This window comes from Cognataquiflexum rubidum, assembly GCF_022538115.1.
Taxonomy (GTDB): Bacteria; Bacteroidota; Bacteroidia; order Cytophagales; family Cyclobacteriaceae; genus Cognataquiflexum; species Cognataquiflexum rubidum.
This window is the reverse complement of sequence record NZ_JAKZAL010000010.1, coordinates 1-57,671: the sequence shown is the minus strand read 5'-3', so window position 1 is coordinate 57,671 and position 57,671 is coordinate 1. Positions and strand designations below refer to the sequence as shown.

Here is a 57,671-nt window from a genome sequence, read left to right as displayed (position 1 = left end):
GCCTTCAATCCAAATTGGATAGCGATGCAACTTACCTTGGAGCAGGGAAAGACTACATCAATGCTCCCCATAATAATCCACCTTACAAAAGAATGGAAACTTCGCTGTTGCAGGCTTTTTCTGGAGCGCCAAGATTTACTGAATCAAAGGTGGTGGGGCCTAAGAAAGACAGAATATATGAATTGAGAAGTTATGAGGCCGCCACAGAAAGATTGTATAGACAGAAAGTAAAAATGTTCAATGAGGGAGAAATTGACATTTTCCTAAAATTAGATTTCAATCCTGTTTTTTTTGCTGAGACATTGGCAGGTGCCCAAATGCCGAATTTGATGTACATGACAACATTTCCCAACATAGAATCAAGGGATGCAAAATGGAAAGCCTTTGGATCAGACCCTGATTGGGACAGGATGAAAGTGATGGAGGAATACCAAAATACGGTTTCCAAAAATGATACCCGACTGCTTTATCCGACAGAGTATTCGGACATTTAGAATTTGATAGTGGTGAAATAAAAAGGTCCAACATGTTTTATCATATTGGACCTTTTTTAATTTTATAAAAATCATGCAAGTAAAATGATAAATCAGCTTAAATCATGGCAGAAGACCAAAATGTCCGGTACATCGTCCCGATAGCCATCGGGATTCCGACTTCCGTCTTCCGTCCTGTCTGAAGAGAAATATTGGGTTTCTTTTAAAGAAGCGGATGACTATGAAACTTAAAGCTCCTTCAATTGGATATTCCGGAATTTGACCTGCATCGGAGGACCGACATGGACCTGAATTCCCAAAAGCCCCTTCATACTTCTATTGACTGTATCTTCATCTACCACTTCACTGATCAATACGCCATTGACAAAGTGTTTCATTACATTACCTTGGACCACAAGGTGGATCATATTCCAATCTCCGCTTTTGATCAATGTCCTCAGGGAATCCGCATCTCCCAATTCTTCGGTAACGCGAAGGCCTTTCCAAGCATTTCTTTCAATGTTATCCCTTAACTCACCTGCCGGAGTTTGGACATCGATGGTGGTTTTCTGCCCGATGTATGCCAAAGTGGTGCGCTTTCTTTCTTCGTAGTTTTGACCGGTGTAAGCATTATTGCCATCAATATCTGACTGATAGCCGCGCAATGCAAAAGGAAGCTCTGTGAATCTTTCGCTCCGGTAATTGATACCGGAATTGCCTTCCTTGGTGATATTGACCTCAAGTTTGAGTTCAAAATCCGACGGTTCACCGCCTTGCCAAATCAAAAAGGAATTTGCGTCAAGAATGGTCTCAGGCGTAATTTCACCTACAATATTACCGTCCTCTACCCGCCAATAAGTCGAATCGCCTTCCCATCCTGAGAGACTTTTTCCATCAAAGATGGAGACAAAACCGGTAGGTTCAGGAGCTGTAGTTGGCGGGACCATACCCGTTTCCCCGCTTTTCATTTCGGTATTGTGGGCAGGATTGTTGCATCCTGCCAACCCGATAATAACAAGGGTCATCACTGGAAAAGTATTTTGCCAAAAGGCTGACTTTTTCATTTGGTTTTTAGATTAAATATGGAAAATATCACTTGTTATTTATAAACCTCATGGTCGGCATTCCCGCCTGAGATCAGGTAAGCCATCAAGTCTTTCAACTCTTCCTCATTGAGCCTGTTGATCATCCCCGGCATCATGACTGAGATATCGGAAAGTTTCTTACTCTTCACATCTTTTTTGGCGATCTCCCTGATCATATCCGGAGCAAATGGGTTTTGGGAAATGAAATATTTGTCCGCATCCTCATCGGTCAGTTTACCCAAAACCGAACTTCCGTCAGCTATATAGAAAATGGTAGCTGCATATTGGTCGGATATGGTATTGTTTGGATTGATGGTCGCATCTAGGATGTCTTTTGCTGAAAACCTCGTTCCCAACTGTGTGAGATCGGGACCGATAATTCCTCCTTCACCCTTCATCGTGTGGCAGGATTGACATAAAGTAGCGGCGTACATGGCTTTTCCTTTGACCAAATCCCTTCCTTTGAGATCTGCCATAAGCGGTAATGCTTCCTCTACAGTCCATCTTTTTCCCGGACCGACAGGCTGCACATCGCTGACAATAAGGTCATTGCCACTCCCGGTAAGCAAGGATGCCCCGGACATTTCATTGTATTTCTCAAAATCAGATTTGGGCACATGTGTCAAAGCCATTTTTCTGGCCCTGTCCACAAATCCAACGTAGCTTACGCCTCCTTTGTATTGAAAGGCATCGTGGATCCAGGTGAAATATTCTTCACGCAATTCCGGTGTCCATCCGGCTTTGGCATTTCCCAAAACCGTAGCCAAATAAGATTGTTGGGCAGGAGGGACACTTGAGAGCATCTCTGCGATGTCCAATCCGTATTGGGGATTTCTCAAGATCAAATCCGAAGAAGAAGTAAATGTCTTCTGATAATCCGCATCGTCTTTGGCGGTTTTCAACAAAGCAATGCTTTTTGAAACGGCATCAGGTGCATCGATGTAGACCAAGACTTTACTCAAGGCCCTGTCAAGGTGATTGTCATTTGAAGGGAAATTAGGATTCAGATAAGCCACTAGCTGAGAATTTAAATCTCCGGCAGGGACGCCCTGTCTGAACAGCGTCAGTTCAAAAGCACGGATCAGGTTTTGCTTATCGGTATTGCTCAGACTTCCATAATCTACACCCATCAACGCCTGAAGCATCTGTGGCTGCTGGGATTTGTCAGCATGTCTTGCCATGGCAATCATGGTTTGGGTAAGGATTTTTGGATCTTTTTCAGCCAAAGCTTTGTCTTTCCATTCACTGATGGGTTGGTGTTCCAAAGCGACCCTTGCCGCATATTGGATAAACCTGTCCTCATCCTTCAGGTAAGGCCAGACAAAATCCACAGCACCCGCTTTGGGTCCGCCGGTGTGGAATTCTTCCAGTTTTCTTCTTGTTTGAAAGGCTTCAGGAACTTCAGCTGATGAGCTGCTTACTTCGGTTTCTTCATCTCCCGCGTAATACAACCGGTACACATCAGACTCCAACCTTCTTCCTCCCGTCATAAAATACATCGCTCCGTCAGGACCGATTGCTCCGTCGGTCAGTGCCAGCGGAGAACCTGAAATAAATTCCTCGGCTGAAGCAGAATAGGTAGCGCCTGATGGCGTCAACGTAACGGCATAAATAATCCCAAAACTCCAATCAAAAGTATACAGTGCTTTTTGGTATTTCTCAGGGAATTTTGAACCCGTTCCAAACATCACGTTGGTGGGAGAACCTTGTCCGATGTTCAATGTAGCGGGCAAGTTGTCAGGATAATTTGGAGACCATTTTTGGTTGCCTGTTCTCCAGCCAAACTCACTTCCGCTCGTCACATGGCAGATTCGGGTGGGTCTGTACCAAGGCATTCCAAAGTCCCATTCCATGTCCGAATCATAGGTAAACAATTCTCCGGATTCATTGAAAGCAATGTCGTAGGCATTTCTGAAACCCACGCTGAAGAGCTCCCAATTTTTCCCTTCAGGATCGATTTGAGCAATCCATCCTCCGGGTGCCATTCTGCTGTTGGCATGTCCACGGGGATCTTTGATCACAGGAAATACATTGTCTTCATTCCAAACCTTTGGGATTCTGTAGGCATTCATTTCAGGTACATCCACATGGTTTCCTGCTACAATAAATATCGACTTCTTGTCAGGTGACAAAATCATGCTGTGCGGACCATGTTCTCCTGGTTCGCCCTGAAGCGATTTTAGCAGCGTAATTTGCTCGTATTGGTCATCACCATCCAGATCCTGGAGTCTATAAAGTCCTGTTCCTTTTTCAAATTCCTCATTCGCATTGTGGTTGACGGTGACATAGAGGCTATTAAAGGCAAAAAGAACACCCTGTGCAAAACCCATCCCGATTTTGTCCTCTGGTCCGGTGCCTATTTTCAGTTTTTCCACTTTAGGAGCCAAAGAGTCAGAACCGATCGCCGGGATTTCCAAGCGGTACAAAGCACCATATTGGTCTGTAGCGATCATACGACCCTTGTCGTCAAAAGTCATCCCGACCCAAGAGCCCTGCTCGTGTTCTCCGGGACTGTAAATGTGTTCAGCTTTGAAGCCTTCAGGCAGCTTTAATTTGGCGACTTTGGGGTGTAGGGGTTTGCTTTCTTCCGTCCCTTTGTTGCAGGAAAAGAGAATTCCCGTGACCAAGAAAAGGCTCAGGAATTTAAAGGTTAATTTGGAGTAGGACATATTTTTTTTGGATTGAAATTGTTCGGTTGATGGTTGTTTGATTGGGTTTTATGGTAATAGAAATTTCATTTCAAGTTAACTCAATTAGATTTTCAAGTGAAACCGTTCATGGATATACTTTTGGGGTCTTATATTGGACTTACCCTTTCAGCAGTTGCATTTCAGCTTTCCCATGTCCGTCCGGTGTGGTGTAGAACGGTCTCTGCTCGATGATGTAATTCGTGTCCGGAGCAATGCCCAAGGCATGGTAAACCGTTTGGTGGAGGTCATTTATTTTGATGGGATTTTCTATGGTTTTGCAGGGGCGCTCATCGGCAGTTTTACCAAATACATGACCTCTTTTGATTCCTCCGCCAAACATCAACACCGAGCATCCATCTGTGAAATGTCGGTGCATGCCGTAGTTATTCATATCTTCGATGATTTCGGGAACTTCAACCTGATCCAATACTTTTAGGTCGGGTCTGCCTTCTGTAAGCATATCCCTGCTGAATTCACTCGCAACGATTACCATCGTGCGTTCCAACCTGCCGCTTTCATCCAGATCTTTGATCAATTGGGCTATCGGGGCATCAATCATTTTCTTCATGTCCTTCAATCGGGTATGGCCATTGTCATGGGTATCCCAACCGAAAAATGGTTCGTATTCAGTCGTCACACTGATAAATCTCGCTCCCTGATCGACCAGTCTTTTTGCCAAAAGGCAACCCAATCCAAATTTTCCATTGTTGTATTTGTCGTAACTTTCCTTGGGTTCCTGAGTTAGGTCAAAAGCTTTGGCCTCGGGAGAATTCAAGAGCATGTAGGCTTGTTCCATGGATCTTTTGAGGGATTCCTTTTGGTAATCACTGCCAAATTCCCCCATCGCACTTTCTTTGATCAGGTTTTCATAGAGTTGGTTTCGGGACTCAAACCTATTGGTAGACATTCCCACCGGGGGCCTGACGCTTTCCAAGCCGGAAGTGGGATCAGGTATGAGAAAAGGACCAAACTCACTTCCAAGAAATCCCGCACTGTGAAATGCTTTCAACTCTTCTCCTTCCCCGACAGTAAACCTTTGACCGATATTGATAAATGGAGGAATGACAGGATTGAGCGGACCCAACTCTTTGGCAATCCATGACCCGAGGTGTGGCACGACCACCGATTGCGGCGGTTCGTAGCAGGTATGCCAATGGTATTGGTGGCGTGTATGCAGGATATGCCCGAGGTCTGCAGCAACATAGGAGCGAATCAGGGTACCTTTGTCCATGATTTTTCCGATTGATTCCAGTCCTTCTGAAAAATGGATACCGTCCAAAACAGTTGGAACGGAAGGGAAGGTACTCAGCACTTCGCTGGATTGCATGCCTTTTCGGAATGGCGTATGTTTCTTGGGATCAAAGGTTTCGGTGTGGGCCATCCCTCCTGCCATAAATAGCAATATGACCGTGTCCGCAGTCGCGGGAATGGAGATTTTGGAATTACAAGAAGACATCAAACCTGCAAAAGGAGCACCGGCAGCCATGGCGGCGATGGCGGCAGCGCTTGTTTTTTTCAAAAAGTCCCTTCTGTTCAGGTCGTTTCTCATATTGCCATTTGTTTTCTTTCTCTCGTATTTTGAATTCTGTAATAACTTCTAAATTCTCAAGATTAATTTAATCAGTAATCCCGTAGGGATTTTATATGGGTAGAACCGGATGACAATAAAGCCCATTTTGTGCCTTTAGGTACAACATATATTCCGTACCTAAAGGCACGGGAAATCTCCATAATCGAACTGTTGCTACCTATATTTTGTCCCTAAAGGGACGTGAGTTCGCTGGTAATTCTTCAAAATTGTTTTTACTTCCCTAAGGTATGGATGAATCAAATCTGCAATTCGACATCTCTTTCTTAATTTTTAAAGTTGAGTTAATAGATCAATTGGAATTCAGGTAATAATACAATTGCCCAAAAGAAATCCTGTATCTGACCCACATCCGGAGAGTTTCCCAAAGCCGCCAATGCGATTTCACTTTCCTTTTTGCTTGGTTTTCGGAGCAATGCTTTGTTGTAAACCTCCTTTATAATGGTCGGCCCGTCTTGGTATTTTTCTTTCCATTGAGCTGCCCCCTTTTCCAAAACGGTGTTCAATCGCTCTCCATTGGTCAATTCCAAAGCCTGCAGCAAACTTGCTTGTGAATCCCGATTAGTGGAAACAATCTCCCGGTTTGGTCTACCGAGAGCGGTTAGAAAGCTGTTGTTTGCTACCAAGGAAGCCCGAGTATAGCTTATGTCTGAACTTTGCTCAGTGAGAAGCTGACTTGGATTGTATTTGAGGTCTTTTTCCTCAAAAACTGGACTGAAAACCTGACTGACCGCATCAGAGAATTGCTCGGCAGTCATCCTCCGCCGGACCATTCCCGCAAACACATAATCCTCGGCTAGGAAGATGTCCGGGCTTTTTACTCCGTATGAAGGCGATTGGTAGATTTTGGAAGTGCCAATCAGGAAAATCAATTCCTTGAGATCGTAATTGTTTTCTACAAAATCCGAAGCGAGCCAATCCAACAGGTCTTGGCTCCAAGGTTCATTGTCCATTTCGTCCACGGGCTCGACCATGCCGCGGCCCATCATCTGCTTCCAGATGCGGTTGACGATGGTGCGGTACATTCTTCCGTTGGCCGGTTGGACAAGGTATTCTGATAACTGCTTCAACTTTTCTACGCGTGTGGCGCTGCTGTCCATCTCGCCAAGCTCTTCCCAAAGGATCTTGGTACTTGCCAATTTTCCGATCGGTTTTTCGCACCTGCTGACTTCCAAAGTGGTGTCCGCAAAAATATTTGCGAAGGCATAGGCCTCCTCCAATTTCCAATCGCTGATAAAGCTGTCGTGGCAGGAAGCACATTTGAGGTTGAGTCCCAAGATCACCTGACCCACATTTTGGGCGGCCTGCATTTCAGTTCGTTGGCTTGCATTGACTGTTCCTCTCCACCTGATTCCCTCGATAAATCCTTTGGAAGCATCGGTAGGATTCAATAATTCTTTGACAAAAACATCGTAGGACTTGTTGGTTTGCAGGGATTTGTAGAGCCAATCGGTAATGTTGTAGCGACCATTGGTGATGTATCCGGTTCCGGTGTAGTCATTTCGCAAGGCATCATTCCAAAATGTCAGCCAATGGGTAGCGTAGTCATTGTTTCTATCAAGCAGCTTGCGAAGCCAAACCGCTCTTTTGTCTGGATTGGAATCGGTAGTAAACAATTCCAATTCTTCAGGGCTTGGAACCAATCCTACCACATCGAGGTAGATTCTGCGGAGGTAAGTTCTGTCATCGACAGGTGCTTGCCAAGTAAGCTCATTTTCTTCGAAATAAGTATTCACCCAAAGGTCGATGGGATTTTCAAGTCCTGCTGTGGCAGGCGGGAGTGTTGGTTTTCTTGGTGCCAATTCAGCGACCCGATACACGCTTTTTTGCGCGGCTCCATCGGGCCAAGGTGCGCCTTTTGCAATCCAAAAACCGATCAGGTCAATTTCCTCCTTACTCAAATGTTTTCCTTTGGAGGGCATGACATCTTTGTGGTTTTTTGGCAAGTTGATCCTGCGGAAAAGTTCACTTTCATCAGGATCTCCGGGTGAAATAACAGCACCTGATTCTCCCCCTTGGAAGACAAACTCCCTTTCATCCAACCTCAATTCCCCTTCGGTCTTTGCGCCGCTGTGACATTTGTAGCAGTTGTGAGCCAAGACAGTCCTAACTTCCCCAATCAACTGCATTTCTTTTTCGGCACTGAATCCCGATGCGCCACTTTCGTAAGCAGCCAAGTCAAAACTGCCGGAATCATAAGCATTGCTGTTATTCCAAGGGAAAGTTTCAGTCAAAAAATCTTCTCCATGGGTGAGCGACGCTCCAAAATGTCCTGAGATTGCGACTCCAAATGCGGCTATAAATAGCACTGTCCGATACGCTTTGATTTTTGCGGTTTGGTTTTTCTTCCCAACCTGATTCAAAAAGTAAAGTACAGCTACACTAAAAATGGCAGATCCAATTCCTAACCATCGGTGAAGATCAAGCAGTTCGCCTTCCACAGATTCATTGTTGGCAAGCAAAAGACCAAAGACAGCCGCGATCAGTACGGAGGCAGCCCCTGCCATAACCATCAGGTTGATTCCGGGCCGTAATTTGGATTGGAATTTGCCAATTGTAAACAATTCCAGTATAGCACCAAAAAGCAGCAAAGCAATAGGAAAATGCACCACCATAGGATGGAGCCTTCCCAAAAACTGCCAAAGCCAAAAGCCTTCTGAAATCATCTTAAAATTTAACGCAATTGAATTGATAATGAAATTTCAATCCTAATTTTCTTCTCTTTTAGATAAAAATCCATCCTGTACCTTCACGTTTCTCTTTTTCTACAGAATATTCAAAAATGCTTTTTACCGACTGCCAATTCCTGTTTGCTATTTGAATTCTCTGTTTATACCTTAAAGGGAAATTCACCAATCGAGTTCCTCCCTCAAACAGGACAACACAGGATAGAAAAGCGGGAATTAAAAAAAACTTTTAACATTCGAAAAACCACCAAAGCACTAGAGAACCCTCAAGAGCAATACATATTAAAGGAAAGCACAATATGATAAACCCAATCAAAAACAGCATCAAAAGATTGCTGACAATCACCCTGATTTTGTTAGTCTCCACCATTTTTTACCAATGCAAAAAATCCGATTCACTTGATTTTAACAAAGGCTCCCACATTATCCTGATTGGTAACAACCTTGCCTCGAGGATGATGGAATATGGGCAGTTTGAGACAGAAATGCATGTACGTTATCCGGACAGCTTGCTATATATCAGGAATATGGCAGATGGGGGCAACACCCCGGGATTCAGACCGCATTCGGGCAGAGAGTCTCCTTGGGCATTTCCCGGAGCAGAAGAATTCCAGACTGAATATGCTAACAAGTCTGGTTCTGAGGGTCATTTTGAATCTCCTGATGAGTGGCTTACCAGACATCAGGCTGATGTGATTTTGGCGTTTTTTGGATATAATGAGTCTTTTCAGGGTGTAGATGGACTTGACAATTACAAAGGCGAACTCGATGCTTTTATCAAGCATACCCTCAAGCAGCAGTATAACGGCAAATCCGCACCAAAACTTGCCATCATTTCTCCCATAGCTTTTGAGGACCTTTCTGAGATCCGGGATTTGCCAAATGGCAAAAAGGAAAATGAAAACCTAGCGCTATATACCCAAGCGATGAAGGAGGTTTCTGAAAAGAATAAAGTCCTTTTTGTGGACGCATTTACTCCCTCACAGGAATGGTATGATTCGAGTTCAGAACCTTTGACTATTGACGGTTCTCAGTTGAATGAAGAAGGATATAAAAAATTGGCAGTTTTGCTTGCCGATGTTGTTTTTGGGGATGATAATCCAAAAGCGGAAGAACACCGCACTTTAATCCATGATATGGTAATGGAGAAAAACTGGATGTGGCACAATGATTACAAAATCCCCAACGGGGTCCATGTTTTTGGTCGCCGGTACGCTCCGTTTGGCCCTGATAATTATCCTGCAGAATTGGAAAAAATCCGTCAGATGACTGCCATCCGTGATGAGGCCATCTGGAAAGCAGCAAAAGGGGAGAAAATGGATCTGGCCGCAGCAGACAAAAATACCAGGACATTGCCTCCTGTAGAGACCAATTACAATCCCGAACAAAACGGAAGTACAGAATACCTCTACGGTCAGGATGCTTTGGACAAACTTACTGTTCCCGAAGGTTACAAAATCGAGCTTTTTGCTTCAGAAGTGGAATTCCCTGACTTGGCCAATCCTGTGCAGATGAGCTTTGACAACAAAGGCAGACTGTGGGTAGCCACTGTTCCGAGTTACCCGCATTACAGGCCTGGAGATGCCAGACCAAATGACAAGCTCATCATCTTGGAAGATACCAATAATGACGGCAAAGCGGACAAGCAAATCATTTTTGCCGACGGCTTGCACCTGATAATGGGTTTTGAGATTGCTCCTGAGGGGGTATATATCTCCCAGGGCACCAACCTCAAAATCCTGATTGACACAGATGGGGATGACAAAGCTGACAAGATTGAAACACTTCTAAGCGGATTTGATGACCACGATACGCACCACGTGATTTCGGCTTTCGCTGCAGATCCGTCCGGATCCATATACATGGCTGAGGGAGTCTTTTTGCATACCAACGTGGAAACGTCTTATGGCCCAGTCCGGGCGACAAATGGCGGATTTTACAGATTCAATCCTGCTAGAAGCCATCTTGAGCGGACCGCACAGTTGTCGATACCCAATCCTTGGGGAATTGCTTTTGACGATTGGGGGCAAAATTTCTTTGCCGAAACTTCAGGACCGGATGTGAGGTGGATGATGCCGGGATCGGTATTGCCGAGATATGGTGAAGCTACCCATAAATCCGAAAACCTGATCGAAGAAGCGCATAAAGTCCGCCCGACTTCGGGTTTGGAATTTGTTTCGAGCAGACACTTCCCGGAGGAAGTACAGGGTGATATGCTGATCGCCAATACCATCGGGTTTTTGGGGATGAAGCAGCATCAGGTTTTGGATGACGGGACCGGTTTTATCACCAAATTCCGACAAGATATTGTGAAAGGATCTGACCGTAATTTCCGTCCTGTGGACATGGAGTTTGCTCCTGACGGTTCACTTTATTTTATCGATTGGCACAATGTTCTGATCGGACACATGCAGCACAATGCCCGTGACCCGCTCCGTGACCACGTCCATGGAAGGGTTTACAGGATTACCTATCCTTCCCGTCCTTTGGTCACTCCTGCGAAAGTGTATGGTGCTACCATCCCTGAATTGCTTGATAATTTGAAATTACCTGAATTCAGGACACGATACCGAACCCGACGTGAACTTAGAGGAAGAGATCCAAAAGAAGTGCTCCCTGCGATTGAATATTGGGTTTCAAAGTTGGACAAAAATGATCCTAACTACGAACATTACCTTTTGGAAGGGCTTTGGGTAAGTTGGGGATTGAATAAAGTTGACCAAAAATTACTGAAGCAATTGCTTCAGGCCAAGGATTTCAGAGCAAGGACAGCAGCTGTAAGGGTGTTGCGCTACTCAGGACATCAGGTAAATGACCAGGCCAATTTGCTGATGCAAGCAGTCAAAGATGAAAATAGCAGAGTTCGCTTGGAAGCTATCGTGGCAGCATCTTGGTTGCCAAGGGAAAAGGGACTGCCGATATTGGCGGAAGCAGAAAAAATGCCTTTGGACAAATGGTCTATTCATGCACATGAAGCTGCCGTAGCCCATATCAATGGACTTTCAGTGAGAGAGAAAAAAGAGGAAACCATCAAGTCCAAGTTGACCGGCAGCGACCTCGAACTGTATAACATGGGTAAAGAAATCTATGCGAGAGACGGATTTTGCAGTACCTGTCACCAAAATGACGGACGTGGACTTTCTGCTTCTTTGTTTCCACCTCTCGTGGGTACCCCTTGGGTATTGGGCAGTGAGGAGCGTTTGATTAAGATCGTGCTTAAAGGATTGATGGGACCGATCACAGTATCGGGTAGGGAATATCCCGGGCAGGTACCGATGACACCTTACGAAGGCATGCTCAACGACAATGAAATCGCCGCAGTATTGACTTATGTGAGAAACTCATTTGGCAATGAAGCTCCGCCCATAAGGCCTGATCAGGTAAAAGAAGTCAGAGCCAAGGTTGCTGACAAAAAGGGATTCTATTCACCATCTGAATTACTCAAAGAGCATCCGATGGAGAAATAGGAAGTTGGGAAGAGGGATGTTAGGATGTTTGGATGTTGGGAAGTGGGAAGATTGGAAGTTGGAGGTAAAAGAGGAGCGAGAGGCAAGAAGCAAGAGATAAGACCTTTTAGGTTTTCTTGAACCTCGAAGGTCTTTTAAATGAATTCGTGAGAAGATTGATCCAATCCAAAATCAGTTATCCAAATAACCATTAACCAAATAACCCATTAACCCAATAACCATTTTAAATCCAAATTCAATGATTTTGCTTTTGATTTAGGATATTTTCCGGGACACAAAATGAATAGACCCAAAATTGTACTTCAATACATACTCCTTTTACTTCTTGTTTTTGGTTGTAAACAAGCAAAGGAAAATCAGAATACGGATTCTGTACAAGGATTTATTCTTTCAGAATCCGATCTTCCCGACTTTGAAAAGGACATTGACCATAAAGGGCTTCTTACTGCATTGGGTGACAGGCATGACGAATCCATAAGAACCGGGGGACATATTTACAATAATACCTGTTTCAATTGCCACGGAAACCCGGAACAGGTAGGATCGATTCCTACGGCATTCAAATTTTGGGAAGACACTTTCAAAGTGGGCAAAGACCCCTATTCGATCTATCAAACCCTTACCCGAGGATATGGATCCATGCCTCCCCAAGTCAATTTGACTCCGGTAGAGAAGTATGACATCATCAATTACCTGAGGGAAACTTTTCTGGAAAAAGAAAATCCAGATCAGTACTTTGAAATCGATTCAGCTTATTTGGCCAGCTTGCCAACCGGGTCAAATACAGGTCCCGCTCCCAAGGAATTTAAACCTTGGGCAGAAATGGACTACGGGAATTTTTTGATCAATACCTATGAATTGGTCGGACAGAATGCTCCTGAAAGAGAACGATCCTCAGGGCCATCTCCTCTTCCGGATGAAAATCTTGGTAAAGCCAATTTTGCCTATAAAGGAATAGCCATAAGACTGGATCAGGGAAAAGGTGGAGTGGCAGCTGGAAATGCCTGGATGATGTTTGACCATGACCTGATGAGAATTGCAGGAGCATGGACAGGTGACGGATTTATTGATTGGGAAGCGATTCTATTTAATGGAAGTCACAATATCTCACCGCGAACGGTAGGGGACCTGCATTTTGAAAATCCAGTTGCTCCCGCTTGGGCAGATCCCAACACAGGGACATTCGCCGACCCGAGGTTTACAGCCAGAGACAAAAGAAAATTTGGACCTTTGCCTCGGGAATGGGCGCATTACAAAGGGCTTTATCAGTTTCAAGATCGGGTGATTGTTTTCTATACAGTTGGCAATGCGGAAGTTTTAGAAACCTTTGGATTGGAAAAATTAGATGACCAACCTGTTTTCACCCGGACTTTAAATATTTCCCCATCAGAAAAACCTTTGAAAATGAGAGTTGCCCCAAGTGGGACATCTGTTGCGCTCGTGGGTGAAGGTGCTGTTTTGAATAATCAGGGCGGATTTACTGTCATGGAACTTACTCCTTCAAAATCCGTGAAGGTTAAAATCCTGATCGCCAAACCTGGGATGAAAGGACTTCAGCAGTTTTCAAAAACTTCGGCCCCACCTGAGGATTTGAATTCACTGATCAAAGGAGGTCCTGCCCGATATCCTCAAAAATTGACCACAGAAATCCTCCAAGGGGAGCAGGAAGGTCCTTTTCAAGTGGACATTATGAATCCGCCTTTTGACAGTCCTTGGAAGAATCAGTTCAGATTAAGCGGGCTGGACTTTTTCAAAGATTCCAACAAAGGGGTGATTTGTTCTACCGACGGAGATGTTTGGCTGGTGGAGGGTTTTACAAAAAATTCGGGAAAACTTAGCTGGCAACGGATAGCCTCAGGCATGTTTCAGCCTTTGGGGATAAAAGTAATCAACGAGGAAATTTTCATCACCTGCAGGGATCAGATTGTCCGTCTTCATGATTTCAATGGAGATAGGGAAACCGACTTTTATGAAAGTTTCAACAACGACCATCAGGTGACGGACCATTTCCATGAATTTGCCATGGGACTTCAGGCGGATAAAGCAGGGAACCTTTATTATGCAAAAAGTGCAAGGCACGCCAGGGAAGCATTAGTGCCACAGCACGGAACTTTGATCAAAGTAAGTGCTGACGGACTCCGGACCGAGATTATTGCTTCCGGTTTTAGGGCTGCAAACGGAGTTTGTCTCAATCCTGACGGCAGCTTTATCGTCACTGACCAAGAAGGCCATTGGAATCCTATGAACCGGATCAATTGGGTGAAAAAAGGTGGGTTTTATGGAAATATGTTTGGCTATAATCCACCGGCAGACAGCACTGAAAATGGAATGGAATTGCCATTGGTATGGGTAGATAGAGAAAGGGATCAATCACCGTCAGAGCTTTTGTGGGTAAATAGCAAAAAATGGGGAGCACTGAACGGAAAGCTCCTCAACTTCTCCTATGGCTATGGAAAAGTCTTTGTAGTCCCTTATGAAAAAATAGGAGAGCAAGTTCAGGGAGGAATCTATGAATTGCCGATACCGAGATTTTCTACAGGCGTGATGCGCGGTCGATTCAATCCGGGCGATGAACAACTATACCTTTGCGGCTTGTCGGCCTGGGGTTCCACCCAACCACAGTTGGGAGGACTTTACCGGATCAGAAAAGTAGATCAGCCAATGGTCATTCCTGTCGGAATCAAGGCAACTACCCAAGGCATGGAGCTAAACTTTACTGACGAATTGGATGCAAGAAGTGTCGCTGATACTGCACACTACACGGTGAAAACTTGGGATCTTTTGCGGTCCAGAAAATATGGCTCAAAACACTACAATGAACAAACATTGACAGTCACCAAAGCAGAATTGGGGAAAGATAAAAAATCCATAAAGCTTACCATACCCCAGATCAAGCCCACCTGGGGCATGGAGATTCAATACCGGGTCAAAGATGACAGGGGAAAAGACATAACTGGATTAATTCAGAATACGATCCATCAGGTGGCGGCGAGTTCAAATTGAAAATCAGTCCATAGTCCAGGGTCGAAAGTCCACACCTGTCAGCCGCGGCGGAGCCACGACAATGGAACTCCAATCCGAATTTAAATATGGTTTGTGGCAAAAAAGTGTACATACATTTTTACTAATCACTGAATATGAAAACGAAATCGAAAAGTCTTTTTGAGTTTTATTTGCTTCTAGTTGTGCTCCTTTCCTTTTGGTCGAAAGGACATGCACAAAACACCCTGATTTCAGGGATGGAAGAATTGAAATGGGAAAAGATAATGCCTGGGATTTGGAAGGCAAGTGTGGGAAAAATTGGATTGAATCCCATGGATTATGCCAATGCCCCCAAAACAGAAGCTATTAAGGAGTTGGGTGATGCTCCATTTCCCTTTGATCCAAATGCCAGCCGAAGCCTTCTTGTTCCAAATCGAGCAAGTGTAAGGTTGCCACTGAATAAAACAGAACAAATCTATGGCTTAGGATTGGAGTTTGAAGGAATGAACAGACGCAGTAATGTTTATTCACTTAAAGTGGATCATTATGGAGGGATAAATGGCTACACCCATGCACCGGTTCCCTTTTATATTTCAAATGAGGGGTATGGAGTTTTGATAAATTCGCCAAAGCGTGTAAAAATCCATGTAGGGGTGGGTAACAGAAAAGACAGTGACCTCCCAGAACTCATTGATCGTACAACAGGGAAAAATTGGCAGGACCGTCCGCTGTCTGATGCAGTTGAAGCAAGTGTCGAAGGAGATGGAATGGAAATATTTGTGTTTGCCGGACAAACCACCCTCGAGGTAGTTCAACGATATAATCTGTTTTTTGGTGGGGGAATCATCCCTCCCAAATGGGGCTTAGGATTCTGGCACAGAATGCATACCGAGAGCAGTGACAAAGATGTATTGAAGGAAATACAGGATTTTGAATCAAACAAATTCCCCTTGGACGTAATAGGACTTGAACCAGGCTGGCAAAGTTTTGCTTACCCTTGTTCTTTTGATTGGGACACTACGCGCTTTCCTGACCCCAAAAACTTTGTCCAGACTTTAGATAAAAAGGGGATAAAAGTAAATCTATGGGAAAATCCTTACGTAGCGCCGGTATCGACAATGTATAAAGACATCAGTCCTTTTACGGGAAGCCATACTGTCTGGCTTGGGGAAGTTCCTGATTATTCTATTCCCGAGGCACAAAAAGTACTTTTAAAACATCACCAAAAGAATCATCTGGACATAGGCGTAAGTGGTTATAAAATTGATGAGGTTGATGGCTATGATGTTTGGTTATGGCCCGATCATGCCACATTCCCTTCAGGTAATGATGCAGTAGAAATCAGGCAACTCTATGGCATGATGATGATGGATATGTTTGATCGTCATTTTAAAGAGCAAAATCAGCGAACTTACAATCTGATCAGATCCGCTTACATCGGAGCAAGTAATCACAATTTTGTGTTGTACAGCGATTACTATGACCACAAAGGCTATGTGACTGCCATGGCCAGTGCATCCCTGTCAGGACTTTTGTGGACTCCAGAAATCCGAAGCGCTGATTCCGCTGAAGAATGGATCCGCCGATTTCAATCCGTCAGTTTCTCCCCGCTTATGATGCTCAATGCCTGGTATTCAGGCAAGAAACCATGGAGTTTTCCTGAGGTGACAGACATGGTAAGAAATACCATTGAGCTTAGAATGAAATTTCTACCCTATCTCTATACCGCTTTTTATGAATATAACCAAAAAGGCATACCACCTTTCCGAGCCATGGTATTGGAGAGCGGATACGACTCCAAGGAGACATTAGACGGAAGCAAGTTGGATGATGCGAAAAACCCATATGCCGAACAAAAAAGACTGGAAGTCACAGACCAGTACATGATGGGACCATCCATCTTGGTGGCCCCTGTATTTACCGGCCAAAAGGAGCGCACTGTTGCCCTTCCAAAAGGGAATTGGTTCGATTTCTATACAGGGGAATTTGCAGGCAATGGTGAGACTATTACCATTAAGACCAAACTCGAAGAAATACCGCTTTTTGTAAAAGATGGTGGAATCATCCCGATGTTGTCAACGCTAGAAAACAAGTCAGACCAAACTTTAGAAGTTAGACATTACGGTACAAAGGAAAACACCTACTTCCTATACAATGATGACGGAGTCAGCTATGATTATGAGCGTGAGGAGTATTCCCTGACCGAACTCAAAACGACAAAGAACCCAGAAGGGAAATTAGAAGGAAACACCAACGCTTTGAAAAAAAGTAATTTTAACTATGGAAATATGGTTTGGCGTTGGATGACTGTAAAGCATTAACCAAGAGCAAATAGGGTTACGCGGATTTCAACAACTCTTATAAAAATGCTTTTGTGTCAGTCTGGCTTCGATTTTCTTGAAAACAATTTTTACCATAAATACTCGTTTAAGTAAATACACATTCTATCCCAAACATTAAGCAGCATCTTGAGGATTGGAAAAAAACTATTTAAAAAAGCAGTAAGTAAATTTTTAAATATTTAACTTACCTTAAACATAAGGACACTAACATTCCCTTAAACGTATTATTCATGAAAAAATTAACTGTCATTTTTTCTCTCATGATGATCATATCATTAAATCTAAAGGCTCAAAATAAGGACAGAGAGTTTTTGATTAAAGAATACTTACAGCAAAGTGAAAAGCAGAAAAAGACCGGAATAACTTTTTTTGTGGTAGGGTCCGGAATGGCGGCACTAGGGCTTATAAGCCTAGGGGTGAGTAACAGTCTTTCTGATGGAACGATCGGATTAGGATATTCACTTATTTTGATTGGGATACCTGTTACCGTAATTGGCCTCCCCATTATTATTAGTTCCGCCTCAAAAGCAAGAAAAGCTGCCCAGTTAAGTGTGGGTGCCCAAACGGTTCGTGCCCCCATCCTCCGGGAATCACAAAAAGTTTATCCAGCCATTACTTTTACTGTTAACCTTAATTCCTCCTACTGATGAAACTATTATTTCTGGCTGTAATTCTTGGTGGAATTACATCTTATACCTCTGCACAATCTTCTTCTATACCCAGTACACCTGAAGATTTGTTGAAAATAAGTAACAGCCAATATAAGGCAGGATTGATATTAGTAGGAGGTGGCACAACTTTATTAGTTACTTCATGGATAATTCCGGAAAACTTTGACTACACAGATGGATCCAGTAACCAAAGGCTGAAATCATTTTTGTCTGTCACAGGATATTTATCAATAGTAACAAGCATTCCATTATTTCTAAGTTCAGGCTCGAACGCTAGGATGGCAGCACAACTTTCTCTTCAAAATCAGGCAGTTTTTCAACCGATTTTCCTTCCTGGACAACCAAGAGATATTCCGGCTTTAACCTTGAGAATACCTTTATAAATATTCGATTAGAAAATCAGTTGGAGATTTACTTCCATTCTAAAGAAAAAGATGATCAGCGATATCCTGATATGCCAAAACCCGGACAGCAATATCAAAATAGATGTTCACTAGGAGGAAGATACTGTTTGGCTTAAACAGTCACTAAGGGCATTGTTGTTTGGGAAAGCCTTAACTGCTATACAGAGCATATTCAATATGTTTTTAAAGAAGGTGATATGGATGAAAATTCAGTATGTCGGAATTAGAATGAAAGAACCATCGAGTTTTTCAAAATCGTGCAGAAAATATATCTTTAGAAACTATGATCACAAAAACCATTATTGACTGATGGATAAAGAATATAAAGCATTTCTTTTGTTGATAAAAGAGCAAATCAGTACTGCTCAAGTCCGCACGGCTATTGCTGCTAATAGGGAGATGCTTTTTCTTTATTGGAAGCTTGGACAGTTGATATTAGTACATCAATCCAATAAAGGTTGGGGAGCAAAAGTGATCGATCTGCTGAGTAGTGATTTGAAAAAAGAACTTCCACTGCAAAAAGGTTTCTCGGTCAGAAACCTTAAATATATGCGAAAATTTGCACTGGAATATTCAATTCCGGCGATTGAAAAGCTGAATGAGGCATCTGATAAATTAAGATCTTTCGAACATGCTCAGTCAAAGGTTCAAAACATCATTTCTGATTTTGTGCAACAAGCGGTTGCACAAATAGAAAGTACAATTGACGAAGATGATAAAAGCATGCCTTTGGGTCTCTGTTTTTGAATTGAGTGACAGGAAAAAGAATCCATAAAAGAAAGGTCGGAATAAAAAGGTTTTTTATCATTTCCCCCTCTATTCAGGACTTTCAAATTTGTCAATAGAAAGCTGACTGAAGTACCGGAAATGGATTAACTGCAATTCGAGCAAACCCACTATTGGGAACATTATAAAAGGTGGTGACAGCGTCCCCACAATCATATAATTAAATACAAGCGCTGCCATAATTCCAGATAAATCCTGCCAGCTTCCGACCTTTATGAAACTAATCCTTGCAGAAGAAAATAAGTAAATGTATTTTCAAGAAGTTTTTTTAATCATATTCTTAACTAGTTATAATTAAGTGAATATAACCAAAAATTAAGGCAGAATAAATCGTATAATGTGGCTTAGAACCAAATTGTAGGCTATATTATTCACAAGATTAAAGTGGCATTGTATCGAGCCAAGCCAAAATAAACTACATTTGCAAAGAATGGAAAATTTAAAAAATATATTATTTTGGAGGCAAACTTATGGGTTACTACCACTCCACTTAAAAAAAGCAAATGAAGAAAGGTTTCTCATGCTAAATGGTGGTTACGGAGACTTTTGCTTGCAAACTTTTGAAGGTGGAGATTCTGATTTATTTAAAGAATATTCTTGGTCTTCAAATACTAAAAATTATTTAGTTGTAAATGATGAAAATATCCTGATCGTAAACTGGCTGGAAAATAGATCAGAGTTGGTTTCAATGAATGCTGTTGAACAAAATTTATCAAAATTTTACAAATATTTACTTTCAAAGTCATATCGAACTCATAATGACGCAGTTCCTTTTATCATAGATATATTCAGGCAATTAAGAAATGAAACAACAGAAAAGCAAAATCCTTCAAAGGCTTTAAGTGTTCTATTTCAATTACTTATTAGTATTGAAAATAATGATTTAAATAGAATCTCAAATAAGTTCTTAGATTTTGAAAAAGCAGTTTTGCCATCAAACTTTGAATATTATCGTTCTAAATTATGCTCAGGTGTAAAGTCAATTAGGCCAAATCTAGATTTAATTTTAAGACATTCTTCCGGAATACTTTTTCAAGAGGCACATAAAGAAGTTGTTTATTTTGACTTGCAAAGAGATTTATTTGGCGGGGTTTCTAGCACTTTAACTACAAAAAAAGATTCTTATTCAAGCATACATTATACACCACCATATTTGGCCAGGTCTATAGTTGAAAATACACTTAAAGAAATTAACTTATCTAAAGAGCATTTAAAAATTTTGGATCCAAGTTGTGGTTCCTCAGAATTTTTGATCGAAGTTCTAAAGCAATTAAAATATTTAAAGTACAATGGGAAAATTACAATCTTAGGTTATGATAGTTCTATTTCAGCAATTGAAACTTCAAAGTTCCTTTTGCATTACGAAAACCAAACGCAATGGAATGGTGAATTGGTTTTTGATATCAAACATGTAGAAGATTCCTTATCAACTGATTGGGGAAATAATAATGACCTAATTTTGATGAACCCTCCTTTTGTTTCTTGGGAACAATTAAAAAATAAGGATTCTAGGGATTTAGTAAAAACTGTTTTAGGTGACAGTTTTATAAAAGGCAAACCAAACCAAGCTAGTGCCTTTTTCTACAAAGCGACGGAATCATTAAATGAAAATGGTGTACTTGGATGTGTACTACCATCATCTATTTTCACTTTCGACTCTTATTTCAAAATACGAAATGAAACAAAAGAAAAGATAGATTTAATACTTTTAGGTAAGCTTGGGAATTTTGTATTTGAGGATGCTCTCACAGATATAAGTATATTCATTGGAAAAAAACCACATGGTTCTACTTATCCAAAAGTATTATGGACAAAAAATGAAAAAGGGATAGTTTCCGAGGCACTTCGAGAACTAAGAAAGCTTCAAATAAATAATGAAATAGCAAAAATCGATTCAAATTACAATATTTTTACTCCTACAATTTTTCCTTTTTTTAAAGATAATTGGAAATTAATATCTAATAAAGAAGAGTTATTTATTAGGGAATTAGAGATTTATGTAACGGATAATAAGCTAACTCGCTTAGCAGAAGTGTTTTCTGTCAAACAAGGTTTGAGACAAGGTTACAGGGATGTATTTAAAATACCTAAGAGTGAATATAAACTTGAAGAAAATAAGGAATTATTCCGTCCTGTAGTTGATAATTCAGCAATAAAAAATGGTGTATTAAAAGATATTAGTTATATATGGTATCCTTATAATAAGGAAGGAAGTATTTTTAAAAATGAATTGGAATTGGAGAACATTAATTTTTTCACTCAAAAAATAAAACCTTTAGAAAAAATCCTTAAAAGTAGAGCTGGGATTTCAGAGTGGTGGGGTCATACAAGACCAAGAAACTGGCAATTTGAGCAAGGTATAAAATTAGTTTCAACTGAATTCGGGTCTTCTAATTCTTTTGCATTTGACAAGACCGGTAAATTCGTAGTTGAGAGAGGTAATGCATGGATTCCTAAGAAAAAGTTTGAATTAGATTATTATTACTTTTATTTAGCAATTTTCTCAAGTTCAGTTTTCAACGATCTACTCACAATATATTCAAAGCCGATATTATCTGGTTTTTATCTTGGTCAAGTATATACCAAAGAAATACCAATACCTGACGTAACAATTTTAGAAAAAGGAAATAGTAATTACTTAAAATTAGTTTTACTTGGAAAGGAGTTGGAAACTGGTAATTCTTCGGCTCTATATTCAATAAATGAAGAAGTCAAAAGATTTTACCCTAAACTTTAGACAAAATGCTTCAAATCCAAATAATTGAAAAACTAAACAAATTTTTGAAAAATTACCTAAATCTTCAATTTAATCCATTAAAATCTGTTGATAATTTTACTTTTTTAATGGAAGGAAGTTATGAAGCTGTAAATTATAGACGAGCGGATGCTTATCAAATTAAAACCATTCACTGGTTTGATAAGTTCTATCTTTATATAGAGGTAAGTTTTGGTTCGAATTACTCTCATAAGTTTATCTCGTTATCAATTTTTCAAGGTGAAGCTACAGATACTAGAAAAAATCAACTTTTTCGAGCAGAGTGGGACGACTTTAATAAGGAAGACGAAAAACGTCCACAACCACATTGGCATATCACTAGAGATAAGGCCAATTATGAAAACTTTTATTCTTTAATTAATAGTTTTGATTCAAAAGAAAAATCATCTTTTGAATTATTTGAAATGTCAGACTTAGAAATATTTGACACGAAAAAGATTCATTTTGCAATGTCTTCAAATTGGCATAATAGAGGCAATTATGTACATAAACTTGATGATGCAAATAGAATTGTAGATTGGATAGAAGGTTTGTTAGAACATATAAAATACGAACTCACAAATTAAATTCGGTTTCCAATCAAGATATTTTGAGACCAAGTACACTTTTGTACATCCACTTTAAGTTAGAAAATGTATTGTTTGTAAATACACCTCTATTTTTTAGAATTTGCAATCAGTAATCTTCAACACCCCTCAACAATTCTTATAAAAATATTTCTGCGTCAACCGCGCTTCGATTTCCTTTGCTGTCTTGGTAATGGACAATCCTCCGAGATTGGTACATCTCAGGGTGTTGGGGATACTTTTCCCCACTTCATACATGGTCTCAATGACCTCATCCAAAGGAATTAAGTGGTCATAATCAGCCAGGGCCATGTTTGCGCAGGAAAGCGCATTGGAGGCGGCCATCACATTTCTGTTGAGGCATGGTGCTTCCACCCTGTTTCCAATCGGGTCACAAATCATACCCAACGAACTCTGCAAAGCCATCGAAGCGGCAGAAATGCTTTGATTGATGTTGCCTCCCGCCAGACTGACGATCGCAGCAGCTGCCATCGTCGCACCAGAACCACATTCGGCCTGACAGCCTCCCACTTCTGCTGCGAAGGTGGAATGCGCCGCAATAAACACCCCGATCAAACCTGCGATCATCAAGGCTTTGACGGTCTCCTCATCAGAAAGTCCCAATGAATCTGACACGCCCAATACCGCTCCTGGCATAGCCCCACATGATCCTGCGGTAGGGGCGGCCACGATTACTCCCATGGAGCTCTTGACCTCCATGATAGCGGACACATACATGATAATCCGGTTCAAAACATCCCCGCTGATCAGTTTTCTGTCTTCCATCATGGATTTGAATTTCACGGATTGTGGACCCAAGATCCGGTCATCAAAGGAAGTTCCTTTCAGACCTGTTTCCACGGCATTTTTGAGAATGATCCGGATTTGCTCCATTTTGGCAAGCACTTCCACGGAGGTGATATTGCCCCGGATACTTTCATACCGCACAGCCAATTCCCATAAACTCAAATTCTTGTCCTGATTGTAAGCCAGCATTTCATCACAGGTAATGAAGGGTACTGTCTGATTGGTTCTGGTAAGTACAGGCAAAACAGGCTTAATCTGTTTGACTTGAGAAACTCCTTCAATGGTCTTTATTTCTTCAATCAGCGTTTCATCCAAAAAGCTTTGGGATTTTAAGGCTAAAAAATCCCCTTCTTCCGTGTGAATTTCCACCTCTCCGAGGATGTCGGATTGCTGAAGATAGTTTTTGAGCTTTTGTTTGTCTTTGGAATAAAACAAGGAAACAAAACAATCACCTGCCAAGGAAACCTTTGCCCCATCGATTTCGATGACTTCAATCATGCCTCCGCCGGTTGAAATGGCAATGACCTGATGGGTCTCCCAAGGATTGTGCAAGGTGATTTTATAGGTATTTGGATGCTCTGCCTGTATGTCTTTGATGTCGATCTTAACCTTGATCCCGGCAGCACCGATGTGCATTTCAGAATTGACCAAACGCTCGTCATAGGCTTCCCAACCCAAAAAACCACCAAATAAGCCCATATCCGAACCTTGTTCTTTATGCGTGGTAGCCAAAGAACCATTAGGGTCAAAATCTATCTGGATTTCTGAAATCCTGCCATCCATCAGGTCATGGCAAATCCTCCCGATTCTCAGCGAAGCAGCACAATGGGAACTGGACGGGCCTCTCATGACAGGGCCGATGACGTCATTAAATATGCTGGGATAGTTCATGATTCTTTCTGTTTTCTACTTAAATATAAAACTTAAACCTTTGAAAATTGTCATTCTCCAAATTCTTTAAACCGATTTGTTGCATTTGGTAAAATTAAATTCCTTGAAATAAAAAAACCATTGATATTTAACCCGATCGGGTTGCAGTTTTTTCATTGCAGGTTTGAAGTTCAAACCAATCAGTTGATCGGAAGAAAAGAATATCATTTGACCATTCATGGAGTAGGTGGTGGGATTTTATCATTGGTTTTTGAATTGCTAAAATGTAATTTCTATCTTGGATGGGAACTGATTTTTGGTCAAATAAATAAGTATGCAAACCACCTTTTCGAAAGAAACATATATAGAAAGAAGAAACCGGTTAAAGAAAATGATTGGCTCCGGAGTCCTCCTTTTTTTGGGAAATGAAGAAAGCAGTGTCAATTTCAAAGACAACTGGTATCCATTTAGACAGGATAGTACTTTCCTTTATTTTTTTGGATTGGATATGCCGGGTCTCACTGCTGTCATTGATATTGATCAGGATATCGAAATCCTCTATGGGGATAATTTGACTGTTGAAGAAACGGTGTGGCAAGGTTCCCATCCTCCTTTGTCAGATTTGGCAAACGAGGTTGGAATGAGTTACACCAAATCAAAAAGTGAGATAGGTAGTTTTTTGACATCTGTCAGAAATCAGCGAATCCATTTCCTACCTCCCTATCGGCCTGAAAATCTTCAAAAACTAGCTGGTTGGCTTAAAAAAAGCCACCAAGAGATTCATTCCCTTGTCTCGGTAGAGTTTATCAAAACAGTTGTTTCGCTAAGGTCTATCAAGTCTGAAGAGGAAATCCGGGAGTTGACCAAAGCTGTGAACATCAGCGTAAAAATGCACCAAAAATTAATGTCAGCAGCCAAACCCGGAATGAAGGAATACGAGCTTCTTGGTTTGGTGACCGGAGAGGCCCTTTCCTTGGGAGGCAATGTTTCCTTTCCTCCCATTATCACCATCAACGGGCAGATTCTTCATAACCATAATTATTCAAATACTTTGGTGGGGGGAAAAATGCTTTTGGGGGATTTCGGTGCCGAGTCAGCTTCACATTATGCAGGAGACATTACTCGGACCATTCCTGTGGGATCTAGATTTTCTGATGGGCAAAGGGAAATCTATCAGATTGTACTGAATGCCTATCACACCGCAGTTGCTGCCTTAAAACCGGGCGTAATGTTCAAGGAAATTCACCTTTTGGCCTGTAGAAAACTCGCAGAAGGTCTTAAAGAACTTGGGATCATGAAGGGCAACTTGGATGAAGCAGTGAATCAGGGAGCTCACGCCTTGTTTTTCCAATGTGGTTTGGGACACATGTTGGGTATGGATGTGCACGATATGGAGGACTTGGGAGAGGAATATGTAGGATATACAGATGACTTGAAAAAAAGCAGTCAATTTGGACTGAGGTCTCTCCGCTTGGGCAAAGAACTGGAAAAGGGTTATTGTGTCACTATCGAACCGGGAATCTATTTTATCCCAAAGCTGATCGATCAATGGCAGGCGGGAAATTTACACAGCAATTTTATTGATTATGAAAAGCTTGCTCATTTGAGGGATTTTGGCGGGATCAGGGTGGAAGATGGGTTTGTGATCACAGACACCGGTTCCAAGATTTTGGGCGAACCATTACCAATAGAAATCACGGATGTTGAAAATATCAGAGCAAAAGCAATCCAATAACCCAATAACCCAATAAGCCATTAACCAATAACCCAATAACCCAATAACCATGAAAAAACTCGGCACAATAATATTCCTCTGCTTCCTGATTTTCCCATCAGTAGCCCAAACCCAAGATCATCAAAAACTTATCGACCTGGACCTTGGATGGGAAAAAGCCCTTTTGGAATCTGATGTTGATTTTTTGTCCAACCTGCTTGCTGTCGATTTTGTGTGGGTTCACAACCATGCGAGTCTCATTGATGGACGGGAGGCGGTCGTGGCCAAGGCAAAGCGGATTCAAGCCGGTCAGCCAAACGATACAAGGGGAAGGGTTTCCCGTGACCAAAAGGTGGTGGTTTTGGGAAATACCGCTGTGGTGAGCGGCTATACGGTAGTGGACAGGGGACCAAGTCCGGTCACCTACCACTTTATGCGGACCTATGTCAAAGAAAAGGGTCAGTACAAGCTTTTGGCCAACCATACCATGGCAATCCCTGATGAGGAATTGAAGGGAAAGTGAGGTGTTAACTCAGAATAACAGCGCCACATCCGTGTCTTCACGGACGTTTAACGACATTTTTTTGATTGGTAGTGAGTTGGTTTTTAACAAATTGGGAATACGTAAATATGATATAGAAATGAACTTTGAACTATTAATAGATACAATTTCCAAAACCCATAGCCACTTTCAGCAGCAGGCGGTCAAAGCTGTCAATGTATCGCTGACTTTAAGAAATTGGCTGATCGGGTATTATATTGTAGAGTTTGAGCAAAAGGGAGAGGATAGGGCGAAATACGGTAAAAAATTATTGGCTAATCTTGCTAAACGTTGTACTTCGATAAAAGGATTAGACGAACGTACTTTTAGGAACTTTAGGTTATTTTATCTCTACTATCCCCAAATAGAACCTCTAGTTGCAAGTCAAATACAAAACTCTCCAATTCGGATGTCACTGACCTCCGAATTGGAGAAAAATGAAAATCTTGATTCACAATTGAGAATTTTGGGGTCACTGACCTCCGAATTTCAATTAACTGAATTTCAATTAAAAGGGTCAATCATTGTACAGTCATTATCCTATACACATATTGAACAACTGATTACTATAGAAAATAACATCAAACGTTCATTCTACGAACTCGAATGCATCAAAGGCACTTGGAGCGTGCGAGAACTCAAACGCCAAATTAACAGCCTGTATTACGAACGAAGTGGAATGAGCATCAAGCCTGAAATGCTCAGCCAAATCACACAACAAAAGGCAGAAATCGCCAATCCTTCAGATATCGTGAAATCTGTCTATGCATTTGAATTTTTGGGATTGAAGGCTAAAGATGCGGTGGAGGAAAATGATTTGGAATCAGCCTTGCTTGACCATTTACAGGATTTTATGATGGAAATGGGACATGGTTTTTGCCTGGAGGCCCGACAAAAGAAAATCCTGATCGGAGATGAGTATTTTTTTATTGACTTGGTATTTTACCACCGTATCCTCAAATGCCACGTTCTGGTAGAGCTAAAAGTGGAAGACTTTAACCATCATAATATCGGGCAACTCAATACTTATGTAAACTATTACAAAGCCAACGTAATGCAAAGTGATGATAATCCCACAGTTGGGATATTATTGGTCACCAACAAAAACACTGCGTTGGTAGAGTTCGCCACAACCGGCATGGACAACAAATTATTCGTTTCCAAGTACCTACTGGAATTGCCCAAAAAGGAAATACTTGAAGCATTTATTACCAATGAATTACAAAAATGGAACAGTTAGTCGCTTTAAAATCAATAAAACCCCAAAATTAAAACCATGCAAAAACTACCATTCAAATTCGGTGCTGAGGTGTATACCTGGTATATGAACAACAACGGGGAAACCTACAAAGACCAGTTGGGACATATGATAGAAATCATAGCCAAGGCAGGTTTTACCGGGATCCAACCTATTTTTTCCTGGATGGGCAAATTGTCTGATCCGGTTTTGTTGGAGGAAAAACTCAAGGAACAGGGCATAGAACTCGCAGCAGTGGCCTTGGCTTTGGACTGGAACGGAAGAGAAGAAACTGAGGAAGAGCGGAAGGTCGCAGACAATGCGATCGATTTGCTGAAGAGATTTCCAGGCTCGGTCCTTTGTACAGTTCAGATTCCAACCGGCAGGCATGACATCGTACAGCGGAGAAAAAGCCTGACAGATATCGTGAACAGGGTTTCCCGAAGGGCCAAAGAAAAAGGAGTCGAAAGCAGTTTCCACCCAAATTCCCCACATACCTCCATCACAAGGACAGAAGACGATTACAAAGTCATCCTTGAGGGACTTGACCTGTCTGCCACAGGTTGGTGTCCTGACGTCGGTCATATCATCAACGGCGGCATGGATCCCCTTGCCAAAATGAAAGAATACCAATCCATCATCAACCATGTGCATTACAAAGATTGGGATGGAAATCCGGAGTTTGCCCTGATGGGAAAAGGAAAAGTCGACCTGATCGGAATCACGCAGTGGCTCAAGGAAATCGGTTATGCAGGTTGGATCATCTGCGAAGACGAGGGAAAAGAAGCCTTGGAAGATCCTGATTTTGTCACCCTCCATGATGGGAAGTGGATTCAGGAAACGCTTGTTCCGAGTTTGAAGATTTGAGATATGAGACGTGAGATATGAGACGTGAGATATGAGAGGCTAGAAACGAGAGGCGAGAAGCGAGACTGGGAAAATGTCGGATGACCGATGACCGATGTTGACGAAGACAAAAGAGGGGGTTAAGGTGTGTGGACCGAGAAGCGAGAAATTAGACACAAGACACAAGACATAGGATTCAAGACGGTATGCCACATTCTGAATATTATGGCAATCCAAAAACATTGATAAAAGCACAAACAATTAGACTAGTCTGATCTGCCAACCACTAGAACCACTAGAACCATTACAACCATTAACAAATAACCAATAACCATTCTTTCAAAATGCCAACCATCACCACCAACGGAATCAACATCTACTTTGAAGAAAAGGGCTCAGGAGAACCGCTGCTCCTGATCATGGGAATCACTGCCCCGGGAAGCGTCTGGGAAAAACACGTCGCCCATTGGGCGAAATCATTCCGCTGTATCCTCGTGGACAACAGGGGAGTCGGCAAATCCGATAAACCTGCAGGTCCATATACTTCCCTTCAGATGGCGCAGGACTGCATCGGCGTTTTGGATCATTTGGGTTTGGGTGCGGTCAAAGTTGCGGGGGTATCTATGGGCAGCATCATCGCCCAACAGATGGCGATCCATTTCCCGACAAGAGTCAAAGCCATGGTGCTGATGTGTCCCTGGGCACGATGCGACAATACAGCCAAGGCGATTTTCCAACACATGAAGAATTGCAAAGCAAGGTTGAAACCTGAAGAATTTAGCGTTTATATCCAGTTATTGATTTTTTCCAAGCAATCCTGGGACAATGAGGAATTTCACGCAGGACTGTTGGAAGACCGGAAAGATGCCGCTTTGGACCCCAATCCCCAACCGCTGATCGGATTGGAAGGACAGGCTGCTGCTTGTGTGACACATGATGTTTTGGAGGATTTGGCAAAAGTGAATTGCCCGGTTTTAGTCTTGGGGGGTGAAGAGGATATTTTTACGCCTGTATGGATGACCAAAGAAGTGGCTGCCGCCATCCCCGGATCTGTATTGCATATCTATGAGAAAAGCGGCCATGCATTCCATTGGGAGAACTTAGAGGACTTTAATGAGAGGGTGGGGGATTGGTTGAAAAAGCATTGATAATTCTGTCAATAGTCCACAGTCGACAGTCCATAGCCACAGCAATTGAACTTCAGTTCAAGTTATACGATAGCCAACGGGATGTAATTGTACTATTCAAACAAACGCTCAGGTGAAAGATTGTACCTGTTCAATTGAATTACAAATTCATAAAATATGAAGGCGTAATTTCATCACGACAATTGTCGCGGATACACTTAGCAGATACCCTATTTTACTCCTAGTTGGGGATCTATCCAGGTTTAATTTCTCAATTCCTTTTCTTTGTTCTCAAATTTTCTCCTCATTTCCATTAATCTGCTATTGAATGTAGGATTCAAGGCAAGGTTATTCTTTTCTAAGGGATCTGATTTCAAATCATATAATTCCTCATGCTGAGGGTCATTGATGTAACGGAAATATTTCCAGTCTTTGGTCCTTAGGCCTTCACTTGGCGGTATAATATCCACCTGCCAAAGGTGTTCACAAATAAAATCCTCCCGACCCAAATTAGAACTGTTTTCTCCTAAAAACCCGACTAAACTTAGACCTTGCCAAGAATTTGGTTTATCAAGCCCGGCAAGGTCAAAAATGGTCGGTGCTATATCAATATTCAAAACCAGGTCATTTACTTTTCTGCCTTGGACGGATCGGGGATCATAAATGATCATCGGAACCCGGAGGGAATTATCATACATCAACCACTTTCCTGCCAGTTGACGCTCTCCCAAAAAATAGCCGTTGTCACTCATAAAAATGATAACTGTATTTTTATCCTTTCCCTGTTTTGATAACTCCTCCCTTATCAACCCGATTTCATTATCAATTTCAGAAATCATCCTAAAGTATCCCTTCATACTCCTTTGGTATTTTTCCTCTGTGTCAAATCTCCAATACCAGCGGTTACGGTTTTCACCTTCCCGAACATAGGTAGGTTGCGCCTCAAAATATTCCGGATCACTTAAAGGAGACTCGGGAAAATGTTGTGATGCATACAATGAATCAAATTCCTTCTCCCAAAAATATTGCTCCTCCGCCGGATCATGTGCATGCGGGGCACTGAAACTTAAAGAAAGCATAAATGGCTTTTCTTGGGGAGCTTGACGGATAAACTCAATGGCTTTTTGGCCCGTATAGCGGGTCAAATGAACCGTATCCACACCAAGGGTTTTATAGAAATAACCCCTTCTATCTTTGTAGCGGTCCAACCTGTCGTAATTCTCTCCAATATCAAATAGCTCTTCGAAACCAGAATAATTGACACCGAATTTTCCGAAAAAGCCGGTGTTGTAACCGCTATTTCTCATCAGAGCAGGATAGGATTGATCAATAAATGGCTGCTTGATTTCCCCTTGTCCAAAAGTATACCCATGTGTCCTTTCATAAGTTCCCGTTAAAATACTGGCCCTACTCGCCGCACAGATGGGGGTGGTTACAAAGGCATTTTCAAAAAATATCCCTTCTGCGGCAAGTCGGTCCATTTCAGGGGTATGGATCAATTGGTTACCCGCAAATCCCAAAGCATCCCATCTTTGATCATCTGTGAGGATGAAAATGATATTGGGCCGGTCATCTTGAGAAAAACCAAGGAGGTCCAAGCTTAGAATAAAAACGATGGTTAAAATCGGAATTCTTCCCATATTTTTTTGGGTAATTGTGAAATTACCGAAGTCTGGTCATTGCATAACAAATACCTACAGCCCATACTTTTCTCCCATTTCCCTGATAAATCGATATCCGCTTTCTGCCATTTCCCAAGGTTCTGAAAACTGCCTCCAAACCCCAATGGCATTGGCAAAATCAGGATCGCTTCTTGTGAATCCCTCGATGGTCAGCCAACCTTTATACTTGATCGCAGCCAAAGCGGCAAAAGTCTCGTCCCAAGGCACATGCCCGGAACCCGGCGTACCACGGTCATTTTCACTGATATGGAAGTGGGCAAGGTAAGGTGCGATGCGGTGTATGGCTTCTCCCAGTTTTTTCTCCTCCATATTCGCATGGTGTGTGTCAAACATCGCTTTGACATTGGGGTGGTTGACGATCTTCAGTAAGTGAGAAAGCTGCTCCATGGTATTGCAGAGGTAGCATTCGAAGCGGTTGAGGGCTTCGGGTGTCAGGAGAATTCCTGCCTGAGCGGCATAATCTCCCGCCTGATGGAGGATTTCAGCACTGCGCGCATACTCGATATCCTGAGGGGCGGCTTTGGTAAAAGTAGCAAAAGCAGAATGGAAAGGGCCACAAAGCACCTGCGAACCCAAATCATGCGAACGGTCGATGGTCCACTTGATTTTTTCGAGACCTTTTTGGCGGACATCGTTATCCGGACTGACAAGGTTTTCTTCCGGGCTTAAGACAAAAACCGTAGTGACCTCCAAGCCAATATTTTTGCAATGCTCTCCGATTCTTTTGTAGGCAGGAATATCGTCAGAGCCTACAAAAAACTCAGCACCATCATAGCCGATCTTTTTCAGCCTGTCCAAAATTGGTTTGAGGTCATCAGACATTGCTGCCGACCAAGCCAAAACATTAAATCCGATTTTATTCATGGGTTAATAGGGTTTTGCTAAAAATAAGAAATTCAAATTACTTCTTTGTGAAAAAAATCAACTAAAAAGCCTATATTTAATTTCAGTTCCCAAAATAAACCCAAATAAAAATGCTTCGGTTTTTGATTATTTCAATTGGCCTTTTACAATTTGCTTTTTCACTCAAAGCACAAGAATCTGACAGCCTCAGGATGGAGCAAAAACCATTCAATCAGGGCTTGATTCTTTCTTTGCCGCAGGCCATACAGAGTCAGATTCCGGGACTCTTGGTCTCAAGACCGGGATCAAATCCCAATGGCAACTTTGATATGATTTACCGTGGTTACCATACTTTTCTCGGTAGAATGCAGCCGATGTTGATGTTGGATGGAATGCCCGGTTTGGCTTGGCATATGGTAGATCCTTTTTTGATAGATTCGATGAGTGTTCGCAGAGGGAGTCAATTGGCACAAATGGGTTTGCAAGCTGCCGCCGGAGTTTTTGATGCTACAATTTCCAATAATGGGAGGGAAGGGCTTTCGGTAACCTTTCTTCAAAATGTCAGCATGGAAAACTACCAAAGACCCTATGACAACCTAAATGCACAGGAATATAGGAATCAGGCGCCGCCGGGTACATTTTTTGGAAACAGCGATACGGATTGGTTGGAAGCGTTGACACAAACGGCTTGGTCAACCAATACAGGTCTGAAACTCGGTTACCGGACAGGCAATCTGAATTCCAAAGTAATCCTCAGTCATCGTAATGTGGCAGGTATCCAAAAGGAGACCGGTTTCAAGCAGTTAAGTATTTATGGTGCCCTTGATTATTCTTTTTTGAAAAATAAAGTCAAGGCGGGGGTTTCAACTTTGGTTGTGGACAGAGATTCCGATATAGGCAATTCTTATTTTTTTCAGGCGGTAGTAGGGATGAACCCTACTTTTGCATTGGATCAGCAAGTAAATACTTACACAGGGTTTAGAGGAAATCCTTGGCTGAGAATGAATGCGGATCAAAACACATTAGATTCCAAAATGGAAATGTTTCAGGCAAATATTACTGCCAATCCTTTTCCCCAATGGACAATCAGTGGAAGAATAGGCAAAGTTGGGACAATGAAAGACCAGTTTATTTTTGACGGAATTATGGTTTTAAGCAATGAGGCAGGGACTTTTCAGACAAGTAAAAAAAGAGAAGATGACCGCACTTTTATGGAATTTTCATCCGATTATTTGATCCAAACCAATGACTTTACTTTCAATCCGGGTATCCGTTTTACCTCTCAAAAGATACGCTATGACCAAACAGGCACCAATCTAATCAGGCCATTTGAACCAGAGAATACGATCATAGAGCAAACTTTGAATCCTCAGTACGGGGAATATACTTTAAATGCCTTGGGTTTCTTTATCCATTCCAATTGGAAGGAAAGATTATACTTTGACTTCCTCTACCAACCGGAAAGTTCTTCTAATTTGGGTGAAAATGCAGGTTGGGGGCAATTTTTCGGAATGGATCTGAAATACCGTCTCAGTCCAAAATTTCAGGTTTTTACATCCTATTCCCATACCGGGTTGATTCCTGACCGGACCGGACTGAGCCAAACCATATTGCAAATTGAGCCTTCTCCTCGAATCACCCATTATGCCAACCCAGATTTGAAGTGGGAAGATACCTATCAGTGGGAAATAGGCGGAAGGGGTTCTTTCCTTGAAAATAAATTGTTTGCTGAACTGAGGTTCTTTACGAGCCGTTCTTCGGATTTTATCAATCTGATGCGGGCATATGATTGGGATTACACGGACTGGAATGCCTATTATCCTAGTACGTATCAGAATTTTGGGGAAATAAGGAATAGAGGTTCGGAGTGGGTTATCGGGTTAAATGCGGTAAAAATCGGTAACGTATTTTACCAAAGCAGTATCAATGCCACATTCCTAAATTCCGAATGGAAAGACTTGGATGCTGAATTCACGAGTCTCGAAGGATATGACGTGGGGGTGACAAGGGCTATCGGATTTGGTTCTCATTACGAATACAATACCCTCAGGACAGGGGAGCAGATCGGGACAGGAAGGGCGCTTGAGTTTTTGGGTATTGACCGCAATACAGGACAATGGATCCTGCAACAGGACAACAACCAACAGGATTTGAGGAAAAATTATGTACCTCAAGGTCAGACTGTGCCCAAATGGTGGATGGGTTGGAACCATCAGCTGCAATGGAAAAAATGGCATTTGGATGCCTTCTTTAGGGGAGTTTTTGGACATGTCAATGCCAATGAAACCAACCTGTGGTATGGAGGGGTGACACTTTCCAACCAAAATGTACTGCGTTCTTTTCAAAATCTTAAAGATCAGGGACTGACAGATTATAACAGGTTCAGTAGTTACTTTATCGAAAAATCCGGATTCATTTCCCTTCACTACCTTTCTGTTTCAAGGGATTTAGATTTTTTGATAAAGAATAAAAAAGTGTCTAGCAAAATATCCCTGATAGCCAATAACCTGTTTTACATTACTGCCTATTCCGCTGCTGATCCTGAGGCAAGAATAAGTGCCCGGCCGATATGGCAATCGGATGAGCACATTGAATATTATGACCACTATTATTCTTCGGGTATTGACGGGGCTAATACTTGGCTGCCTTCGAGGGCCTTTACTGTTTCCTATCAGGTGAATTTTTAAATGATCCCTCCTTCGTCGAGATGACTAATAAAAGCCTTTTCGATTGGTTGATGGTTTTTACAGTTTCATCTTCCATTTCTTGGCAATTGGGTCTCAAATCTCAAGTCTCATATCTCCTGTCTTTATTCACTTAAAATCCTCTACTTTCATTCCTTTTCTGAAAGTTCCAAATCCAAACATGGTGGGTTCGTATTTACCAACGATGGACACGTTCAGGTCAGGTGTGATTTGGTCCGACATATCCAATCCCCAAAAAACCGCATTGACAATCAATCTCCTCAGGTCGTCACTTTGCAAATCCACCGAAGCTCCCATCGTAGTGGCAAATACTTTTCCTTTTTTGCCTCCCTCTACCTGATAATCTTTGGTCCAAGCCATAGGCATCACAGATTTTTCCCAGATCAAAGGAGTATCGGGAGTCATGCCTTTGGTGGGTTGGCCATAGACGAGCACTTGCGCATCCTTAGTCAGGTTCTTTACAGTATACACATCCGAAGCCGCCCAAATATCATTGACTCCACGAAGGATAGGATGGTCTGCAAGTTGTGCGGGACCGTCGATCAGCGCACGCGCGCCTTCTTTGGCATGTTCGCCATGGTGGGCTACCCAAGTTTCTCCGAGAATTTTTTGCCCGAATCCTCCTTCCCAACCTGCACTTTTGTTTCTCCAATCATATTTGGCATAGGGACTGTTTTTGTTTTTTTCGTAGTGGAAAGCATGGGTTGCAGTCCGCATTCCTATGATCGGTTTGCCTGCCATGATGAAGTCGTGGAAATATTTGGTCTGCTCATCCGGCAATTCTCGGAATCTGGTGAGTAGAATCATCAGATCGGCCTTTGCCAAATGTTCCAATCCGGGAATGTTGTTTTGGTAAGAAGGGACGATATTGCCTGTCTCCGGTTCGATCGGGAACAAGACCGTGCAGGTAAACCCATAATGTTCCGCCAATAATTTACCCAACATGGGCATCCCTTCCTCAGAGCGGTATTCATCATCGCCGCTGACAAGGACGATATGTTTTCCTTTACCGGGACCTGATTTTCCTTCAAACTGCAACCATGTTTTGCCCTGCTGTGCCTGACAACTGATGGAGAAGATCAGGAAAAAGGTTAGGCTTAAGAATAAATATTTGGAAAAATACTTTGGGGAAACCACGATTTGAGTTGACATAGGGTTATTTGGTTTTATGGAAATTTCAGGATCTTTTCACTTTCCAAAAGATACTTTGAAAGTGGGTTTGAAAAAAGAAAAATTTGATGGGAATTAAAAGTGGTCAATAAAATCAAAAATTAAAGTAAACCATATCCTTGGATTTAAGGTCTAGATAGAAGGTTAACATTCAATAAATTACTTAAATTTGATTTGACCCATAAAAGAAAAAGGCAAAATAATTCATATTCAAGTGCAACAACGCAAAAACAAATCTTTGAATTAGCCAATGGAATTAATTTCACTTTTATGAAAATTGAGAACTACTGAAAATAAAATGGATGCAGATACAATAAAAATAGAACTGATCGAATGGATAACTAAGTTGAATGATCCAAATTCTTTGAGTAAAATCCTGACTTTGAAAAAGCAACTAAGTCCGGGGAAAAAAAATCAAGAACCGATGATTTTTGGATCAGGAAAGCACCTTGTGGAGTTTATAGCAGATGACTTTAATTGATATCTTGATATTTTAAAGCCCTACTCAATCAATAGATATCCTCGTTTTTTGGCTACAAACAATTTCTGACAGGAATCGGGTGAACCAATCATAAATCCACGGCCCGGTACCTGACCAAAGATTTCATATTCTCCCGGATTGATTTTGAACGATTCCCAGGCATCCACATTTTCTCTGAGGCGGTATATGGTGACAGTTTCATCGGTTCCATTGAAGAAAAGGAAAAAAGACAATCCCGAAAAACTTCCTTCCCACTCCCGGTTCAGTTCGGAGCAGTCCAATTCGGGAAACGGATTCATGCCGAGAGACTTAAAAAATTCACCCAATTGCGCATTGGTGATTCCCTCGTTCAAACGTTTTATTTCTCCCATAATGGCCGCACGGATGGCGCCCATAGACGTGATATGGGAAATCTGGTTACCGAATTTTTTTCGAAAAAGGCTCAGCCGGTTCTTGTAAAATGGGTCTTGGAGGAAGTATTGGATCTTCTTGTCCCGGTCTTCTATTGTCGTACCGGAATACCAATCAAAATTATCCGCCATGAATTTCTCATTCCAATTGGAAAGTTCATTCAATTCCTCGGCGGTTTTTTCCAAGTCATCGAGTCTTGTTTTGTATGATTTTATCAGCTTGATGAGTTGGTTATAGGAAGGATCAAAATCCCTTTCTTTTTGGAGGATAGTGATGATATTCTCATCTTGGAGCCAGGCATATTGGGTACTGTTGCCCATCAGGTCATTCAGAATTCTGTTGCGTCTGAAGTTCTCCTCCGTCAGTTTCCCATCAATCAGCAACCCCATCAAAGAATCCTGTGCATCAAACCTGCCGGTGAACCGATCAAGCAAAAACTGATTGGTTTTCAATCCTTTTTCGAGGTCTGCGATCAGCCTGACTGTCTCCGCTTTGGTTTTTTTGTCATTGTTTTGGTTATTGAAATTCACTGCAATCATGATCCCTACCACTACCAAAAAAATCTCACCAATGGCGTAAATGAGGTATCGGGTAAACCTGTTTTCGACTAAAAGTTGCTGCCGGATATTGCGGAAAAATCTTGCCATAGAGTACCAATATAAACACAAAAATAGAATCTAAGCAATCCATTTCATTTTGATTTTTCTCAAATCGATCCCATTTTTGGCAAAATCGGATTTACCAAAACCCATAGCCACAAACGGTATTTATATCAATCCACCCTAACCAAACTTGGAATCCTAATCCAATTAGAAGTTACAGATAATTGGCTTGATGCTAGGGTCAAGCTGTCCTCGCATAAAAGGCTTCAGCCTCGCATCCGGGGCATTGAAGTCTTTGGGCATAAACAATGCGTTTTCATATACCTTGACCATTCTTTCTTTTTGATCAAAGGTGAAATTGTCCCAAGTGATGACATAGTCCATAAAATTTGTTGAAATAAAAGGCGCATTTGAACAGTTCATTCTATTGTTGCTCCATGCTATTGATGGATTTGAAGGACGGACATGGGATGGGGTGTCCTCGCAATAATCTCCGGTTTGACAATCCTGAAAAGTATGGCGCAAACCTAGATAGTGGCCAATTTCGTGAGATAGAGCATCTTTCAAATTAACTTGCCCATCAAATAGTTTTTTGTCTAATGTTATACTAATAGGATAAAATAATTCTGTTTCTGGAGGAAAATTCCCAACAAGCCCTCCTACAATAGGTTCTGTTAAAAAAGGCAGAAATGCATAACCTAAAGCATCTATGCTACTAAGGTCTTCTATAAATACATTTATATATTGATTAGGGTCCCACATGGAATTGAACTTAAGGATGTACAATTCATCGTCTTCTGCATCTTGGAATACCTGATCAGTAATGATCCTATTTACTCCTTTTGTTTCCATAAGACTACCATCAGGATTTTTGTCGGCAAGTTTAAAACGGAAACCGGTATCTACAGCATTTAAGTTTCTGCGGAAAGATGTTCGAACTCCTCCTCCAAAAGCCAAATTTGCATTATTTATTTCATTTTCAAATTGGGCAGTAGTCGGGCTATAGATATTTGAAAAAACATGGAATACTACCTGAAATTCTTTTATCGGATAGGAAATGTCTTCACGCGAATTGATTTTGAGAATATTGCTGTTTACCCCGAAAACAGAGGCCTGCACCTCTAACAATCCCAATTGGTCAATAACAACATTCGTTAAACGGGTTGCATTTGTATTACCAACCTTAAGATTGAGGTTTCTTAGCATTTGATCAGCCACTCCCGGTATTTCGCCATTAGGCCCGATGGCCCTCAGCGTAAAATCATAAGGTTCTTTGTTGGCTAAGGTAAATTCATTTCGGGTCTCGGTGGAAAAATCCAAAACCAGTTCTGAAATATAATCTCCCGTGACAACTTCCAATTCTACCTCATTGCTAAATGTATGTTCTCTCGTAGGGAACATCACCCGAAGATTGTATTTGCCGGGTCGGGCAAGATCAAGTTTAGGCTTTTTGATCACCGAATCACCAAGATAGATCACATAAGGAACATCAATGTTGTTTAAAAAAGGCCTATTGTCCCTGTCAAAAAAGCTGACGGTCAGGTTAAGATCTTCTTGGAGATTTTCGGTAAAAAATATTGTCTTGGAGGAGATCAATTGAATTCTGTTGATCTGATTGAGGTAAAATGAATTTTCAGATTCCCTGTCTGTCATACAGGAATTGAAAAGCAATAGCACCCAAAAACTGTGGAGTATATGGATCTTTTTCATTAGTATACAAGAATGAGTTGGACCTGATTGATACTGTTGGGAACAACAGGACTGTTTACAAAATCATTGAGAGACTGATAATACCTAAACTCTATCAGCCTTTTTCCAAGATAAGCCCCTGCACCAAAAGAGAGTCCATATTGGAGTTTGTTGATTTCGACATTGAAGTTATTGACGGGATTTCCGTTCAAAGTCGTGCTTTGGGAGCTGTTCAGGACATATTTCGCAAAGCCTCCAAACGATAGCGTCCCTTTATATTTTCCTCCATAGGTCAATACCAAAGGAATCGCATCCAATCCGAAAGACAAATTGCTAAAAGAGGTGACTGCTTCGATATCCGGATTGATGGAGTTGTTGTTGATGTTTTGGTATTCGAGATAAGGCTCGAGTCTGATGCGATTGTATTCGCTCATTTTCCAATCGAAGACCATTCCCAATGCCGCTCCGATTTTATAATCGGAAGCCACCTGGCCAAAAGACAAATCGCCATAATCAAAGAAATTGAGAGAAGGAGAAAACCGGATTCCCATTTTCATTTCACGTGTTTTCTCAGGAATGCTGTCATTCTGACTTTCAGCTTTTGCCTCGAATCCTGACATGACAAGGCATATCATGAAAAGAAGAAGTGCAAAAGGTTTTTTCATTGGGAGACATTTCATATTGGCGAATTTCATTCAAGCTTTGTTTTTCAATTCATCAGGTCTGTAATTTATTTCGAAGCATATTCCGGAATACCAAACCAAACAAATCTAATAAAAACCCTAAACTATTGAATTGGATTTGAAATTCCGCTTGGAGAGCTGGTTTAGTTTAAAAAAAGTTCTGAAGAGAGATTGAAGAGTTAGATAGATTTTGTTTATATCTATTTTTACCAAATAAATTTCCGTTTTTATGTAAATTGTGGCTGTCTTAAAATTCAAACAAATCCCTAAAATCTCCATGCGGCAAAGATCATTCTTCCTCATCGCTTTTACTTTCCTGTTTTCTGTAAATCATATTCTGGTTGCACAGTCAGCACTTACTTTCGAAGAACCAATCAAGCAGCGGCTTTTTGTCCTCACAGACATCACCAATGAACCGGACGACCAACAGTCCTTAGTACGGTTGCTGGTATATTCCAATGAATATGACATCGAGGGAATCGTGGCTACTACTTCTACCCATTTGAGAAACGGAATCCGAAAAGACAAAATCGAAGAATTGGTACGGAACTACGGAAAAGTCAAATCAAACCTCGACAAACATGCTGCCGGATTTCCAACCATGGACTATCTGCTCAGCGTGACGACGCAGCATCTTCCGTTGTATAGCATGGAAGGAGTGGGCGAGGGCAAAGATTCTCCCGGCTCGGAAATGCTGATCAAAGCTGTGGACAGAGTCGACGACAGGCCACTATGGGTTTCTGTTTGGGGCGGGGCAAATTGTCTGGCACAGGCGCTTTGGAAAGTAAAAAATACCAGGTCTGAAGCAGAGGTCACAAAATTTGTTTCCAAACTCCGGGTATATGCCATCTCTGATCAGGACTTTGCTGGTCCTTGGGTCAGGAATAATTTTCCTGGAATCTTTTATATCGTGGATGCAAGTGCGGGAGACAATTGGAGGGAATATTACAAAGCCACCTGGACAGGAATAGCAGGGGACCGTTGGTACAAAAATGCCCCAATGGTTGATTTTGAGTTGGTCGACAATCCATGGTTGAATGCCAATATCAAGGAAAACCACGGTCCTTTGGGTGCCAATTACCTTGATGTGATTTATATCATGGAAGGTGATACCCCTTCATTTTTTGGATTGATCAATAACGGTTTGGGATGGTACAAAAGCCCCACTTATGGCGGCTGGGCCGGGCGATATGAATGGTGGCAGTCTTATGGAGAAAAGGATAAAATCTGGACATCATCGATCAATACCCAAGATGAAATCACCCTGGCCGATGGCAGGAAGGAAGCATCCAATCAGGTGACGATCTGGAGATGGAGAAAGGCGTATCAGCATGATTTTGCGGCAAGGATGGACTGGAACACCGCCGATGATTTCAAAAAAGCCAACCACAATCCTGTCGTTGTTCTTAACGGAAACAAAGGAAAATCTTTGGCATTTGGCAAAGTTGAATCTGGAAAAACTGTCAAACTTTCTGCAAAAGGAAGCATGGATCCCGACGGAGACCAAATCAGGTTTAAGTGGTGGATATACAGGGAAGCGGGCGCTTACACCGGAGACCTGGAATTATTCGATCCGCATGCCATGGACATTGAATTTGTCATGCCTGAATTGAGTGAGGGCCAAACCTTGCACATTATCCTCGAAGTAGAGGATTCAGGTAGCCCTTCTTTGGTATCTTATAGAAGAGTGGTGTTGGGGAATTGAAAAAATGATTATCCGCAGGAATGCATGTAGGTTTATTTGAGTCAATTCTGATGCGGATAATCGTCCATAGCAACCAGTCCACAGACCATGGTAGCTTATTTTGTACTTCAAACCAACCTGGTTATTGTGACATGCAATGAAGAAGTATAGAAAATAATTAGCGATTACGCTTTCGTAAGTCATCTAAAAAAATATTCAAATCCACTTTCCCTTCAAAAGAGAGGAGTGCTTTCCTCTTGTGTGATTTAATTTTCTCATTTAACGATTGAATAATGAGATCATTCAAATCTTCATTGCCTGAGATTATTTTCGCTTCCTCAATGAGTTCTTTTGGGAGGTTAACAGTTATTTTCATTTTGATGGAGTTGAGGGCTAAAGTTATCCCAAATTATTTTCATTTTAAAATCGGAAAGTGACTCCAAGGTCTGGAAGTAGCTAGTGGTTTTGTTCTTATTCCCTTGATCGAGGATGTAAATTCTTGAAATTTGGCTTATGTTTTGATAATTATTTTCCCTTAGTAATAATGCTTTTAGACTTATTAAATATTCAGATTAAATTGTAAAATGAATGTACACAATTATGCCAGTAGATTGGATATCCATTTAAATTCTTGTCTGCGGACTGAAATATCCGGTACATCGGTCTTCCGACTTCCGTCTTCCGTCCCCATGAAGAAGAATATAGGTTTACTGGAAAAAGAGCGTAAATCCGTGAATTGAACCCTTCCAAATTAACCGAAATATGAAATACCTTTTCCTTTTTTGCTTTTGTCTGATGTCTTCTTTGCTTTTCTCCCAAACCGAAATGCCTTTATATGAGGGACCGATTCCCAATTCCAAGGACGTGCCCAATGTGGAAACTTCTGAGGTGAGGGATGATGGGATTTTGATCATCAGCAAAGTAACCGTCCCCACACTGACTGCTTATCTTCCGTCCAAAGAAACGGCAACAGGAAAAGCCATCATCATTTGTCCCGGTGGTGGATATTGGTTGTTGGCGGCAGGGCATGAAGGCCATGATGTGGCAAAGGAATTTGCCAAAAGGGGAGTGGCTGCTTTTGTATTGAAATACAGGTTGCCAAATGGATTGGCCATGGAGGACAAAAGCATCGGGCCGCTTCAGGATGCACAGCGTGCTATCCAAATGGTCCGGGAAAATGCAGCCAAATGGAATGTAAAACCAGATCAGATTGGAATCATGGGCTTCTCGGCAGGGGGTCATTTGGCTTCTACTGCCGGCACACATTTCAAACGGGAAGTAATCGAAAATCCAAAGAAAACCAGTCTGAGGCCGGATTTTATTGTCTTGGTGTATCCTGTGATTACCTTTGACAAAGAAGTGGGTCACAGTGGTTCATCCAAAAACCTGATCGGGGAAAAACCGCCACAAGGCATGATCGACCTTTATTCCAATGACAAGCAAGTCACCGCCGAAACGCCTCCCACCTACCTAGTCCATGCCAAAGATGATCCTGTCAAAATTGAAAACTCTTACCTTTTTGAAGCGGCGTTGAAGCAAAATAATGTTTCCGTTTCCCATACCTACTTCGAAAAAGGGGGACATGGTTATGGTATGATCAATCCCACTTCTGAAGTCCGATGGATGGATGATGTCGAAAAATGGATGAAGGCCTTTTAAGGCCTTTTTTCATTTCTGTCCCAAAATCTCCCATTTTCAGACCAAGGTTTTTAAAAAACCATGTTTAATTTCTAACTTTTGAGAAATACCAAAACCCAAACCACTATGAAAAAAATTTTCACATTACTCTTTTTGATCTGTAGCGTCTCACCTTCCATAGCCCAGATCAATGCGAAGTTGATGCGGTATATGGATGTCTCTGATTCCCAGATTGCCTTTGTATTTGGCGGAGATATCTGGACTGTTCCCAAAGCGGGAGGAATGGCAACTCAATTGACAAATTCTCCGGGGGAGGAATCCTGGCCGAGATTTTCCCCTGATGGAAAATCCATTGCCTTTTCAGCGAGCTATAATGGTAATCTTGATGTGTTCATGATGCCTGTTACCGGTGGCGTACCAACCCGGGTAACATACAAGTCCTTCCCTGACCGCATGATCGACTGGCATCCTGATGGGAAGCAATTACTTATTGGTTCTACAGGAGAACTTGGCGGTCGCAGGTTATTGAACCAGTTTTTTCTTGTCAACAAAGAAGGTGGATTTCCTGAAAAGTTGCCTTTGCCTTATGGGGAATTGGCGAGTTTTTCCCCTGACGGAAAGCAATTGGCTTACATCACCAAAATCACTGAAAGTTATCCTTTCAAAAGAATCCGTAGCGGCAACAACTCCGATATCCTGATCTATGACTTGGCTTCCAAAAAGGTCGAAAATGTCACCAACAGGATAGCCATTGATGGCAAACCGGCTTGGTCGGGAACCACGGTTTATTTCCTTTCGGATGAAAATCCCGACATGAGACTGAATATCTGGGCTTATGATACCAAAACCAAAGCCCTTTCCCAGCTAACTAATTTCAAGGATTTTGATATTTCTTACCTATCAGCAAGTGAAAAGGAATTGGTTTTTGAAATGGGAGGCGACCTGTACCTGATGGACCTTGCTACCAAAAACTACAAAAAAGTAGATGTTCACGTGGTCAGTGACCTATCTGTTGAAATGGCCCAACAAAAAGATGTGAGCAAAAACATCGCCAATATGACCATTTCACCGGATGCCAAAAGGGTTGTTTTTCAGGCTAGAGGCGAGCTGTTCAATGTCCCTTCGAAGGAAGGTTTCACCCTCAACATGACCCAATCAAGCGGTGCTTTGGACCACAGCCCTTCTTGGTCTCCTGATGGCAAATCAGTTGCCTATTGGAGTGACCGATCAGGGGAATATGAAATATACCTTCAAAGTTCCCAAGGAAATCAGCAAGCCAAAAAATTGACCGACCGAAAAGGTGGATTTGGATACACCTTGCATTGGTCTCCTGATAGCAAAAAATTAGCTTTCATAGATGAAAAGCACGATATCTCCATAGTAGATGCGGTGTCGGGTCAGATCAAAAAAGCAGGTAATACCCATTGGGTCATCGGACATGGTGGAGCCCCGGGATTCCCGATCTCTTGGTCTCCCGATTCTAAGTATGTGACATTTCCGATTGGTCTTGAAAATGCCAATACCGCCATTTTCATCTATGATGTGGAAGGGAGCAAATTGACTCAGGCGACTTCAGGGTATTATTCAGATGATTCTCCGACTTTTAGCAAGGATGGTAAACACCTCTTTTTCCAGACCAACCGGAATATGGAACCTGTTTACTCAGCTTTGGGTGACGGCACATGGGTATATCCCAACGCGACCCAAATTGGGGCAATCAGCTTAAGCAAATCTGTAGCTTCTCTTTTGGCCCCAAAAAATGACACCATTACGGTAACTACCGACAAGAAGCCTGACGAAAAGAAACCTGAAGAGAAAAAAGCCAATGGCGTTCAGGTATCCATTGATTTTGATGGATTGGAGTCTAGGGTGGTAATCCTTCCTGTCAAGCCGGGGAATTTTGGAAAGATGACAGCGATTGACGACAAATTGGTTTTCATGCGGTACCCAAGAACCGGTTCGGGTGACAATGGCTCGACTTTGATGTATTATGATTTCAAGGAAAGGGAAGAGAAAACCATTTTGGACAAGGTGAACAATTATGAAGTATCTGCTGACGGCAAATCCATTTTGATTTCTAGCAATGGTCAGTTTGGTATCATAGCTGCGAATTCAGCACAAAAAATGGAAAAGCCAATTCCAACCACCGGTCTTGTGATGAATTGGGTGGCGAGGGAAGAATGGAATCAGATTTTCAATGATACCTGGAGACGCTACAGGGATTTCTTCTACGATCCAAATATGCAGGGCGTGGATTGGGACGATATGAGGAAGCGTTATGGAGCTTTGATCAAAGATGCCAGAACACGTTGGGACATTACCAATATCCAATCCAACATGCAGGCGGAACTTGCCGCAGGCCATACCTATACCAATGGAGGAGATGTTGAATCAGTCACTCCATTGATGACAGGATTTCTTGGAATCGAGTGGGCTAAAGACGGAGAACGATATAAAATAAAGAGGATTGTAAAACCCGCTGCCTGGAATACCGAAGTCAGGTCGCCTTTTGACAGATCCGGAATCGAGGTGAAGGAAGGGGATTACATTATTGCTGTTAATGGCATCAAGCTAGATCCCAACAAAGATCCTTATGCGGCATTTGAAGGTTTGAGCGGAAAGACTGTTTCCTTGACAGTCGGAAGTAAATCCGGTAATACTGAATCAAGCAAAGACGTGGTCATCACCTGTCTTTCGCCGGGCGAAGAGTCAAACCTCAGATACCTAGAATGGCTGGAGAATAACAGAAAACTTGTCGAGAAGCTTTCGGACGGACAACTTGGCTATGTCTACATGTCCAATACTGCAGGTGACGGTCAGCGGGAATTGGTCAGTATGTATTATGGCCAATTGGACAAAAAAGGATTTATCATCGATGAAAGATTCAATGGGGGAGGGCAATTGGCAGACAGATTTTTGGAATTGCTCCAAAGACCGGTAGTCTACAACCTGCATTGGAGACATGGCCGTGACCATACCAACCCCATCAAAGCCAATACCGGACCGATGGGGATGTTGATCAACGGTTGGGCAGGTTCCGGTGGTGATGGACTTCCTTGGGCTTTCAAGGTGTTGAAAGCAGGGCCTATTGTCGGAGAAAATACACTCGGGATTTTGGTCGGGCCTGCTACAGGACATCAATTGATAGATGGTGGAGGAATCACCGTTCCGGATGCCAGGTTGTATGACAATGCCGGACATTGGTTTTGGGAAGGAGAAGGTGTTAGCCCGGATATCGTCGTATGGGATGACCCTAACCTGATGATGCAGGGGAGAGATCCGCAGATGGAAAGGGTAGTGCAGGAAGTATTGAAACTCATTCCTACCCATCCATCTACCATGACTCCTGCGCCGGCCTATGAAGACAGGACGGCGAAAGGAATTAAGAAGAAGTAATATGATTATCCGCTCTTTCCCGGTATATCCAAATCAAGCCTATGACTTGCGGATAATCGACCATAGTCGATAGCCGACAGTCCACAGCTTGTGCAATTGAACCTCAACCCGAGTTTTATTTGGATAGTTACCATAAATCGTACTATAATAAAAATAAATTGTTTTATCAATCCCAATTCCGGCAAGATCCACCCTTGCCGGAATTGGGATTTTTTTTACAACAGGGTTTTCCTTCCTGATTGGTAAGGATTTTTGGATTATTGGCAAATATTCATTTAACTCTAATTTTTTTTCCAATAAATTCAAATCAATAATCCAAAAATTGATTTTAATATGTTGTCAGAAGAAGAAAAAGAACTCATCAGATTAAGGGAAACTTGCCGGTTTGAGGTCAGGGAAAAACTTCAAAATGAAGCTGACAAAAAGATAGGATGGGGGAAAGTGATCTATTTTTTCAACAGCAAACTCGGCCTTTGGATATTGTCTGCTGTTTTTCTCTCCGGTGGGGTGGTGGCCTATGATGATTATAAAGACAAGAAAGAAGACAAAAAATCCCGAACCGAATTGGTGGAAAAACTGGATTTGGAAATCAGCTACAAGTTTAATCGGGTGATATATTTTATCGATGAACTTAGCGATAAAAAAGGTGAAAATTCCCAGATTCTTGTCACGGCAAGTATAGACGATGTACGTGAAATCGCCTTGGGTTTGGATAAATCTTCAGGGAAAAAGGGCGATTTCCTCAATGGGGATTTTCAGAATTGGAGCCTTTTGGCGCTGATGGTCGAGCTCAGGAGGCAATTGTTGAAATCGGGGATTAAGGATACTGAACTGGATCAGGTGATTACCCTTATGACAGATCTCCCCGTATTTTTTGAAAGCAAGAACGTTGACTATGCCAATATTCCTGCGATCAAAAAACTGATCAGGGAGAATCTGATTTTGTCACGATGGGAAAATCAGGGTTTTGCTTTATAGCGGTCTTAACTTTTCCAAAGTTTCGAACTTTGGAAAAGTTCTATAGTTTCGGTTTAAGGCCTCACATCCTCGTGTAGGATGATCCAAACTACGACTTGTGTGTAATTTGAAATTCCACCCTTTTTTCCTTTCCATCCACTACAATTACGGGATCAAAATTGAAATATGGCGCAGTTTCAAACCTACTACGATTAGCATCAACACTAAACTCGCTCAAGTGAAGAAATAAAAACGATTAAATATTGGAAACGAATTCGGTCCACATATCACCCAAATGCCAATGTTAATCAGTGTATTTTTTCGTAAATTGGCTTGGTGAAATACAAGTCAAGTAAAGGTCTCAGTTTTGTAATCGACAAATTGACCAACTCTATTGAGAATGTAATAACGGGCGACAGCTTTCCCACTGATATATCGGTCTTGACAAATCAAGACTTGAAAACTATCAGCAAGAAAAAAGGCTGGCTTTTCGACTGGAAAAAAGAATTTATAAATCCCAAACGAGAGACATACAAACTGACAATTGTCCACAATCCGGAAATTATCCAAGGACTTATCAGTGTGGAGGTAAAGAGCGACCACGTTTACATGCATTTGGTCAAAAATGCTCCATTCAACAAAGGAAAATCAAAAGTATATGCAGGTGTCGCAGGAAATTTGGTAGCCTTTGTTTGCAGACTGTCGTTTCAAAGAGGACATGAAGGCAACGTTTCGTTCATTTCCAAGACCCAACTTATCGATCATTATGAAAAGACACTTGGCGCATTCCACTTTGGAGGAAGAGTGATGATTATCGAAACAAAATCCGCATTGAAACTTATCGACAAATACTTTAAAAATTGACCATTATGAAGACACGAAAAGAAGCATTGGAAGTTGATTTTATTGGTGGGCAAGACACTTCTCTGACAAGTGAAGAGGAAGCAGCGCTTCAAGATTTTTTTGCCAAAAAGAAACAGGCAGCGACCAACCCGAGCGAAAAGAAAAGGAAAAGTGCAGCGGAGCGGACAAAATCATTGGCATAGCGATCAGGGCAAAAAAATCCCCACTTGGGAGGTTTTTAACGATTGATGATGAATTGGGTGGATGCCAATCGCTATCGGCATGTAACTCCGCCCTATTATCCTTCTAATTTGATTGGAAATCTTGCTATATCAAAACAATTTTAAGTTATTGTTGAAAAGGTAGAGTTACAAATTAAAAATCATAAAAAGGCGTAGTTTGTAACTACGCCTAGAGGTTACTTCTCTTTATAATGGTCAAACCAGCTTAGAATCGCAGCCACTTTGCTCATCAGCATACTTGGTCTGTCTACCAATCCATGCGAAGCATTGGGGATTCTGACCATGGCTGTTTCGACTTCTTCTAACTTCAACGCGGCATAGTATTGCTCAGATTCTCCGATCGGGGTTCTGAAATCTGATTCTCCTGTCAGCAACATGGTCGGCGTTTTGACATTGCCGACCAAGGAGATCGGGGAGCGCTTCATATAATTTTCGGTTTCTTCCCAAGGTTTTCCTGGGAACCAGTACTTGGTAAAGAACGCCGGATTATCAGCATAGAGGGCATGGCTATACCAATTGATGACAGGCTTGGCAACTACGGCAGCTTTGAATCGGTCTGTTTTTCCAATAATCCAAGCGGTCAAAACACCTCCGCCACTTCCTCCTGTGACAAACAGATTTTTGGTATCGATGTAGCCTTTGGCAATTACCGCATCCACGCCGGACATCAAGTCATCATAATCGTTGCTCGGATAATTGTGGTGGATGAGGTTTCCAAATTCTTCTCCATATCCGGTGCTACCTCTAGGATTGGTATAGAGGACGACATAACCTGCAGCAGCCATCTCCTGCAATTCATAGGTAAATGATTTGCCGTACATCGTGAATGGACCTCCGTGGATTTCGAGGATCATCGGGTATTTTTTGTTTGGGTCAAAATCAGGCGGTGTGATGATCCATCCCTGAACTTTCCTTTTGTCAAAAGACGATTCCCACCAGATTTCTTCTACTTTTCCAATTTTTCTTGAATTGAATAAATCCTCATTGACGCTAGTAAGCCTGTTGGTATTTCCATCTCCCCAAGTACCTAAATCCGCAGGATGCTCTGTTCCTCCCAAAGTATAGGCAAATCTGTTGTTCGCTGAAACTGTAAATTGGCCCACAACGTATGGCCTTCCCAAATCCAAGCCACCAAGTCCCTCAGTGATGGTCCGTACTTTTCCCGTAAGTGCAACATGGCCTATTTTGATATCGCCATGTTCGCCATATTGGAAATAGATTCCCCTGCTGTTTCCTTCCCAAATGATATTTTCAATATCTCGGTCAAGATCCCCACCGAGCATTTTGGAATCTGTTCCGTCGGCATTCATTACATAGAGTTTGGTCACTTGATATCCCTGAAACCTGTCATCAAATCCCAAATAGGCGATTTTGCTGCCATCAGGAGACAATACAGGATTAGAATCCGGACCAAATCTTTTGGTCAAAGGATTAATTTTTCCATCAGAAAGGGTGAGTTGGTAAACTTCGGAATTCAATGGTTCGAGCTCGTGCTTTTCGTGGAGGTTTGCAGAAAAGATGAGAGACTTTCCGTCTTTGGACCAAATTGGATTTCCATGGTTCAATTCAGAAAAAGTGAGTTGGGTAGGTTTTCCGCCGTCGATTCCCAAAGTAAAAATTTGTGTGTTCCCGCTTTTTAAGTAGCCCGCACCATCGCTCCTGTAAACCATCTGATCGATGTAAATCGGCGCATCGTTCCATTTTGCTCCCTCAGGTTTGGTAGGGATTTTAAGCAATGTTGACTTGTTTTCTTTTGGGACAAACATGGAAAACGCCAGTTGTTTGTCGTCCCCGGACCATGACACTTCTCCGGGTGCAATCGCCGAATTGGTCAATGCAACGGTTTCTTTTGTATCCAGCCACATTAGATAAAGCTTCATTTTCTCATCCTGCATGTTGGATTTGAATACAATCTTGCTGCCGTCATGTGACCACCTCGGCATAAAATCCCGCTGATTGCCTTGGGTCAGCGGCCTGTTTTGACTCCCGTCAAAATTGACTATCCAGAGATTGGACAAGTCGCTGTCCGTCATGATATCCTTGAAATTGCGGACATAGATGATCTTGCTGCCATCCGGTGAAATCTGCGGATCTGAGACATATTCCAGATCAAAAAGATCCAAAAGTGTCAGGTTGGATTTTGTCTGTCCAAAAGTCTCAAAGGAAAAAAGGAGTAATAAAATGGGTAAGTGGCTTATTATGCGTTTCATAACGGATGTTTGGCTGATAGATGACATTTTGATTTTATTGAAATTGAATATAAGATAATGCATTCCTTTTTAATAGCCTAAAATGAAACATCACAACAAGTGTTGAAAAAAAGAATAATAAGGTTCCTTTCAAATTCTTTGAGATGATTAAAAGAAGTACAAAATAAGCTTTATCAGGGACAGTAAATGTTAAAGAAAAAATTGAGAGCTGGAGCAATATCAAAAAATATCTCAATATCGATGAGTATCTAATTGCCTTATTATTGACAAAGGTTAAGAATTGCAAGCAACCATATTTCAAAGTATATTACTTCGACAAACCAAAATGACCATGTATCAAAAATCAACTTTCAAACCAAACCTGCATTTCCATTTTGGAATGCTGCTTCTGCTTTGCTTTAGCATTTCTTTTGAATCTTTTTCCCAGATCCCAAGGCAGTTTCTCGAAATCTCTGTAGTTCCGGACCGGGAGGATTGGACCTATAAAACAGGCCAAAATGTGGAATTCTCCGTGTCCGTCACCCAATCAGGCCGACCTGTAGCTGTAGAAAATGTCCGCTATGTAGTCAAAGAAGAAAAAATGGATCCGATCAAAGAAGGCTCCTTGAAACTGAAAGATGGAAAGGCAACCATCGAAAAATTCACTATGAAGAATCCCGGATTTCTCAGATGTGAAGTATTTGCGACCATTGATGGAAAGGAATACAGAGGGATCGGAACTGCAGGATTTGAACCTGAAAATATCAAACCTACCGTCAAAATGCCAAAGGATTTTGAGGATTTTTGGAATACAGGAAAAGCTGAACTTGCCAAAATCCCGATGGATGCCAAGATGATCCACCAACCTGAAAGAAGCACAGACCAAGTGGATGTATATCATGTCAATTTTCAAAATGTGCGAAACAGCCGAATTTATGGCGTCTTGACTGTACCGAAGGGCGGCGCTAAGTATCCTGCTGTTTTGTTGGTCCCCGGTGCAGGTATCAGGCCTTACTTTGGTGACGCCAACAAATCTGTCCGTGGCGCGATTACCTTGCAGATCGGAATCCATGGAATTCCGATTGACATGAATCAGGAAGTTTACAACAACCTTGGTTCTGCGGCTCTGAATGGTTATCCGACTTTTAATATTTGGGACAAAGACCTGTATTATTATAAGCGTGTTTACTTGGGATGTATCCGTGCGGTTGACTTTTTGGTTTCCCTACCGGAGTATGACGGCAAAAATCTAGGTATCCAAGGAGGAAGTCAGGGTGGCGCGTTGTCAATCATTACAGCGGCGTTGGATCCCCGGATCAAATTCCTCACTGCCATGTATCCGGCGATGAGTGACATGACAGGATATCTCGAAGGAAGGGCAGGAGGTTGGCCCCATGTTTTTGCCGGTAATAATTTACAGAAATTCAACAAACCCGAAGTCATTGAAACCATCGGTTATTATGATGTGGTCAATTTTGCAAGAATTCTCAAAACCCCCGGATTTTACACTTGGGGATACAATGATGACACTTGTCCTCCGACTTCTTACTATTCCGCTTTCAATGAAATCAAGGCTTCAAAAGATGTTTTTGTCGTGCCGGAAACCGGACATTGGACTTATCCGGAGCAAGGCAAAAAAGCTGATGACTGGATTTTTGGAAAGTTTGGAAAATGAGTTTACGACTGCAAAAAGTAATTACACATAAATACTCCCGCAGCTGTTTCGGTTTCATAAAAGAAAGATTCAATGAGATCGAGATAGATGCGGGAGATTGTTTTACTCAAAATAATGAAACTGTTGTTTCTTGGGAGAAACATCAGAGACTAGGTTTGGAGGGTCAAAGACAGTCAAAGTGGACTACAGACCGATATTGAATGGATGGACTATTTGATTTTTTCCGCCTCTAATTCTTTCAAATCACTTTCTTCAATGACTTTGCCCAAGTCTAATCCTCCTCGGAAGACGAGCATTCCTCCGGCAAGACCCATCGGAAGATTTTTATTTTGAATGCCCTGTGTCAACAGGTATGTACCTGAAAATAGCATCACGGCAGGCTCAACGGTTTTGAGGCTTTTTTTGGCGATTCTAAATATTGAATTCAATAGCTGTGACATGACTTTTATATTTGTGCAGTCCGTTTTTCTGAGACTGCGGTTAAACATTCACTAATTTAATCACAAAACAGTTACAATTCATGTTACCCAATGTTTTGTTAAGGACTGAAAGTATTTCCGGTCGAAATTGGTTAAACCCAATCTTTTCCTCAAATAATTAACTTTTACCTATGTTGCAAAAACCATGCATTTTTTAGTAATCCCAAGGGATAACGGCTATTTTTAATCTACACCAAGGGCTTTTGGGAATTAATTGTATTTTTAGTGTTTCAATTTAGAAAACCATCTGAATGAGTAAATCTGATTACAGTAACCTTTCCAAAGAACAACTTCTTGAAATGATCCACCACTTGGACAGAAGCAGGAAGTATGGATTGGTATGGGAGGAAGAAAAGGAACCCGAAAAAGTGGTTGCTGAAATTCAGGATAAAATTCCGGTATTGCAGGAAATCCAAGACAGGGAGATTTTCAACAGTGTCGATCAGCCCACCCATATGCTGATCGAAGGCGACAATTTTCACTCACTTACAGTTTTAAATCAGACCCATCAGGGCAAGATTGACCTCATTTACATAGATCCGCCTTACAACACCGGTAAAGAAAACGAGTTTCTGTACAATGACCGCTATGTGGATATCCATGACGGGTATCGACACAGCAAGTGGCTTTCTTTTATGTGGAAGCGACTGAACTTAGCTAAAAATCTTTTGAAAAGCTCTGGTGCGATTTTTATTTCCATCGATGACAATGAGATTGCACAGCTGAAGTTGCTCTGTCAGGAGATTTTTGGGGAGGAAAATTTTGTAGCCCAATTTGTCAGAAAAAATAAAGCAGGTTCCGGTCACGACAGCGGTCAGGTAGCAGTGGAGTTTGATTACATGCTTTGCTTCGCAAAAAATAAAGCCGAATTGAAGTTTGCTAAGGAGAAGCTCGATGTGGAAAGTGACAAGAAGTATAGGCTTTCGGACGCACATGTGGAGTTTAGGGGGAAATATTACCTCCGTGATTTGGATTACCGAGGTTCCTATAGTGAAAGTATGGATTATGTGATTGCCGCGCCCGATGGGACAGAGATGTTATCGGGAGGAAAATTTGGGAAGCCCAACACTTGGAGGTGGAATCAGGACAAATTGAAATGGGGAATTGAAAACGATTTTATCGTATTCAAAAAAACCAACAAGCAATGGAAAGTCTATATCAAACAGTACCAATTTGTCGACAACCTGAATAGGCGGCGAGAGCGGCAGCTTCCCTACCGGGCTTTGATCCAGTTTTTGAATTCGGAAGGAAGTCAGGAACTGAATGAAGTGGTGGCGCAAAGTATTTTCAAATTCCCCAAACCGATAGGCTTGATCAGGTTTTGTATCGATTTGTTTGAATCCAAAGAAATCACCGTGCTGGACTTTTTTGCAGGATCGGGGACGACCGGGCATGCAGTTTTGAAGGCCAACGAATCGGATAGCGGCAAAAGACAATTTATCCTCTGTACCAACAATGAGAACAATATCTGCGAAGAAGTGACCTATACCCGCGTTTCCAAAGTCATCCAAGGCTATCAGGGTACCAAAAAACTTCATGATCCGATTGCACAGAATCTTAAATATTTCAAAACCGGATTTTTGGAGAAAGCAAAAGAAAACCACCAGGAAGAAAGTCACATTTTTGAATCTTGAGAAAACAGAAATGGTCAGTTTCGAGCATATCCTTCACCTTCCTCTGACCGAATCAGAAATCCTCGAATCGATCCAAAAAGCAATTGAAAATACCAATATTTCGGAATTGGACAATCTCCGTTTCCGTCATCCAAACATCCAGTTTGACTGCATGTTGCGTGGATACTTGGGGGAATTCGCAATCAAAAAATGGCTGAAGGAAAATGGAATTGAAGTTGAAAAAACCAACCTGATTTTGGAAGACGATCAGGTGGATATCGATTTTGTATACAAAAGCAAAAACATTGAACTCAAAACATCTTTGGTTCCCGATGCCGACCAAACGGTTAAGAATGCTGTTCTAAACCGAGATCTCAAGCTGATCAAAAGGGAAGAGAAAATCGAAAACCTTAGAGGGGATATTCACTTGCAGGTTTTTTTCAACCAAAGGAGAAAAGCAAAAGATGATTGGCTAAAGGCTTTAATGGTTGATTTGGGCCTTAAAGATCCTAAATACCTGTATGATGCTTTTTGTGCCAAGCGGTACAAGACGGACTTGTTTTTTGTAGGTTGGATTGATAAAATTACTTTGGTGAAAAGGATAAATCTGTTGGTAGAAAGAGAGAGGACTTGGACTTTTCAGAAGTCAAAGCGGGAGTTTTGGTCCTGCAGGATTCTGGAATCAAACAAACCTGTTGAACTGATCCATTTCTTAAAATCTATTTGATTTAGATCCTCCAAATTTCTTTGTAAACGCACTTAATTTTCCCCAACTTTAAGCAAAATCTTTGATCATGAACAGGTTTATTTTCGGCTTTATTGCGGCGCTTTTGGTACTTGGCAGTATCTGGTATTTTGTAGGAAAAAGGGAAAACAAAGACGAGATCCTCGCCAATTCGGCCATGATTCAGCAACAAATCCAAAATGTTGGAAAACTGATTGTGACAGAAGGGTACTTTTCACAAGTATTTACTTTCAAAAATTCACAGAATCTTTTTTTGGATATCGTCACTTCGGACAAAAAAGCCTTGGTTGTGGCAAACGCCAAAGCGACGGTTGAATATGACCTGAGGCAGTTGGAAACGAGGATTGATGAGGACAACAAGACGGTGGTAATCACCAAAATCCCGGAACCCGTCATCAATATCTATCCTGAAATCGAATATTACGACGTGACGCAGGATTACTTCAATAAATTTGAAGCCAATGATTACAATAAAATCAAGAACACTGTGACGGCCCAATTCCGCAAGAAAATAGAATCCTCAGGCCTCAAGGACAATGCCCAAGAGAGACTGATGAGCGAGTTGGTCAATATCTACGTACTCACCAAATCCATGGGCTGGACGCTGATGTACAATGAAGTCATCATTGAGAACCCGGAGCAAATGAAAAATTTGAAGCGTTAAGGAATGGTGACTTTATTTCCATAATATTTATTTTCCTGAACTAAGACTGAATTATGAAACTTCAATTCTTCCTTTTCTTATTTCTGGTCATTGGTTTGATTTCCTGTGGACAAAGCAAAGAAAAATCCATAGAGGAAATAGAATCCGCGAAACCCAACATCATTTTTATTCTTGCCGATGACCTTGGCTATGGAGACTTGGGGGTAACAGGGCAAACAAAAATCGAAACTCCGAATATTGACAAACTTGCTAGGAATGGAATGCTTTTTACCAATCACTATTCCGGAGCAACTGTTTGCGCACCGTCGCGGTCAGCTTTGATGACAGGATTGCATACCGGGCATACACCGATCAGGGGGAATTTTGAAGTACAACCTGAAGGGCAATATCCGATGCCTGATAGCATCATGACCATTCCAAAAATGATGAAAAAGGCTTGCTACGCCACCGGAGCATTTGGTAAGTGGGGATTGGGTTTTATCGGGACTTCAGGCGATCCCAACAATCAAGGTTTCGACAAGTTCTTTGGGTACAATTGTCAACGCTATGCCCACCGCTACTATCCTGAATACCTTTGGGACAACAATCAAAAGGTGAAGCTAGAAGGGAATGACTGGACCAACAAAACCACCTATGCGCCGGAAGTCATCCATCAAGAATCCTTACAATTTATCGAAAACAATAAAGACAAACCATTCTTTATGTTCGTGCCTATGGTGACGCCACATGCCGAGTTGGCGACATCCGACACTGTCTTATTGAAAAAGTATAGAGAGAAGTTTGGGGATGAAAAACCGTATCTCGCGCCAAAAGGACATGACTATGGTCCGGAAATCATTATTCCCGGCTATCAGTCAGTGGAATATCCCCGAGCCGTATATGCCTCCATGGTGGAGCAATTGGACAGACAGGTCGGAGAGATTATCCAAAAACTCGAAGAACTCGGATTGACTGAAAACACCATCATTATTTTTGCTTCAGACAACGGACCACATCAGGAAGGCGGCAATGACCCGGATTTTTTCCAAAGCAATGCAGGGAGAAGAGGTTATAAAAGAGATTTGTATGAAGGAGGAATCCGGACTTCACTGATTGTGAAATGGCCGGGTCAGACTAAGGCTGGAACACAGACAGACCATGTTTCAGCTTTTTGGGATTTCTTCCCCACTTTTGCCGAGATCGTAGGGGAAAAAATCGAAAGCAAAATTGACGGGATCTCATTTGTCCCAACTTTAAAAGGCGAGTCAGGCCAAATGCAGCATGAATACCTCTATTGGGAATTTGTCGAATTGGGAGGAAGGCAGGCCATCCGAAAAGGAGACTGGAAAGCAGTCAGGCTGAATGTCAAAAAAGACAGGAATGCTCCCATTGAACTGTACAACCTTAAAGATGATCCCTCAGAATCCCGAAATGTGGCAACTTCTAATCCTGAATTGGTCAAAGAAATGGCCAAGCTTTTTGAGTCGACACATGTTCCCAATCCTGTTTTTAAGTTGTTTGAATAAAAAAACCTTCGGCTTTTACCGAAGGTTTTTATTATTTAATATGATTATCCGCAATCATTCCAGTAAGGATAAATTGAAGCAATGATGAGTCTGTCAAAAAGCTTTTGACCGAAATA

41 protein-coding genes (1 of these 41 running past the window's edge) are annotated in these 57,671 nt (G+C 41.8%); 27 read left to right on the top strand and 14 right to left on the bottom strand.

The features are described from left to right. Positions 1 to 494, top strand: the 3' portion of a protein-coding gene (locus MMU05_RS12170) for an NIPSNAP family protein (RefSeq protein ID WP_241141958.1). 292 nt of this gene lie to the left of the window's left edge; 494 of the gene's 786 nt are visible here — the last part of the coding sequence; its start codon lies off the left edge, out of view; its stop codon occupies positions 492 to 494. A 227-nt stretch (positions 495 to 721) separates the two neighbouring features. Here the strand turns inward: MMU05_RS12170 and MMU05_RS12165 are convergent, their stop codons facing one another. The 4 genes from MMU05_RS12165 to MMU05_RS12150 form a co-directional block, all read right to left on the bottom strand. Further along, on the bottom strand, positions 722 to 1,441 hold the full coding sequence (locus tag MMU05_RS12165; RefSeq protein WP_241142051.1) for a 3-keto-disaccharide hydrolase: 720 nt from the start codon (positions 1,439 to 1,441) through the stop codon (positions 722 to 724). A gap of 131 nt (positions 1,442 to 1,572) precedes the next feature. After that, on the bottom strand, positions 1,573 to 4,227 hold the full coding sequence (locus MMU05_RS12160; protein WP_241141957.1) for a c-type cytochrome: 2,655 nt from the start codon (positions 4,225 to 4,227) through the stop codon (positions 1,573 to 1,575). 139 nt (positions 4,228 to 4,366) lie between these two features. Continuing rightward, positions 4,367 to 5,797 carry a DUF1501 domain-containing protein gene (locus tag MMU05_RS12155; protein ID WP_241141956.1) on the bottom strand — a complete coding sequence of 477 codons (1,431 nt, stop codon included), beginning with the start codon at positions 5,795 to 5,797 and terminating at the stop codon, positions 4,367 to 4,369. 323 nt (positions 5,798 to 6,120) lie between these two features. After that, positions 6,121 to 8,502 (bottom strand): DUF1549 domain-containing protein, encoded by a 2,382-nt coding sequence (locus MMU05_RS12150; RefSeq protein WP_241141955.1) that lies wholly within the window; start codon positions 8,500 to 8,502, stop codon positions 6,121 to 6,123. Positions 8,503 to 8,822: 320 nt separating this feature from the next. On the opposite strand from MMU05_RS12150, the gene MMU05_RS12145 reads away from it, so the two are divergent. The 8 genes from MMU05_RS12145 (at position 8,823) to MMU05_RS12110 (ending at position 22,517) form a co-directional block, all read left to right on the top strand. Then, the gene (locus tag MMU05_RS12145) at positions 8,823 to 11,990 is read left to right on the top strand and encodes a PVC-type heme-binding CxxCH protein (RefSeq protein WP_241141954.1); all 3,168 of its coding nucleotides are present in this window, start codon (positions 8,823 to 8,825) and stop codon (positions 11,988 to 11,990) included. A gap of 279 nt (positions 11,991 to 12,269) precedes the next feature. Then, positions 12,270 to 14,993: a DUF6797 domain-containing protein gene (locus MMU05_RS12140; protein ID WP_241141953.1), complete on the top strand. Its 2,724-nt coding sequence runs from the start codon at positions 12,270 to 12,272 to the stop codon at positions 14,991 to 14,993. 134 nt (positions 14,994 to 15,127) lie between these two features. Next, complete coding sequence (locus MMU05_RS12135) at positions 15,128 to 17,293, top strand: TIM-barrel domain-containing protein (protein WP_241141952.1); 2,166 nt, start codon at positions 15,128 to 15,130, stop codon at positions 17,291 to 17,293. Between the two features lie 251 nt (positions 17,294 to 17,544). After that, entirely contained in the window at positions 17,545 to 17,961 is a 417-nt protein-coding gene (locus tag MMU05_RS12130) for a hypothetical protein (RefSeq protein ID WP_241141951.1), read from the top strand. Beyond that, entirely contained in the window at positions 17,961 to 18,368 is a 408-nt protein-coding gene (locus MMU05_RS12125; protein ID WP_241141950.1) for a hypothetical protein, read from the top strand. Before MMU05_RS12130 ends, MMU05_RS12125 begins: the two co-directional genes overlap by 1 nt. Positions 18,369 to 18,698: 330 nt before the next feature. Further along, entirely contained in the window at positions 18,699 to 19,136 is a 438-nt protein-coding gene (locus MMU05_RS12120) for a DUF1016 N-terminal domain-containing protein (RefSeq protein ID WP_241141949.1), read from the top strand. A gap of 469 nt (positions 19,137 to 19,605) precedes the next feature. Next, complete coding sequence (locus tag MMU05_RS12115; protein WP_241141948.1) at positions 19,606 to 21,912, top strand: N-6 DNA methylase; 2,307 nt, start codon at positions 19,606 to 19,608, stop codon at positions 21,910 to 21,912. A 5-nt stretch (positions 21,913 to 21,917) separates the two neighbouring features. Next, positions 21,918 to 22,517, top strand: a complete 600-nt coding sequence (locus MMU05_RS12110) for a hypothetical protein (protein ID WP_241141947.1) — start codon at positions 21,918 to 21,920, stop codon at positions 22,515 to 22,517. Positions 22,518 to 22,646: 129 nt separating this feature from the next. Here MMU05_RS12110 and MMU05_RS12105 read toward each other — a convergent pair whose 3' ends face one another. Further along, positions 22,647 to 24,215 carry an L-serine ammonia-lyase, iron-sulfur-dependent, subunit alpha gene (locus tag MMU05_RS12105; protein WP_241141946.1) on the bottom strand — a complete coding sequence of 523 codons (1,569 nt, stop codon included), beginning with the start codon at positions 24,213 to 24,215 and terminating at the stop codon, positions 22,647 to 22,649. Between the two features lie 313 nt (positions 24,216 to 24,528). Between MMU05_RS12105 and MMU05_RS12100 the strand changes: the two genes are divergently transcribed. The 5 genes from MMU05_RS12100 (at position 24,529) to MMU05_RS12080 (ending at position 29,680) form a co-directional block, all read left to right on the top strand. After that, positions 24,529 to 25,929, top strand: coding sequence for an aminopeptidase P family protein (locus tag MMU05_RS12100; protein WP_241141945.1), 1,401 nt, complete (start codon positions 24,529 to 24,531; stop codon positions 25,927 to 25,929). A gap of 49 nt (positions 25,930 to 25,978) precedes the next feature. Further along, positions 25,979 to 26,431, top strand: coding sequence for a nuclear transport factor 2 family protein (locus tag MMU05_RS12095; RefSeq protein WP_241141944.1), 453 nt, complete (start codon positions 25,979 to 25,981; stop codon positions 26,429 to 26,431). 118 nt (positions 26,432 to 26,549) lie between these two features. Continuing rightward, positions 26,550 to 27,689, top strand: a complete 1,140-nt coding sequence (locus MMU05_RS12090) for a PDDEXK nuclease domain-containing protein (RefSeq protein ID WP_241141943.1) — start codon at positions 26,550 to 26,552, stop codon at positions 27,687 to 27,689. A 36-nt stretch (positions 27,690 to 27,725) separates the two neighbouring features. After that, positions 27,726 to 28,553, top strand: a complete 828-nt coding sequence (locus tag MMU05_RS12085) for a sugar phosphate isomerase/epimerase family protein (RefSeq protein ID WP_241141942.1) — start codon at positions 27,726 to 27,728, stop codon at positions 28,551 to 28,553. Between the two features lie 323 nt (positions 28,554 to 28,876). Continuing rightward, entirely contained in the window at positions 28,877 to 29,680 is an 804-nt protein-coding gene (locus MMU05_RS12080; RefSeq protein ID WP_241141941.1) for an alpha/beta fold hydrolase, read from the top strand. Between the two features lie 242 nt (positions 29,681 to 29,922). On the opposite strand, the gene MMU05_RS12075 is transcribed toward MMU05_RS12080, so the two are convergent. Next, positions 29,923 to 31,299, bottom strand: a complete 1,377-nt coding sequence (locus MMU05_RS12075; protein WP_241141940.1) for a sulfatase family protein — start codon at positions 31,297 to 31,299, stop codon at positions 29,923 to 29,925. Positions 31,300 to 31,353: 54 nt separating this feature from the next. Next, positions 31,354 to 32,205, bottom strand: a complete 852-nt coding sequence (locus MMU05_RS12070; RefSeq protein WP_241141939.1) for a sugar phosphate isomerase/epimerase family protein — start codon at positions 32,203 to 32,205, stop codon at positions 31,354 to 31,356. A 110-nt stretch (positions 32,206 to 32,315) separates the two neighbouring features. Here MMU05_RS12070 and MMU05_RS12065 point away from each other — a divergent pair, with 110 nt between their 5' ends. Continuing rightward, a complete protein-coding gene (locus MMU05_RS12065; protein WP_241141938.1) occupies positions 32,316 to 34,871 on the top strand; it encodes a TonB-dependent receptor plug domain-containing protein in 2,556 nt (851 codons plus the stop codon). A 126-nt stretch (positions 34,872 to 34,997) separates the two neighbouring features. Here the strand turns inward: MMU05_RS12065 and MMU05_RS12060 are convergent, their stop codons facing one another. Then, the gene (locus MMU05_RS12060; RefSeq protein WP_241141937.1) at positions 34,998 to 36,041 is read right to left on the bottom strand and encodes a ThuA domain-containing protein; all 1,044 of its coding nucleotides are present in this window, start codon (positions 36,039 to 36,041) and stop codon (positions 34,998 to 35,000) included. Between the two features lie 295 nt (positions 36,042 to 36,336). Here MMU05_RS12060 and MMU05_RS12055 point away from each other — a divergent pair, with 295 nt between their 5' ends. Further along, the gene (locus tag MMU05_RS12055) at positions 36,337 to 36,540 is read left to right on the top strand and encodes a hypothetical protein (RefSeq protein WP_241141936.1); all 204 of its coding nucleotides are present in this window, start codon (positions 36,337 to 36,339) and stop codon (positions 36,538 to 36,540) included. Between the two features lie 20 nt (positions 36,541 to 36,560). Here MMU05_RS12055 and MMU05_RS12050 read toward each other — a convergent pair whose 3' ends face one another. From MMU05_RS12050 to MMU05_RS12040, 3 genes are all read right to left on the bottom strand, one after another. Beyond that, the gene (locus tag MMU05_RS12050) at positions 36,561 to 37,598 is read right to left on the bottom strand and encodes a hypothetical protein (RefSeq protein WP_241141935.1); all 1,038 of its coding nucleotides are present in this window, start codon (positions 37,596 to 37,598) and stop codon (positions 36,561 to 36,563) included. Between the two features lie 162 nt (positions 37,599 to 37,760). Beyond that, a complete protein-coding gene (locus MMU05_RS12045) occupies positions 37,761 to 39,263 on the bottom strand; it encodes a M43 family zinc metalloprotease (protein ID WP_241141934.1) in 1,503 nt (500 codons plus the stop codon). After that, positions 39,263 to 39,907 (bottom strand): outer membrane beta-barrel protein, encoded by a 645-nt coding sequence (locus MMU05_RS12040; RefSeq protein ID WP_241141933.1) that lies wholly within the window; start codon positions 39,905 to 39,907, stop codon positions 39,263 to 39,265. Before MMU05_RS12040 ends, MMU05_RS12045 begins: the two co-directional genes overlap by 1 nt. Positions 39,908 to 40,202: 295 nt before the next feature. Here MMU05_RS12040 and MMU05_RS12035 point away from each other — a divergent pair, with 295 nt between their 5' ends. Then, positions 40,203 to 41,630, top strand: coding sequence for a DUF1593 domain-containing protein (locus tag MMU05_RS12035; protein ID WP_241141932.1), 1,428 nt, complete (start codon positions 40,203 to 40,205; stop codon positions 41,628 to 41,630). A 157-nt stretch (positions 41,631 to 41,787) separates the two neighbouring features. Here MMU05_RS12035 and MMU05_RS12030 read toward each other — a convergent pair whose 3' ends face one another. Further along, positions 41,788 to 41,985, bottom strand: coding sequence for a type II toxin-antitoxin system VapB family antitoxin (locus MMU05_RS12030; RefSeq protein ID WP_241141931.1), 198 nt, complete (start codon positions 41,983 to 41,985; stop codon positions 41,788 to 41,790). Positions 41,986 to 42,371: 386 nt separating this feature from the next. Here MMU05_RS12030 and MMU05_RS12025 point away from each other — a divergent pair, with 386 nt between their 5' ends. From MMU05_RS12025 to MMU05_RS12005, 5 genes are all read left to right on the top strand, one after another. Next, positions 42,372 to 43,268, top strand: a complete 897-nt coding sequence (locus tag MMU05_RS12025; RefSeq protein ID WP_241141930.1) for an alpha/beta hydrolase — start codon at positions 42,372 to 42,374, stop codon at positions 43,266 to 43,268. A 105-nt stretch (positions 43,269 to 43,373) separates the two neighbouring features. Beyond that, on the top strand, positions 43,374 to 46,643 hold the full coding sequence (locus MMU05_RS12020; RefSeq protein WP_241141929.1) for a S41 family peptidase: 3,270 nt from the start codon (positions 43,374 to 43,376) through the stop codon (positions 46,641 to 46,643). Positions 46,644 to 46,976: 333 nt separating this feature from the next. Continuing rightward, positions 46,977 to 47,621, top strand: coding sequence for a hypothetical protein (locus MMU05_RS12015; RefSeq protein WP_241141928.1), 645 nt, complete (start codon positions 46,977 to 46,979; stop codon positions 47,619 to 47,621). Positions 47,622 to 47,936: 315 nt separating this feature from the next. Continuing rightward, positions 47,937 to 48,464, top strand: a complete 528-nt coding sequence (locus MMU05_RS12010; RefSeq protein ID WP_241141927.1) for a hypothetical protein — start codon at positions 47,937 to 47,939, stop codon at positions 48,462 to 48,464. A gap of 5 nt (positions 48,465 to 48,469) precedes the next feature. After that, complete coding sequence (locus MMU05_RS12005; RefSeq protein WP_241141926.1) at positions 48,470 to 48,646, top strand: hypothetical protein; 177 nt, start codon at positions 48,470 to 48,472, stop codon at positions 48,644 to 48,646. Positions 48,647 to 48,861: 215 nt separating this feature from the next. Here the strand turns inward: MMU05_RS12005 and MMU05_RS12000 are convergent, their stop codons facing one another. Beyond that, entirely contained in the window at positions 48,862 to 50,895 is a 2,034-nt protein-coding gene (locus MMU05_RS12000) for a S9 family peptidase (protein WP_241141925.1), read from the bottom strand. Positions 50,896 to 51,226: 331 nt separating this feature from the next. On the opposite strand from MMU05_RS12000, the gene MMU05_RS11995 reads away from it, so the two are divergent. Next, positions 51,227 to 52,549, top strand: a complete 1,323-nt coding sequence (locus MMU05_RS11995; protein ID WP_241141924.1) for an acetylxylan esterase — start codon at positions 51,227 to 51,229, stop codon at positions 52,547 to 52,549. Positions 52,550 to 52,758: 209 nt separating this feature from the next. Here MMU05_RS11995 and MMU05_RS11990 read toward each other — a convergent pair whose 3' ends face one another. Further along, positions 52,759 to 52,989 carry a hypothetical protein gene (locus MMU05_RS11990; protein WP_157966150.1) on the bottom strand — a complete coding sequence of 77 codons (231 nt, stop codon included), beginning with the start codon at positions 52,987 to 52,989 and terminating at the stop codon, positions 52,759 to 52,761. 290 nt (positions 52,990 to 53,279) lie between these two features. Between MMU05_RS11990 and MMU05_RS11985 the strand changes: the two genes are divergently transcribed. The 4 genes from MMU05_RS11985 (at position 53,280) to MMU05_RS11970 (ending at position 57,555) form a co-directional block, all read left to right on the top strand. Then, entirely contained in the window at positions 53,280 to 54,662 is a 1,383-nt protein-coding gene (locus MMU05_RS11985) for a site-specific DNA-methyltransferase (protein ID WP_241141923.1), read from the top strand. Further along, positions 54,652 to 55,368 (top strand): hypothetical protein, encoded by a 717-nt coding sequence (locus MMU05_RS11980; RefSeq protein ID WP_241141922.1) that lies wholly within the window; start codon positions 54,652 to 54,654, stop codon positions 55,366 to 55,368. Before MMU05_RS11985 ends, MMU05_RS11980 begins: the two co-directional genes overlap by 11 nt. Positions 55,369 to 55,435: 67 nt before the next feature. Continuing rightward, positions 55,436 to 56,050 carry a DUF4230 domain-containing protein gene (locus MMU05_RS11975; protein WP_113925660.1) on the top strand — a complete coding sequence of 205 codons (615 nt, stop codon included), beginning with the start codon at positions 55,436 to 55,438 and terminating at the stop codon, positions 56,048 to 56,050. Positions 56,051 to 56,103: 53 nt separating this feature from the next. Beyond that, entirely contained in the window at positions 56,104 to 57,555 is a 1,452-nt protein-coding gene (locus MMU05_RS11970; RefSeq protein ID WP_241141921.1) for an arylsulfatase, read from the top strand. The last annotated feature ends 116 nt before the right edge of the window (positions 57,556 to 57,671 follow it).

Bases quoted from the DNA above. Each gene is read 5' to 3' on its own strand.
- MMU05_RS12165 (WP_241142051.1), bottom strand. From the start codon at position 1,441: ATGAAAAGCGGGGAAACGGGTATGGTCCCGCCAACTACAGCTCCTGAA.
- MMU05_RS12160 (WP_241141957.1), bottom strand. From the start codon at position 4,227: ATGTCCTACTCCAAATTAACCTTTAAATTCCTGAGCCTTTTCTTGGTC.
- MMU05_RS12155 (WP_241141956.1), bottom strand. From the start codon at position 5,797: ATGAGAAACGACCTGAACAGAAGGGACTTTTTGAAAAAAACAAGCGCT.
- MMU05_RS12150 (WP_241141955.1), bottom strand. From the start codon at position 8,502: ATGATTTCAGAAGGCTTTTGGCTTTGGCAGTTTTTGGGAAGGCTCCAT.
- MMU05_RS12145 (WP_241141954.1), top strand. From the start codon at position 8,823: ATGATAAACCCAATCAAAAACAGCATCAAAAGATTGCTGACAATCACC.
- MMU05_RS12140 (WP_241141953.1), top strand. From the start codon at position 12,270: ATGAATAGACCCAAAATTGTACTTCAATACATACTCCTTTTACTTCTT.
- MMU05_RS12135 (WP_241141952.1), top strand. From the start codon at position 15,128: ATGAAAACGAAATCGAAAAGTCTTTTTGAGTTTTATTTGCTTCTAGTT.
- MMU05_RS12130 (WP_241141951.1), top strand. From the start codon at position 17,545: ATGAAAAAATTAACTGTCATTTTTTCTCTCATGATGATCATATCATTA.
- MMU05_RS12125 (WP_241141950.1), top strand. From the start codon at position 17,961: ATGAAACTATTATTTCTGGCTGTAATTCTTGGTGGAATTACATCTTAT.
- MMU05_RS12120 (WP_241141949.1), top strand. From the start codon at position 18,699: ATGGATAAAGAATATAAAGCATTTCTTTTGTTGATAAAAGAGCAAATC.
- MMU05_RS12115 (WP_241141948.1), top strand. From the start codon at position 19,606: ATGGAAAATTTAAAAAATATATTATTTTGGAGGCAAACTTATGGGTTA.
- MMU05_RS12110 (WP_241141947.1), top strand. From the start codon at position 21,918: ATGCTTCAAATCCAAATAATTGAAAAACTAAACAAATTTTTGAAAAAT.
- MMU05_RS12105 (WP_241141946.1), bottom strand. From the start codon at position 24,215: ATGAACTATCCCAGCATATTTAATGACGTCATCGGCCCTGTCATGAGA.
- MMU05_RS12100 (WP_241141945.1), top strand. From the start codon at position 24,529: ATGCAAACCACCTTTTCGAAAGAAACATATATAGAAAGAAGAAACCGG.
- MMU05_RS12095 (WP_241141944.1), top strand. From the start codon at position 25,979: ATGAAAAAACTCGGCACAATAATATTCCTCTGCTTCCTGATTTTCCCA.
- MMU05_RS12090 (WP_241141943.1), top strand. From the start codon at position 26,550: ATGAACTTTGAACTATTAATAGATACAATTTCCAAAACCCATAGCCAC.
- MMU05_RS12085 (WP_241141942.1), top strand. From the start codon at position 27,726: ATGCAAAAACTACCATTCAAATTCGGTGCTGAGGTGTATACCTGGTAT.
- MMU05_RS12080 (WP_241141941.1), top strand. From the start codon at position 28,877: ATGCCAACCATCACCACCAACGGAATCAACATCTACTTTGAAGAAAAG.
- MMU05_RS12075 (WP_241141940.1), bottom strand. From the start codon at position 31,299: ATGGGAAGAATTCCGATTTTAACCATCGTTTTTATTCTAAGCTTGGAC.
- MMU05_RS12070 (WP_241141939.1), bottom strand. From the start codon at position 32,205: ATGAATAAAATCGGATTTAATGTTTTGGCTTGGTCGGCAGCAATGTCT.
- MMU05_RS12065 (WP_241141938.1), top strand. From the start codon at position 32,316: ATGCTTCGGTTTTTGATTATTTCAATTGGCCTTTTACAATTTGCTTTT.
- MMU05_RS12060 (WP_241141937.1), bottom strand. From the start codon at position 36,041: ATGTCAACTCAAATCGTGGTTTCCCCAAAGTATTTTTCCAAATATTTA.
- MMU05_RS12050 (WP_241141935.1), bottom strand. From the start codon at position 37,598: ATGGCAAGATTTTTCCGCAATATCCGGCAGCAACTTTTAGTCGAAAAC.
- MMU05_RS12045 (WP_241141934.1), bottom strand. From the start codon at position 39,263: ATGAAAAAGATCCATATACTCCACAGTTTTTGGGTGCTATTGCTTTTC.
- MMU05_RS12040 (WP_241141933.1), bottom strand. From the start codon at position 39,907: ATGAAAAAACCTTTTGCACTTCTTCTTTTCATGATATGCCTTGTCATG.
- MMU05_RS12035 (WP_241141932.1), top strand. From the start codon at position 40,203: ATGCGGCAAAGATCATTCTTCCTCATCGCTTTTACTTTCCTGTTTTCT.
- MMU05_RS12030 (WP_241141931.1), bottom strand. From the start codon at position 41,985: ATGAAAATAACTGTTAACCTCCCAAAAGAACTCATTGAGGAAGCGAAA.
- MMU05_RS12025 (WP_241141930.1), top strand. From the start codon at position 42,372: ATGAAATACCTTTTCCTTTTTTGCTTTTGTCTGATGTCTTCTTTGCTT.
- MMU05_RS12020 (WP_241141929.1), top strand. From the start codon at position 43,374: ATGAAAAAAATTTTCACATTACTCTTTTTGATCTGTAGCGTCTCACCT.
- MMU05_RS12015 (WP_241141928.1), top strand. From the start codon at position 46,977: ATGTTGTCAGAAGAAGAAAAAGAACTCATCAGATTAAGGGAAACTTGC.
- MMU05_RS12005 (WP_241141926.1), top strand. From the start codon at position 48,470: ATGAAGACACGAAAAGAAGCATTGGAAGTTGATTTTATTGGTGGGCAA.
- MMU05_RS12000 (WP_241141925.1), bottom strand. From the start codon at position 50,895: ATGAAACGCATAATAAGCCACTTACCCATTTTATTACTCCTTTTTTCC.
- MMU05_RS11995 (WP_241141924.1), top strand. From the start codon at position 51,227: ATGTATCAAAAATCAACTTTCAAACCAAACCTGCATTTCCATTTTGGA.
- MMU05_RS11990 (WP_157966150.1), bottom strand. From the start codon at position 52,989: ATGTCACAGCTATTGAATTCAATATTTAGAATCGCCAAAAAAAGCCTC.
- MMU05_RS11985 (WP_241141923.1), top strand. From the start codon at position 53,280: ATGAGTAAATCTGATTACAGTAACCTTTCCAAAGAACAACTTCTTGAA.
- MMU05_RS11975 (WP_113925660.1), top strand. From the start codon at position 55,436: ATGAACAGGTTTATTTTCGGCTTTATTGCGGCGCTTTTGGTACTTGGC.
- MMU05_RS11970 (WP_241141921.1), top strand. From the start codon at position 56,104: ATGAAACTTCAATTCTTCCTTTTCTTATTTCTGGTCATTGGTTTGATT.